The organism is Loigolactobacillus bifermentans DSM 20003 (assembly GCF_001434575.1).
Lineage (GTDB): Bacteria > Bacillota > Bacilli > Lactobacillales > Lactobacillaceae > Loigolactobacillus > Loigolactobacillus bifermentans.
Genome location: NZ_AZDA01000011.1, coordinates 1 through 43,001, shown reverse-complemented (window position 1 = coordinate 43,001; position 43,001 = coordinate 1). Strand labels below are relative to the sequence as shown.

Here is a 43,001-nt window from a genome sequence, read left to right as displayed (position 1 = left end):
ATTACGTAAAACTGATAATTTGGCCAATCAATTTGATGCATATGCATAATTCAGGACTAAGAAGGTTTTTAACGTTCTCAATAAATAGAATTGTGGGTCGGCGATTATCGGGTAGCTGCTTAATAAGGTTTGTAACTGTGAAGAACAGACTTGAACGATGGCCTGTGGTGAATCCTCGCAATTTTCCAGCAAGGCTGATGTCTTGGCATGGAAATCCGAAGCACCAAATATCTGCGGTTGGAAGTTCAGTAATTCTAACTGTTGTGATGTCATGGGCAGTCCATTCTCCTTTGATATCAAAAATTGCTTCGTAGCTTTTACGCGAAAATTTATCTATTTCGCAATAGCCAACACAAGTGTGCCCGGCTTGTTCCATCCCAAGCCTAAAACCACCAATGCCAGAAAATAGGTCTAAAAATTTCATGATGATACCTCAAAATTCAAAAATATTTGCGGGAAGATTTAATGGTTAGTAGCGGCCAACCGGTTTTAGCCGAGACCTGATAGAGCAATTGCAATAACTCTTCGCTTTTAATTGGATTACCGTACACGTCTAAAATCGGCGCCGGCCAATGCACAGAAAAACGCCAATCAATATAGCTGGTTGGCGTTAGATACTTATCTAGTTCATGTAATTGTAGAAAATTGGGATCTTCGATAACACCGACCAATTGTAATCGGTAGTAATAAACATTGAAAATATAGTCTTTGATTCCAGCGGGAAAGGTGGCAAGTGGCTTATTCAGTTCCTTGGTCGTTTTCAAAATAATCACCTCCAACTTCACTAATACCAAGGGTTTGTTGTTCAAGTATCGTTTGATGCTTTTGCTTTAATTCGGTGTTCTTGATTATAGCCATCGTGCTGTTATTACCGTTATAGCCGTCAATGTTCAGCAGAACTTTAAGGGTTGGAGCAACTTGCTTTTTTATCCAAGCGCGAGTGCGGCGAAGATCAAAGGGCTCGGGATCAAGGGTCAGTCGTAGTGGCTGCCTACCTTTGCCACAAAAAACTGTCCAGGTTGGATTAAGCGGCCATTTAGCCCGATCTTTATTTTTGCCTCGATTAACAAAACGAATATAGCGAGTAATAATGCCAAAAGCAGTTCGCTCAACATCACGATAGGCAAGTAAATCTTCAATAGCTATCTTGGCGCGATCATTTTTCAAACGTATTTCAAAGCGGTTTTTGATTCCGACCGTTTGATAGTCAGTACCAAACTTATGTTGTTGTTCCGCTTCTTTTTCATAGATACAGAAGTAAATATCACTTTTCATCGAACCAACGTATAAACTCGCACCATGATCTTCGGCTTGTTCATCAGTCATGGCACCAGATTTTAGGCCTTCAAATCGACGCATTACCGAAATACATTCATTTTTCTCACATTTGGTAATGAGTTCAGGAATACTGAGGAGACCAGCGTGATCATTAATAGCTAAATCAATTCGTTTAAAAACGGCTTTAAGTTCTAAACACCTTCGAAAAAAGTCAAACCAAGTTTCATCATTAGCCAATAGGACTCCTTCAAACTCACGGCACCCTTGGCCTTTAAGTTCTAATAGTGTACCAATTTTTTCGGTTGGGGTAGAAGCCATCACTTGGATATTGCTAAAAACATAGCTAGTGGAATAACCATATAATCCCCAGTCATTGAATAGCATGAAATCCATTTTTAGATTGAGCACCTTTTCAATCAAGGTCTCCACATCATGAGTGGGGAAGCGAATACGCACATAATCAAAATTGAGTGTTAATTCTGGATCTTCACCCCAGTGAGCTAATACATAGTCAATTTGCATTTGTAAAGAACTACTTGGACTCCGCGTGCCGTTTTCTAAACGTTGGACGTGTCTCACTGTAATCCCGATGCGTCGAGCTAAAGTTGTTTGCGTGATATTCAGTTGCTTACGCTTAGTCCGTATTTGTTCACGCCAAATCGGCATTGAATCAACTCCTTTCTTTTCAAAATACAAAAAGGCGACCTTACACAAGCTGGTCGTCTTTAGGTAAAGCTATTAAGTTGTAGTTACGGCAACGTTTCTACGCTATTTTCGGCCGTGACGTATCAGTTTTCTACCCCCGTGTTACATACCGGGGGTTGATGCGGCCGGCTTGCGCCGACCGCCGCCTCCGCTCGCGCTTTTCGCGCTGCACAGCACGGCGGGGCGAATCAGTCTAAGGTTATTGTTATATCAAAAAAAGTGTTACAATTTTTACTATATATTATAAAATTAGGTGAGGCGAATGTTATGGCCGAGAAAAAAACATTATTCATTATAGGAAATGGTTTTGATTTAGCACTTGGTATGCAATCAACCTTCAAAGAATTTGGTATTTATCGCCGTAAACAGTTAGAAAATGTTAAACTTTCAGATTGGACAATAATTGATCTTGCTCTGGAGACCCATACCTATGGTGGATGGGGAAAACAAGAACAAAATGACAATTGGGATTGGTGGAACTTTGAAAAATTTTTAAAAGATTCCGTCCTTGATGTAATATATAATCAAGATTTTTTGGGATTAATTTCTGGTAGAGGTATTGAATCCAAAAAGGAAGACGAAGAGAAAATCATTTCGGCAATGGATGAAGTGGGCATTGTATTATCACGTGATGAATTTCTATTAAGAAATACGGATGGTCTGGATGCTGAGCTAGTTGTTAACCTTAATAAATTGTTGGCTATTACTCCTGACAACTTAGATCATGTGAGTAATGGTTATTTTTGGCAATTACTATTGTTGTATCGAGTGAATAAATTTTATACAGAAAAGTCATCTCGATTGGACCTTTTTAATCCGTATTTTTTGCATACTGGTGATGTTAAGACCTCACAGACTATAAAAATGGATAATATCAGTGATCCTGAAAAAGATCTGCAAATTCCCGGGATATTTCCTAGTTTTTATTCTCTTCAACCCGTATTAATACGAGACATTAATATTTGGGAATCCGAGTTTTCAAAGTTCATTGCTGAACGCCAAGGAAAACTTCTAAACAGTGGACTTAACTATCAAGATGCATCAAACGCTTTGATGTATTCTGTTCTCAATGAAACCCAGCAAAATCAACAAGTTCAAATACTTAATTTTAACTATTCTCGACCTGCACTGAAGGAATCTAAGAGCCTTTACTGTGGGAATCAACTAAACATACATGGATCAATAGAAAATGAATCGTTGGTCCCAGAAGAAAATTCTGGAATCATTATTGGATTTGATTATCAAGTAATTCTCGACTATCCAGAATTTACAGACTTTATGGCACCATTCACTAAGACCTTTCGTCTATCAGAGTTGAATACTGTTTTATCAAAATGTGTTCCTGATAAGAAAAGAGTTAGGCTTGATTATAACGTTGATAAAATCGTAATCCTAGGTCACAGTTTATCAAAAGCTGACGACTCATATTTTCGAACAATTTTCGATACAGCTGATATATACAATAGTGATGTTATTATAGAGTACTGGTACACGGATTACCCTGGTCGAGATCAGTCACTTTCTATTGAAACTGAAAGCCTCAATAGAATTAATGGTTTATTAACTCGGTATATTAAGACTTCAAGGCAAGAAAATAAAAATAATCTCCTGCATAAGTTATTATTAGAAAATAGGCTCATTCTAAAGGAATATAGCATTGCAGATATTCTAGCAAAGTATGGCAAGCGAAAGAGTCAATGAAAGCCAAAATAATTTATCCGTTTTTTACTCACTATATGTTATAATTTGAGTAGAAAGCGGATTTTTTTGAATTGAGGTGGAATAATGAGCCAACAAGATGAGATCATTGAGTACTTGAACAAAAACGGTGGTCAAATTACATCTAAAACTGCTAATTCAATGGGTATCTCACCTAGAGTGCTGCGCAACATGTATGCTCATGGACAGCTTGAAAGATTAGCACCGGGTGTTTATATTGATCCACTTGAATTTGGTGACGATATTGCTGCGATACAATATAGCCTTTCAAAAGGTGTTTTCTTTAAAGATACGGCATTATTCCTTTATGGAATGATTGATCGAACGCCAAGTACCTATGAGATGAACTTTCCGTTGCCATACGCGTACAGTACAAAAACCGATGCACCAATCAAGATTTATCGACAAAAAAAGGATCTTTATGAAATTGGTATAACAACAACTAAAACTCCCGGTGGACACCTAGTTAAGGTTTACGATGTTGAGCGCACCTTGTGTGATATCCTGCGAACGCGAGATAGGTCTGATGCCGAGACGATTAAACAAGCAATGAATAGTTACGCCCATCGGAAAGAAAAGAATCTCCGCCAATTAATGGCGTACGCAAGAACATTTAAGGTAGAAGAAGAAATTAGAACGTATATGGAGGCCCTACTGTGAAACTTGAATTTACTAACCAGAAGCAATTTTTGGCTAGAATCAGAAAGTTAGCAAAAGAAAGAAAAATCACACCACAAATTATGTTGCAGGAGATTGTTTTGGATGATCTAATTGATAGAATCTCTAATTCGCCTTACCAAAAAAATCTTGTACTAAAAGGTGGCTTCTTGATTGCATCACTAATTGGTAACGACACTCGCTCAACACGGGATATTGATACCTCAATTGTTGGTTTACCAGTGACGGAAGATAAAATGAAAAGTGTGTTTCAAGAAATCTGTGACATTGAATTACCAGAAGATATAATCAAACTATCAATTGTAAGGATTGGCGAAATTAGGGAAGATGATGAGTATTCTGGTTACCGGATTCATATCCGTGCACAAATCTATACCACACGAGTTGATGTTAAGATTGATATATCAACTGGAGATGTGATTACTGAGCGCGCCATCCAGTATGGACACAAAATGATACTTGAGGATCGGACTGTCCAAGTTATGGCGTACACAGTTGAAACCATCATTGCCGAAAAGTTGGAGACGATTGTTAGCCGGGCTGATGCTAATACACGATTGAAGGATTTTTACGATTTATTTTTGCTCGATCATCAGGATAAGACTGAAATAAAGTTTGACGTATTAAAAAAGGCAATACAAGCAACTTCTGCAAAAAGAGAAACAACTAATCAATTAGGTACCTATATTTCAACATTAACAGCTCTTAAAACAAGTCCAAGTCTTCAAAGATTATGGATTGCTTATCAAAAGCCCAATGAATATGCGCACGGGATTGAGTTTGGAGCTACGTGTAATGCAGCGATTGATTTAGTCCGTAAATCAGGTATGGAGTAACATAAATAACTACCTGAATAAGCGATTACAGTGTTTTGTTATTGCTCTGGTAGGCAGCATCGATCTCACCCAGAAAATCATAGCCCTTCGGTACCAGTGGTGTGTAAAACTCACTAATAACGCTAATACCAGTATCAACGTAACCACGACCTTTGATGGGTTTTAAGAAGAAATCTTTATCGGTTTCACCAAACATCATGGTATAACCAAGGTCCGACATTCGACCAAGTGCTGCTCGGAACATAAACTGATCACGAATACCATCACCTAAATATTTTGCGTCAGGGCGCTGGCAGGCCAAGATAAGAAAGAATCCTGATTGACGGCCAAGCATGACAATTTGTTTAAGCTTACTCATGACTTGTACAGCTTCACGTCCGATCATATCCATGAAAGCCACATACTCATCAAAGACTAGAAAATGGGCGGGAAGTCCAAGCGCGGCATAGTTATTGCCTGTTTGGTAACCGGCCATTTTTTTCATCTCTTTATTACGTTCCATCATTTCTTGGTAAAACTGAGCTACGGCGGCAATCATATCGTCTTGTTCATAGTGAACATCTGGAATAACATCGGTCAAATCGGCTAGGTCGGAATTTTTTGGATCAAGAATGGTCAACTGATTACCATCGCGAATCAATGCTTGGATCAATGTGAGAATAAAATAGGTTTTTCCACCACCAGTGCCGCCAGCGATTAGCATATGGGGCAAAACATCGTATTCCCAAGCAACATTATTCATAAGGTTGACGGCGCCTTTTTGACATTTCACATGTTCAATCGAAATTCGATTACCAATCGTATCATAGAGTAGCGTGTACTCTACAAATGAATCATGGAGGATTTTATCAACGATTTCACAGTATAAGCCGGATTCAAGTTTCTTTTCCAAATGGATCAGTTGATCTTGGTAAGGACTCATTACAATTTCCACCTGCACATGGATCAGACCATTTTTCAAACGATAGTAAACTCGTGGAAACCGTGAGATTCGTTCTTTTGAACCCCCTAAATCTAAGTCTTTAAAAAAGCCATCATTTTTCCTTGTCTCACTCTCATACCAGTTATTCGTCATGAACATTCGCGCAATTTTTTGTCGATGTATCAATTTGCGGTATTGGTCGGGAAATCTGATTAATATCAGTAAGATGATTATTAATGAAACCAGAAATGTAATGATGGAACTGATAATCAATCCGCTAAACGACCAAGGGAGGCTATGAATTGTTGGCCATGAAACGGTTTTGAGGTTGATTTTAGACAGTAACGGCAGATAAAAGAAAATAGTCAATGGTAGCAAGATGAATAGAATCATACTTAGCAATGTTTGAAAAACTAGGTTCTGATCACGTGGATGGATTTGAGTGCCGCGATAGTGAAAAATTGCTTTCAAATTATCACCTCATTTCAATTATTTTAGAATCAACTAGGCGGCATCAGCTACGCCAATATAAATCATTGTTAGACCCTCTTCGGTCTGCATACTCTTGAAGGTAAATTCTTTAGCAACACCATCTTTAGTCACTTCCGATAGAGCTGTTAAACTAAAACCAGAATCAGGCGATTCAATCGCAATTTCATGAGCTTCCTGAAGTTTTCTCTCAGCTTCGTTAACAGAGCTTTCTTTGATATTGGCTACAAAATCGTCCATAAAGCCGATTTCATTAATACAGACAAGTACATTCATAAAAAATCTCCTAACTTCTTTTTTGTGATGACCAGGGAACACTTAAACCGCCATAGAGACGGTGGGGAGCGCTGGGATGAGAACTTCCGATGGTTATTTTTTGTCATTTGTATTTTTCTCCGTGGTTACTGAACCAGTTTTAGATTGGTTATTTTTGGCTGATACAATATCAGATGCTTTGAGATACCAAGAAACAGTTACACCTCGGAAATCCGCATTGGCGACAGTGTCGATCTCAGGATTAACTAGTTCTATTTCTTGATCATATTCAAAATTCTTAGTCCCAGCTTCGGCCGGAATGGAGACTTGAACCATCTGACCTTGTACTGTACTTTTTAGATCAAAGGTACGTGAGCGAACATTAGTTGTTTGGTTGCCTTCATCGTCTTCGATAAATCTTTCACGGCGTTGGGCGGAGAATAATAATTTACCGAACGTTTTTGGTGTGTCTAGCTTAATGCCTTCTGGTAATCGCATATAGGGTTCCTTCTTTCTTTAATTTTGATAAGTGGCTAAATCTTGACGAAATCATCAGCCATGCAGGTGTAATTTACAAATGCTGCTTCGGCAATCCGATAACCAACTGCGGCGATTCGTGGATTAATTAATCGAACCCGATCAAATGGTTCGAGCGTGTCATTTTTTTCACCGGCTGCCACTGGGATCGTCACTTGAATGTTGTCGGCACGTTGAACATTGGAGTAAAGGTCATAAGTGCGCGAAACAACTTTACGATTGGCACCGGAGCCTTCGCGAGTTTCGCTAAAATTACCGGCAAAGGTGAGTTGACCGAAAGTTTCACGTACTTCGGGAATTACATATTTAAGATCCATAATTGGGTCCTCGCTTTCTTTTCTTGAATTTTAGGCAAACTAAAAGTCAGATAATTTAACTATCTGACTTGGAATGTGCATAATATTCGATGACTTGGTTGAGTAAATATTGATATAGATCAGTATTGAGGGGATAGATAAGCCGCTGATTGCGAACTTGGGGGAAGTTTAAGAACAGACGATGGTGTCCTTGAATGAGTTGTACTTGGTTGATGATCAGACTATGGTTCAGAATGAGTTCACCTTCAAGCAAAACATTCGGTTTACCACTGGATGACATTTTAATGGAAGATACGTAAATCATTTGACCTCCTAAATATGAAAATTGGGTATTTATTGAAACCTAATCCAGAAGTACACCACGATAACTCAGAAAAGGGTTGTTACCATTAATAAAACCTGAGTTGAACAAAAAGGTAATATAGGCGCCTAATTTACATTCATCTTTTGAAATTTCAAACCTAATTGACGTTTCTAGATTAGCTTGCGCCTCTTGCAGTACATCTTTTAAAATTTCATCTTCTGTTGGTGAGGTAGGGAACATTGGATTGATCAATTCTCTAAAGTCATGATGAAATTCGGATAAATTAAAAACAGAATCAATTTTTTCTTTTGGCATACGATCACTCTTTCCGATGGGAGAGACTATTCATTGTTCCAGTTATCATCTTCATCTTCATCGTCATAAAAATCCGCATTAGTTTTTCTTGAATGATGAATCCACCAGACAATTAAGCTAGTGATTAATAGTAGAATCACGCCAATAACGCTTAACAATTGATTACGTTCTTCACCAGTTTGTGGTAGGTGAATTAGTGGCGTATCGACCGCTTCATCTTTCATTTGCGCCTTGACGATTTCACCATCTTTAGTGATTTCAAAATCGACAGGTGTTTCATTGATCTTGTAACCTTTTGGTGCGTCATACTCCACAAATTGGTATTTGCCAGCAGGCAGGTTGGCAAAACTGAAAATACCCTTGTCATTAGTCCGACCTGATACAACTGTTTTGCCATCTTGATCGAGAACTTTAATACCAGTGTTTGGCAAGACTTTACCATTGCTGACATCAGTCTTGGTTAATTCACCAGTACCCTTGATCAAATTATTTTTCAGTGTGAAACTAATTTCTGGTTTTTTGGTGGTTTCTTTAGTTTCAGTTGTTGCTTTTTCGTCTGCCTGTTTTTTATCCTGACTAATTAATTGACCTTTAGCATCATAGACAGTGATACCAGTTTTGGTTGAAACAATTTTAGTTAAGTCCTTAGTCAAAACAAGATTGGTCGCGGAAGGAGTCTTTTCCCGTAAATAGAAGGTGCCAACCGGTACATTCTTGAAGGCACCAATCGACTTGTCATCAATTGTAGTGGTTTGAATGACCTTCTTATCCTTATCCAGTAATTCAAACACTGCACCTTTGGCGTTGCCATCAAAAGTGAATTGATAACCTTTATCTTCAACTAGCTTGGCGGTTTCATTGATTTTCTTAAAGGTAAATTCGTTGAAGTGTAATTTATTTAGAATTGGGGTGTCTTTATCACCGTTGATCGTTAAATTCTTAGTCGTGGTGTCGTCAGTTGCCTTAAATTCAAAATCATAAGTTTGGTCATCAAGCTGATAAGCTTCACCGGCATCTAGTTCTTGCACATAATAGCTACCTTCAGGCAATTGAATGTCGGCAAAAGTTGCTTTACCATCTTTGACGGTCGCAGTTGCGACTAATGCTTTTGCCGGAACATTGATGTCACCTTTGTTGTAGCCGGCTTTACTGAACAGTCCGAAGACTTGACCATTAGCAGCTTTATTTTCAAGCGTGGGTTTGTTTTTATCCCAACTCTTGATTTGTTCAGCTTGCTTGTTAACCACCACGTTTAATTTCTGAAAATCGTTAGTCGCTTTGAGAGAAGTTGAAGTCACTTCAACATTTTGACCAGCGTATTTTAATTCAAAATCAATTGGCTTGTCATTGAGAATAAAGCCATTTGGTGCGGCAACTTCTTTAACTGAGTATTTACCGAGATAAAGTTGTGGGGTTTTGATTTGTCCGTTAGCATCAGTCGTAGCCGTGGCGACAATCTCACCCTTTTTGGCGTGGACAGTACCATCAGCGGTGGTGATATTTTTACTGGCAGTAAATTCAAACTTGGCACCGGCCAGTGGGGTGTAGTCATAGTTAAAACCGTATTGTTCGCCGTACTTGGTTGACTGTTTAGTTACCTCAACAGGCGTGGCACCAGTTTTATGCAAAGTGACAATACCTTTTTGCGACTTATCCGTAAATTTGACGGTCACAATACCATCACTATCTTTGCCAGTGATCGAAAATTTAGCTGGGTCTTTGGCAAGAACATAGCCTAATGGTGCTTGTGTTTCGACTAATTCATATTGACCATAGGGGAGTGCCTCAGTTGTGGTCAAGTAGCCCTCTTCATTAGTCATAAAAGTGTCTGTTGTCCCGTCATGATTGAGATTAGGCATGGAAACATATTTACCAGTTTGTAGTGATTTAATTTTAAAGCCAGCGTTGGCACGCGGAATTGTTTTGCCGGATTCGGCGTCAGCTTTGACTACTTTCAAACGTTCTTCCAATACATTATTGACGACTGAATAATGATGGGTCTCGTTTTGTTGATGAATCGTGACTTTGAATGGATCGGCGGTTTTATAGCCTTCTGGTGTTTTTGTTTCCGTCACGGTATAAGTGTCATAGGGTAGATCAGTAAATTTGAGATAACCTTCTTTATCGGTTGTACCCGTTGTGACGACCTTATTTGTTGTGTTGCTAGTGACTGTAAACTCAACATTAGCCAGTGGATTAGACTTGTTTTCTTTACCAGTTAAATGGCTAGAAAGTGCGGTGTGCCAATCATAGTTACCAATCTTGATTAAGTCGAAGCCACCAGTAATGACTTGTTCTTTAACGGTTGTTGATACGGTGGCTGTTTTCGCATTTTGCCCAGCGTAGGTCAGTTTGAATGCATGTTTTTCTGTATCTTTAATGTAGCCAGTTGGCGCTGCTTTTTCGAGCCAGTAGTAGTCGTCTAACTTTAGATTGGCGACACTTGCTTGATTGTTTTTAATCGTAACGGTATCAACTAGTTCATCATTTGAAGCTCGATGTAGTTCATAGACAGCACCATCAAGTGATGCAGCGCCTTGTGGCGTTTTACCAGTTTTAGTATCTTCCTTGATCAAAGTGGCAGTACCGAATTGTTCATCATCGGTCGCTTTAACCGAAGTAGCAGTGACCGCGACATTTTGACCAGCATATTTCAACTCAAAAGGTACCTTCTCGTTGTTAAGAATATAACCGGCCGGAGCTTTTTCTTCAACGGCGTAGTAGTTACCGAGTTTTAGATTTTGTAGCGCACCTTTACCAGTACTATCGGTAGTGATCGTTCCAACTTTTTTACCATCGGTTGAATAGATGCCATACATGGCGCCATTTAATGAATAGTATTTGTTAAACATATTGGTGCCAAATTGGCGGCCAATCTTCGTTAGATTTACATTACCAAGTTGTTCTTTGTTGCCAAGAACGACTTCGATTGTTTGATTAGGTGCGATCGTGGCCGTCTTGATTTCACCTTTATTAACGTAGCCATTAGGTGCGGTTACTTCTGAAACTTTGACTTGGGTACCGGCCTTGATGTCGTTTAAAGCGGCGTAACCATCAGTGCCAGTGGTAACTTCTTTGGTTTGACCATTGTACTCAAATTTGAGTTTCGCACCTGGCAGAGCCTTGTTGGTATCAGCGTCAACTTTTTTAGCTTTCAAATTACCATTCAGATTTACCTTAATGTTTAGATCAAAGTTATTTCCGTTTGGCAGTTTGAAATAGGCAATTTTTTGTTGATTACCTTTACCATAAAGGAGGGAAGTACCAATATTAGCAGCCTTAGCTTTAGCAAAGGAAATCTTACCAGATTCCTTGGAATTAGCTGTGGCAGTCAAAGTCAATTTATTGCCAGCTTTTGTGATGTTCAAATTAGCGGTATTAGCAGTTTGTTCAATATATGAAGCCAAAGTGCCATTAGTGTCGGTTAAAGTGATTGAATCACCAACGTTTAAGGTAATATTTTGATCATTGAACGATGGCTTGGTGTTGAACGCTGCAACTTTTGCCAGCACAGCCGCTTTTTTATTTTGATAATCTGGATAGTCGGTGGTCAATAGTTCATTACCTAAGGCTTCCCAGATCATAATTTGTGCTAGACCATAATTGGCGTCAGTTGGATTTTGTTGATAAGCAAAATACGCAATTTCGGCTAGCTTGTCTTTCTCAGCCGCCGAATAATCAGTTGGTGTCCAACCTGAACCAGAATTTTCAATATCGATCCCGTGTTCAACACAGAAAGTGATTTGGCCATCAACAACTTTTTTGTAAATACCGGTGTCAGTCCAATGAAGACCATTCAATAGACTGAGATGCCAAGTTGATACCCAGTCGCCAGCTTTAATGTTGGTCATGTCAGCGGCAAAAGCACTTGTGATTGGGGTCATAAAAATTGAAGTGAACAAGGTCAGCAGGGCTAACCAGACAGAAACTTTACGGGTTGCTGTTTGCAAGTAGATTACCTCCATTTTGATCAAATAGATTTAGCCAGCAGTGAAAAATATTGAACTAAAAAATGGGTACAAAAAAGGTAGACCAATATATAAATCGGACTACCCGTAACTGTGGTTTTGAAGTTTAGATTTCTCAATACTACTGGCACTAAAATGGCACATCGCATTTGATTTTTTAGTTTTTTATTGCTATTAGTTGTTTCGATAAACGCCTTAAACACGCTGATTCATCCTGATACTGTTAAGGTGAAGTATAGAATGGGAATAAGCAATTAAACTTGAAGAACTTTAGTGTGGCCTGCCATGCTAGGGTTCTTTTTTTAAAGGAAGACCATGCCCTATTCAGATAAGTTTAAGCCGACACATGTTAATGGTCGATTGTGAAAGCACAGTGGCGTCGGTGGGCCGCTATAAAATTGACAAAAGCACACATCAAAAGTCTTGAAACAGCATACTGTTCAAGGCTTTTTTTATTAAATAACAGTACGTTTTAAAAAAGATAGCATGTGTCCTTTTGGTAATCCAGGTGTGCCACCCGGTATAATAAAATAAGACACAGATCAGAATTTTAATTTTTCAAAAGCGAGGTGTGGTGTATGAAAAAGTAACCGGCACACTATCTTTTAATAGTGTGTTGCGGTTAGGTATTAATAGCGGTTCTGGTGCAAAAATAATAACATGAAAATAGTAGTATCAAAAAAGTCACTACTATTATTTTGGTAGCAATCGATTTAAAATACAAATACGAGTTTGATTAAAGCAAAATAGATGATTTTTAAGGAGGAAAAAATGATGGTACAAGAAATCAAAATTGGGAAAAGTACTGTGCAAACAACTAAATTAGGCTTAGGGACCAATAAGGTCGGTGGACATAATTTGTTTCAAAATTTGAATGATCAGGATGGTTATGATGTTGTAAGAAAAGCCCTTGATTCAGGTATTAAGTTACTAGATACAGCATATATCTATGGAGAAGGACGCTCTGAAGAAATCATTGGGGAAGTTATTCAAAATTATGACCGCTCTAAAATTGTGATTGCGACTAAGGCCGCTCAAGATCCTCAAAATAATAATCAAATTAATAATGAACCGGCCTTTTTAAAACAAGCTGTTAAAGATGCTTTAAAGCGACTACAAACAGCTTATATTGATATTTTTTATATCCATTTTCCAGACAATAAAACGCCCAAAAATGAAGCCGTTGCTGCTTTAAATGAATTAAAGCAAGCGGGGTTAATTCGTGCTGTTGGCGTTTCAAATTTTACCCCTGAACAAATTAAAGAAGCTAATATTGATGGCTTAGTTGATATTGTCGAAGACCATTATAATTTGGTTCATCGCCAAATAGAAAAGACTGAATGGCCTTATCTGAAGCAAAATAAAATTGCATTTGTTCCGTATTTTCCGCTGGCTTCTGGGCTATTAACAGGCCGCTATACGCTTAATGATTATGAAAAATTTGCAGATGATTATAGTAAAGTAGAATTTGAAACAATTATCAATGCATTAGCAATTACTCAAAAAATTGCCGATCGTCATTCTGCCACTGTAACGCAAACTATTTTAGCTTGGTATATTACCAACCCTAACATTGCTGTTGTAATTCCTGGCGCTCGTAATCAACAACAAGCAGCAGGCAACGTTGAGGCTTTAAATGTCACCTTAAGTGAAGCAGAATTTCAACAAATTGATAAGGCTTTTGCAGATTTTAAAAATAAATAAAGAAAGCAAAAAACAAGGAAAATTATCAGTTTTAAAACCATATCAGTTTCAGCATGATGAACTCTTTGTCTTTGCTGTCACCACTTCTGGCAAAAAACCATTAATTTTTGTAATTGCTGCGTGGAAAACTTTTATAGACAACTTTCAAGTTGTCTATTTTTTTGCTTCAGTAAATGATTGTGTAATTGAGCTAGTTTATATCCGGGTTCTGTTAATAAATAGCGCTTACTGCTCCCGTCTTTATGGTTAGTATTTACTATAATTAAGTGGCGTTGGCTCAAAAAATAATCGTTTTGATAATGTTCCTCGCAAAACTTGAAGTTCTTCACTAATAGTTTTAGCGGTGGCATTAGGATGTTTTTGTAAATCAGAAAGCATATGAAAATAAACTGTACGCAATCCTTTAGCTTATTTATTTTGACGAATCAGCCACTTTTTCGGCGTGATTGCTATCAGCTAACATCAATAAATTTATTTAGGATGCTCGACTGCAATTCCATAAGGCCCTCCAAAATGAGAGATTTGATTACGCATCAATAAAACGGTAACATGTAATTAGTTTCCTGAGAATCTAATTGGAAACAACATATTATTTTGAATGATGGAGGTTAAGTTAAATGGCTGAAAATTTTGTTAATAAAAAGACTCAAGTATCAATTATTGCAGTGGCAACCCTATCGTTTTTAGGCATCCTAGTCGAAACCTCTTTAAACGTAACTTTCCCATTATTAACCCATGAATTTTCTGTTTCATTGAGTACTATACAATGGGTAACATCAGGTTATCTATTAATGGTGACTATCGTTATGAGTGCAACAGGTTTTTTGAACAATAGGTTTAACGCTAAAAATTTATTTAGAGTAGCACTGCTTTTTAATTTAATCGGTACTATATTATGTGTGCTTTCCCAGCAATTTATTGTTCTTTTTTTAGGACGACTGTTACAAGCTATTTCTACAGGAATTGCAACTCCGCTAATGTATCATATAATCCTGTCAGTTGTTCCTGTTGGAAAACGCGGCACTTATATGGGACTTGCTGCAATGATTATATCACTGGCACCAGCGCTTGGTCCGACTTACGGCGGCACATTGTCAGCATTTAGTTCTTGGCGGGCTATTTTCATTATCACTATCCCGGTTATTTTGCTCGCAGCTTGGATTGGTGAACGAAATATTTCTTTAGTTCCAAATAAGACTGATCAAAAATTTGATTGGTGGGGAATTATTTTGCTAGCTATTACCTTCGGAAGTTTAAGTTTATCATTTGCGAATGCCGGTAATTATGGTTTTACAAGCTATAGATTTATAGAAATGCTAATTGTATTTTGTCTAACCACACTAGTATTTGGCTTTAAAATGCAGCACTCATCAAAGAAAATATTGGATTTCAAATTATTGTTGCAGCCTGTAGTTGGTTTAAGATGGATTAACTTTTTTGTTTTGCAATTTATTAATATTGGTATCTCGTTTGTAATTCCATTGTTTTTAGAAAACCGTTTGCACGTTAATTCATTTATTACAGGTCTCGTTTTATTACCAGGAGCTTTAGCAGGTGCGTTAATATCGCCATACGCAGGGCGACTTTTCGATCATTCTGGAGCATTTAGACCATTATTGTTTTCTAGTATTACGCTTATATCTGGAACTGGCTTATTTTTTGCCACCTCTTCAAAGATATCTGTTTGGGGGGTTACTTTACTTTATATTCTTTTACGCGTGGGCTTTAATTTAGGATTCAGTAATTCTATGTCGGATGCGAGTTTACACATAACATCAGAAAAAAATTCCAATTTTAATTCAATTTTCAATACTTTTCAACAATATGCAGGTTCACTAGGAACCAGCGTTTTGGCAGCAGTTATTTCAGTCAATCAGTTTAATAATGGGAATCTCTCTCATTCAACTGAACAAGGTAGTCGGATTGCCTACGGAATTTTATTGATTTTAGCTATTGTTAGTTTAATCACTGTCATTGCCGTAAAGTATTTATTTAATGACACCATAAAAACAGAACAGCGTTAAACCAAGCCAGTTGCTAAAACCAGCGACTTGGTATGGGTTCCCGCTTTTAAGTCAGTATTACTGACAATCATAAAAATTCAATATAACAACTTAAACAGGTGGCAAACCAAAAAGATAGAGATGCGATAATCCCTTTATGGTTATCAGATGAAATACAATCATTCATCTGATAATGATGGAGGGATTTTTGCATGGCCTCGAAAAGGGCCCCGCTCTAGTTTAGAAGATAAGCTGGCATACATCGACTTGGTAGAACAAGGCATGCGTACAATCAAGATTGAACATTAGTATGGCGCTAAATATGATTAAGTCAAGCAATGGGTAGAGCGGTAGCTGAAGGATTAGACGGCTTGAAGTGTCGGAAGGTACACCGATACTCATCAGAATTCAAGCAGAAAGTCGTTGACCTATATCTAGCTGGGAACACTTCATATCCCCAATTAACCAGCCAGTTTAATATTCTAAATTCAAGCGTCATCTATCAGTAGGTGAACCTGTTTACTAGTGGTAAACCATTTAAAATCACTGGGAGGTTCCAGCCCATGAAAATCGGTAGAAATACAACGCAGATCAAACGAATTGAAATCGCACAATGGGTCACAGCAAATGAATGGGACTATAATGGTGCGACTAAAAAATTTGCGGTCTCATATGGACAAGGTTCTGCGTGGGTCAAGAAATTTAAGCAAGGTGGTCCGGAGACTTTACAGGACCGACGCGGTAAGGATAAATTCTTGACCGATGAGGAAAAACAAGTACTCAGAATCAAGGAACTGGAGGCACGGAACACCTACTGTTTTAAGGCTTTTTTAATGAAATAACAACACATTTTAAAAAAGATAGCATGTGTCCTTTTGGTAATCCAGGTGTGCCACCCGGTATAATAAAATAAGACACAGATCAGGATTTTAATTTTTCAAAAGCGAGGTGTGGCGCATGAAAAAAGGAACCGGCACACTATCTTTTAATAGTGTGTTGCTGTTAGGCATTAATAGCATTATTGGATCGGGGATTTTCTTACTGCCGAGCACGCTATTTAAGGCGGCTGGCTGGGCCAGTTTGGTCGCAATCGGGTTAGCTGGTTTGGCGACGTTAATGATTGCCATGAATTATGCTGTGATGGCGTCCAAAATCGACACGGATGGTGGGGCTTGGGTGTATACCAGTCAGGCGTTTGGGCTACATGCTGGTTTTCAAATTGGGTGGTTAAGTTGGTTTCTAGGTGTGATCACGATCAGCACGGAAATCGTGGCTTTTTTAACCACGTTAGGCGGTTTTTGGCCGCAGGTTCATCAACGGTGGGTTTATGCCACTTTAGCGCTAGGCCTACTAGGCGGCATTCTGTTACTGAATTATTTTGGGCCTAGCACCATGAAAGTGATTGATAATTTGGCCAGTGCCACTAAAATTGGTTTAATCTTGCTATTTCTGATCGCAGGCAGTCTTTTTTTAGGTCGTCAAGGCCTGGCGGTGATCACACCGATCAGTCAGTTAGGTCAGCATGACTTTTCCCAAGCGTTTACCACTGCCTTTTACATGTTTACAGGTTTTTCATTTTTACCGGTGGCTGCTCAACAAATTCGACACGCTGAAAAAGTTTTACCGAAGGCATTACTAGTGGTGATGCTGGTGGTCACGCTGCTGTACTTGCTGACACAATGGTTAACGATCTTATTATTAGGCGCGGCAATCAGCGCTGAAAAATTGCCGGTGGCTGCTGCATTGATGCAGGTGCTGGGTGTGGCAGGACGCGGCCTGATGTTGGCCGGCATGCTGGTCTCGACACTAGGGGTGGCCATTGCCGTCTCGTTTGATACGCCTGTGGGCTTGGCATCATTAGCCACAGAAAAAAAGCTTTTGCCACGTGAGTTTGGCCGGCAAAATCGCTTTGGCGCACCTGTCGTTGCTTTAAGTGCTACCATCGGACTGGCCGCAATCTTAGTGTTAAGTGGCAGCTACCTTTTCTTAGTCAATCTCATTATTTTAAGCGCTTTCGTTCAGTATTTGGCAACCGTTTTTGCCTTATTAAAATTGCAACATGATCCAACATTACCCGCTGGAATCCAGCTTTGGGGTGGGCGCACTTTGCCGATTTTGTCATTGGTATTGCTAGCTTATCTGGTGTGTCAATTCAATTGGGTGACTTACGTGATCGGGCTAGGTTTTGTGGGACTTGGCGAGTTGGTTTATTGGCTGGATCAGCGGCGGCGATGATGGTTGGCGATAGTGGTTATGATTAATGATAGTATGTTGTGTTTATGGTGTTAGCACCTGAAACCACCAGGGGATCGGCACACCAGGGCAATTGACGTCGGTTAGTTTGAAAAGATATCACAGAATAAGGTTCATCAGCAATTTAGGGGATTCGTGCTGAACACAGTCATAATTGTGTTCAGCACGAATTTTTTAGCGTTGAAATAATGAGAATGTTAATAATGACACTGGTAAAAAAATTATTTTCAAATAGGGTTGTTCTATTTTTTGAAATCGGTTACAATTAATCAAAACGAACATACGTTCAAAACGGAAATTTGTTAAGGGTTTTTTGTGGTTGGCAGTACTTTGCTGATTTGAAAGGATGATTTCATGCATACCGAAGACTTTATCGCCATGTTAACGTCGCTGAACACTGCAGAAGAACACCCATTAATGTTAGTCAATGCGCCAACTGGCACTGGGAAAAGTTATATCATGATACAGGCACTTTGCCAGTACGCAGCCGACCATCAAGATTTTTGTGCTTTTTTTGTGACGGACCAACGTAAAAATTTAAATCAGGATACGTTTAGGATTGCTTGGAAAGAACGTGCAGAAAAACGACGCGGTACCTTCAATCAATATGTTGCCGTGCTGCGTTCTTTAGAGGATACAGCAATGCTAGTTGTCGAGGATTGGCAACACAGAGCAATACCAGAGGAATTGGTGACGCCGGATTTTAAAACAGCGATTCAAGCCTTGAAGATTCAGTTAAAGTATTATCAGATGGCAGCACAACAAAATACGGATACGACGGCAGCTTGGCAAGGCCTAAACAAAGCGGACTTTCATTTGCGCCAGGCTTTGATCACGCAACTTGCTAATTTGGCAGATGTAACAGGCGCAATTGATGAAGCCGGTCAGGAAACAATCAAAGCTTACATCGCACATGCAGACCAGCCAGCGTGTGCGTGGGTAAATGCTATTTATCCAACCATTGAGCTTGAGCGTCGGCAAATTTTGATTATGACGACTGCGAAATTTATTCGAAGTTACACGCCATTTTTTGCACAGTATTCAGTACCTTTTCAGTATTCATCCGTATTAGGCAATGCAGTGGTGATTTTAGACGAATTTGATAGCACGAAGCAGCAACTTTTGGATAAGGCCATTGATGATGCGCTAAAGGCGCGGGTTGATCTTGTCAGTTTGTTTGACAGCTTGTATCGCGGGTTACAAAAAGTTGATGATATGCCGATACGATTACGTGAGTTGATCACAAAACAAGCAAATTTTAATCATATTCAAGCACAAGCTAAGCAGTTGCAACAAACTTATGCGCTGGATCATTTGTATAAAAATCGCGCCGTCACACAAGACTCAGGTTATGTGTTGCATACGGCGTATCGTAATTTGATCAGCCAAGGGCGCGCCTGGCATGCTCACTTGGATCGACAAAGTAATCAAGTGGTTTTGAACACTGGAGGCGTTGATACGCTGCACTTTCGTAGGATGCTAGGTGCGGTTGCCAGATTTATTCGTGGTGTTACCCGATTTATGGTCTGGCGTGCCCGACAGTATCAAAACTTACATAATGCGGCGCTTGCTGATAAAGCAAATGGCATGACGATTCGTGACGCCTGTTTCACAATTTACGATGCGCTGGGCTTGTCAGCACAACAAATCGAGGTTTTGATGTCATTAGGATTGGATTTAAAGGCTGTACGATCAAAGACTGATTATTTACCGAGCTATCACCGATTCCAAGAGCGTGGGCTCAGCTTGTTTAGCTTTACCAACGATGATACACATGACTTACGTACTGATATTAATGCGTCGTTTTTTGCAGTCACACCAGAACGATATTTATTAGATATTTTAAATAAGGCTGCTATTTTGGGGCTATCGGCGACGGCTACTTTGCCCACAGTACTTGATAATTATGATCTTGATTATTTAAAAGAAATATTAGGCAAGCGCCTGCAGGATGGTAGTGTTTATTTTAGTACGGCTACAAAAGCCGCATTAAATTTAAAACAGCGTTACCAGCAGGCTAATATCAAAATCGTGCCAGAGGTGATGACATCAAAATCGTCATTGATCGATCAACTGCAAACAAGGGTTAAAACACCGCTGGACGTTCAAAAACAAACGCAGTTAGCACAGCAATTTGAAGCACAATTAAACTTGATTGATGAACAGCAACGTAGCTATATCAAAAGCCGTTATTTAACACTATTTGATAGTTTTGTTGTCTTTTTGTTGGATTCAAATTTAACCAGTTTTTTAGGCTTACAATCTCAATTACCGGCGTATGATAAGCCCACAATGGATCGGAAATTTATTGAAACTGTTTTTAACCAGTTAGCCGATTTGTTACCACAGGTTGATCATCCAACACCACAATTGAGATTCATTACCACCCGTGGTCAAACGAATGTCGCCACACAATTAGCCGGTGCATTGGCCCTACCAGCAACTCAGAACACACGAGTGTATTTGTTAAGTGCCTATCAAACCATTGGTGTTGGTCAAAATTTACAACATCAGCTTGGTGCGTTTGAGCGAAAACGGGTGGTAATTGTCGCACCAGCAGATGCGGCTACAAATGATCCTCGTCATGATAGGCTTGACTTAGCAGGAGTTTACTTGGGGGATGTGACGCATATCCTCAGTAGTCAGCGTCGATTTACGATGGATGCTGCAGGGATTCGTTTGATTACCGAACTGCTTTATTTGGTAGATGCAAATGAGATTAGTATTGCCACGCTGGCCGACCATTTTGGAAAATTACAAAAACAGGTATTACGCAAACAACCGGAAGCCGCTAAAAGTATTGTGGTTAGCTATTCACGCATGATTATTCAAGCATTAGGCAGAATGAACCGTGCGTTTAATAAGTTGAAGACAGTTAGGATTTTAGCCACAACTGATGTTTTGGCTAAAATTAGTCGGATTGGCGTGGATATGACCACTGTATCACCAGAATATCAGGCACTGATCAGTTATGCTCATAAATTACCACGCCAATTTGAAGCGACGATTGCTGAAACCCGTAAGCATAATTGGACACAACTGACATATCACGAATTACAAACAATGGCGGCACAGTTACAAATAGATGCGGTGTACGCTGCACGTTATCAACAATGGCGTGAGTTTATTCTGGCACATCCAACTGTGTCAAATGAACAACTACAGGCACATCCAGGACTACAAGTAACGGACACGCTTTCTCAATACTTGATCAATGACTGGGGACAACCGCATTATGAAGTGCGTGCTCCCGTTAAGGATACCGGTGACTTTGATTTTTCAAAGCGTGGCATGACAGTGTCGGCCGCTGCAGCGAAGCTACCAACTTTGTGTAAAATACCAGGCTTTAAGGCCTATATGGCAAAGCGTGGCTATCCGGTGACTTGGCAGATGGCCGATAGAATTATCAATCCGGTTCAGTTTATTAATTTGTATTTAGGGCTGTTAGGTGAAGTCGCAGGGCAATTTCTTTTTGAGCGCCAGTGGCCGTCCTTTAAATTGCAATCGTTTAATGAGTTGGCAAACCATGAATTGTTTGATTTTAAAGCTACAGACGGTGTTGCAGTGGATTTTAAAATGTGGCGCGGTATTCGGGATGTTGAGCCTGCAGCTGAACGCCAACAAGTTGAGCGGAAATTGAAACGACTTGAACACAACACCGGCTATCCTTGGCGGGTTTTGATCATCAATGTTGTGGGTATAAATCACCATCAGCCGGTGCCTACAGTTGACCAGCGTATCCTTGAAGTACCTGGCTTAATTGATAATCAAGGTAATATGATGTTGACACCAGCGGCAAAATTACAAATTGGGGGCTTTTTAGTTGGCAGATCATAGCAAGGTTTATACCACAAAATTAGACTATTTACTGGATCTACCAGCCTTAGCAGCAGACTATTATTTTATTTTGGTTGCGCAGCTCAATCAGGATACTTATGCTGAATTTTATCGGTTGTTAGATCAGTGGGATACGGTAGCAGTAGTCAGTGTGAAGCGTAATAAGTTGGTGATGGCGGCTTCGCTACCCCAATTGCCAACTGATACAGGACTGGTATTCACTCGGTTAGGGCTTGAACCTGAAGAACGACGCACTAATGGGGTTTTTGATAACCATTTATTGAGTTTATTATTGAATCAGCAAACGGCTAGCGAAACATTGCCAGCATTACCGACTAAAACCAGCAGCCTTTTAATTGTGCGCAATAGCTGGGTTTGGTTAGGTCGTGATCAATTGCGTCGCTGTTATGCGTTACAAGTGACGATCAATTGGCAAAATGATTTACAGTTGAAAGTACAGACGTTTACGGAAACCAATACGCCCGATTTGAAAAAGCCTCGTTATGTGTTGGATCAAAAGCGGCAATGCTTATATCAATGCCGTCCACAAATGAAGACCCCTGTTTTTGTAAAGGGGAGTACCACAACGCAGCATCATCAAGTGCCTTTTTTAGCGATGGATACCTTGGTGAAATTTGAAAATAGTAAAGTGGGGATTGCCACAGCGATACTTAAACGCCTGAATGCGAATGCCATTGCTTATTTAAAGCAGCATGTTGCTTTTCACGCGAGTACGGTTGTTGCAGCAGCACATTTAAAGTTACCAGAGGGTAAAAATATCTGGCAGCAGTTAGCAACGCAGCCACTTAATATTTATACCTTGCCCGGAGATACGTACACACAGGAACTTGCAACACGTATTTACCAAGCGCTACAGAAAAGTGAGCTGATTCAAGCGGCACAACTTCAAGTTGTCCAGGGCCAAGCTGCTATTGACGGCTGGAACATTCAAATCGTACGTGATGTGCGTGGAAAACCGCAAACAGATGACTATCAACTTGGTGATGCGCGGCAGGTGATCCAACATGCGACAGTTGAGGCCTTTGGTCAATATGATCCTGAAACAAGGAACTTAAAATGGTCACCAAGTAAAAAGGACCCGGCTGGTGATGCGGGGCTAATTAAGTTGGCGCAAGAACTATTGATTAAGCGAGACGTGTACTCGGGACGACTACAGGCCGTATCACCGGAATTAGCGAAAATAACGCAAATTTATACATTTTATAGTTTTGAATTTTTACCTGAAGCGGAAATGCCTACGGTGATGCTGTTGAAAATGACAGTTGACAGTCAACTACAATTACATTTTAGTGAGCGTTTGTTTAATTTGGCACATTTGGAGGCTGAAGATGAAGACACGATACTATGCAAAGCGGTTTATGACAAAATTGGCAAAAAAACAAATGCTTATGCTTGGGAGAATGTTGCCTGTGTTGTGGCATCAGGAACGCAACAAGTCTTGATCCAGCGGATGGATCGTGTAACGATGCCAAGCGGTGCGCGTATTTATGATGATTTAAAGAAAAGTAATTTGGAACAGGAATGGACACGTGAGGCATTTTTAGCGGAGTTGAACCAAATGCAAGCCTATGTGTCAACAGTGGACGGTAGTGAGGCCGCCCTTGCACAATTACAAGCAATCATTAAAGCGCTACAACCCGCTTTTTCGCTAAAAACAGTCGATCAGGCCTTACGAAAAGTCGGTTTAGGGCCACGTCAAAAAGGCATGCAGCGCTTAAATCAACTGTTAGAACAGCATGCGCCTTTTACATTTCGGGACACACTTCAACGTCATTTGCCAGATTCACCTTTAGCAGGTCTGGTGGGGATTGGATTGATTCAAATCGAAAATAAGTGGCAGTATTTTGTTGGCGCTAACCAATCCTTAAAACGTAATATTCCACGAGCGCTTGTATTACGATGCTTGCAGCCGTTACATGATGGCCCAGATGTGATCGAACCTTGGTTTGAAAAGTTAGCACAACTGATGAGCGTTGAGTTTGTGCATAATGGGCAATACACAGTGTTGCCTTATCCAGCAAAATATTTACGAGAGCATTGGCTGTATCAGCAGCGGTGGCGTCACACTAAAAATTAGCAAAATAATCGCAAATTGTAGATACTTAGGATATACTATTGATGACATTAAAAAAGAAGGTGCATTAAATGCCAAAAATTGAAAAACAACCAATAGAAACTAAATTATCGCAATGGGGTAATTCGAAGGCGGTTAGAATTCCTGCAAAATTATTGGCCCAAATTGGTGCCCAACCCAATGATCAATTTATGATTGAGGTTAAAAATCAGACATTAGTGTTAACACCTAAAGTGAAGCGCCCAACAACGATTCATGAATTGTTTGAAGAATGGCAAGATGATCAAATTCGTGATACTGAATTGGATTGGGGCTCTGAAAAGGGCAGTGAATTTAAATGGTAAATCAAGGACAGATTTTCTATTTGGATTTCAATCCTAGTAAAGGGCATGAACAACGTCATAAGCGGCCGGCTATTGTTTTAAGTAACGATTTAATGGCACAAACTAGTAATATGTCAGTTATTGCACCGATTAGTACAACCTCCAGAAATTATCCGATGTACTATCAGTTAACCTCGACCACTAAAATTCATGGTAAGGTTTTACTAGATCAGACACGTGCTTTTGATTTACAATCACGTCATGTCACGCAAGCAAATGTTATTGAGTCTGTCACAGCCAGCGAGCTAGAAGTGATTTTGAATATTTATCGGTTACTGTTCACAACCGATTAGTCATGAATGGTATTTTAGGGTGCGTTAACATGCGATATAGCAGTTGCTATACTTTGAAAATTGAACATCAATATCGTGGTATCAGTGATTTAACAGAAATAGTGATGAACCCAAAAAGAATCCAACCGAATGTCGCAACAGACATTCAGTTGGATTCTTTTTTAATACGATAACAGCGCCTTAGCCGAAGTGGAGTCGGTGATCAGCACGTTGGCAAAGCCGCCGGTGAGGGCGGCGTGTATGGAAGGCACTTTTTTGGCGGAGCCGGAAACTAAAATCGAGTAGTCTTTGTTGCGTAATTCTGCCAGTGGGATGCCGACAGTTCGGTTGTTAATATCGGTGTCGGCGACGTTGCCGTCGGCGGTGAGAAAGCGGGACACAATGTCGCCAACGGAATTGGCTTGTAGGCGGGCGATTTCAGTTTGGTCTAAATAGCCTAAGTTAAAGAGCATGGCGTCGTCGCGAACGGTGCCGCTGGTAAAAATAGCAATATTGGTGTTCACACCAGCGGTCATAATGGTGTTGATAAAATGGTCTTTCAACACGATTTGTTTGGTAACGGCGGCGTCAAAAATGACGGGTAGCGGGATATTCACAGTATTGGTGTGAAAGGCAGCGCTAAATTTTTCGTTAATGTCATTGGCAAAGTTATTCATGTCGCTGGCCGGTACGCTACCTTTAAGTTGAACCACGGAAACGCCAGTGCGGTCGCTTTTGTGTAAATGATTCGCAACCGCATCTAGGGTCATACCCCAACTGATGCCAATGCTGTCATTATTTTTCACAATGGTGTCCAAATAATCAGCGGCTAGGGCGCCGAGTTTATCGTTGATCACGGCAGTGTCGTTGGAAATGTCGTAGCCGATCAGGACTTTTTTCAAGTGATACTTTTCGCGTAATTGTAAAGTGACCACATCAATATCGGCTAAAGGATCGGCGATTTCAATGCGCACCAAGCCTTGATCCCGGGCAAATTGTAGTAGTCGGGAAATCGTCGGGCGGGAAATGTTGAGTTGTTTGGCAATCTCGTTTTGGCTGCGACCGTCTTCGTAATACAGGTGGCACACTTTTAAAGCCAAAACGACTTTTTCTGGGTTGATCATCCGATTGGCCATTCGTGCAGGCCTCCAATCGTTGGTTTAATAAGCATTATTATAGCACATAAAAAATATGAACATAATTTCATGATAAGAGTTTACAAATGTTCAGTTTCCGGTTATGATAAACCCGTAAACAAGAAAGGGGTCCGTATGATGGCATTGAATCGTTATCTTGACCATACGTTATTAAAACCAGAAGCAACTGAAGTACAAATCGACCAAGTTACCCAAGAAGCATTAGACAATCACTTTTTCTCAGTGATGGTCAATCCTTACTGGGTCAAGCACGTGCACGCCAAGTTAGCTGGCTCTGATGTGGCCACAGCTTGTGTAATCGGGTTCCCACTGGGGGCCAACACCACCGCCATTAAAGTCGCTGAAGCCCAGCAAGCAATTGCGGACGGCGTTGATGAACTAGATATGGTGATCAACATTGGCGAAATGAAGGGTGGCAACTACGCTGCTGTTCAAAGTGATATTGAAGCGGTTGTCAAGGCAGGCCATGATGCGGGGAAATTGGTCAAAGTGATCATTGAAACCGCATTGTTAAGCGATGCTGAAATTACCAAAGCCAGTGAAATCGTGGCAGATGCCAAAGCTGATTTTGTGAAAACATCAACTGGGTTCTCAACTCGCGGCGCTGCCGTTCATGATGTTGAATTAATGAAAGCGGCGGTTGGTGATCGAATCAAAGTGAAGGCCAGCGGTGGGATTCATTCTGCTGAAGAGGCCCAAGCGATGATCGATGCCGGGGCTGAACGTTTAGGCGTTAGCGCTAGTATGGCCATTATCGGGAAAGCCTAAGTATTCGACGGTCGAGCAATCGGCCGTTATTGTTATCACAAAATGTAAGCGCTATTAATTTTAGTTTGGAGGAGATTATCATGGAAAAACCAGCTAAATCTGGCTTCCACTTATTTAAATTGGGGGCCAAAGAGCTTGATGATGGCTACTTAGATCGCACCCCAATGTTCCAATATATTTTACTGTCATTATTATTCCCAATGTGGGGCATGGCGGCCAGCTTAAACGATATTTTGATCACGCAATTTAAAACCATTTTTACTTTATCCAACGTGGCCAGCGCCTTTGTGCAAACCGCTTTTTACTTAGGTTACTTTCTGATCGCCATTCCAGCGTCGCTGATTATCAAGAAAACATCTTATAAATTAGCAATCATGATTGGCCTGACCTTGTATACCATTGGCTCATCGATTTTCTTCCCAGCGTCACGCATGGCCACTTACGGCTTTTTCCTCGTGGCACTGTTCGCGTTAGCCTGTGGCCTCAGCTTTTTGGAAACTTCGGCGAACACGTTTAGCTCGTTAATGGGTCCAAAAAAATTCTCAACGTTGCGCTTAAATATTTCGCAAACGTTCTACCCAATTGGGGCGATGTCCGGGATCTTAATGGGTAAATACTTAATTTTCGGCAGTGGGGCTAGCTTGGAAAAACAAATGGCTGGCATGAACGGGGCAGAACGGATCGCCTTTGGTGAAAATGCCTTGCAGCACACGTTGTTGCCTTATAAGTACATCATTATGGTGCTGTTGGTGGCCTTGGTGATTTTTGGCCTGACCCAATTTCCAAGTGGCAAGCCAAAAGTGGACCTAACGAAAAAGCAACCACAAGCCAAGATTTCTGAAACCGTGGCTTACTTGGCCCACAATAAAAAGTTCTTACAAGGGATTTTTACGGAATTTATGTATGTCGGCATGCAAACGGCGGTTTGGTCCTTTACCATTCGTTTGGCTATGGATCTGAATCACAACATTAATGAACGTAGCGCGTCTACCTTTATGATTTTTAGTTACGCCGCCTTTTTCATCGGTAAAATGATTGCCAACTTTATGATGAAACGGTTCACACCTTCTCGTGTCTTACAAATTTTCTCTGTCTTTGGCATTATCGCGTTACTTTACATTATGTTCGTGCATAACATGACCGCCGTTTACAGCACGATTTTGGTGAGTGGCTTGTTTGGCCCTTGCTGGGCAACAATCTACTCCCAAACTTTGGATACGGTTACGGACAAACGGCATACTGAAACGGCGGGGGCGATTATCGTCATGTCCATTATTGGTGGCGCCTTCATTCCGTTAGCCCAAGGATTTGTGGCGGATATTTCAACCATGTCCATGTCATTTGTTGTCAACGTGGTTTGCTTCGCCGTTGTTGCAATCTACGCCACGTTTAAATTACGCGAACCAAAAGCCAGCCATTAAAAAGGAGTCAGAATGATGAAAAAAATCAATTTAAATCATGCTATGTTTAGCCACGCTGAATTTGTGGTTTATGAAGATGATCATTTTAAAGCCACGACCTTCACCTATCCTTCCGGGGTTGAAGGGCTGCGGTTAGACAACAGCAAAGGCCATTTAGTGGTGTTGCCGTTTAAGGGCTTGATCATTTGGGATGCGATTTTCGAAGGCATTTCCTTGAAAATGAAAGACATGTTCTCACAACCCTTGCCAGGGCCTGGGATTGCGGACACTTACGGTTGTTTTCAATTTACCTCTGGTTTATTAGGCAACGGCACGCCAGCACCAGAAGACGATTATCAGTTGCACGGCGAATTTCCAACTAGCAAAATGGATCACGCTTACTTGACCATTGCCGATGACACGTTAACGATTCACGCTGATTTCGAATATGTGAAAGGCTTTGGCGACCATTATTTAAGCGAACCAGCTGTAATGATGCGCGCCGATTCTGGCTTGTTTGACATTCATTTAAGCGTGACCAACTTGTCCAATTACCAACCCATGCCATTGCAATACATGTGCCATATGAATTACGCCTACGCAGAAAATGGCCATATCGAGCAAAACTTGCCAGATGAAGCGTTCCAATTACGTCAAACGGTGCCCGCTCACGTTCATCCAACACCAGAATGGTCCGCTTATAACGATGCGCTGAAAGCCAGTGGCAAGCTGATCAATGATTTAGATGATCCAAATCATTATGATCCAGAAATTGTGTTCTTCTCTCAAAACTTGACCCAATTCACAGACCAAGCAGAATTCCGGTTACATTTAAACGACCAACACAACTTCCTGACGACTTTTAAAACGGCCCAGTTCCCAATTGTCACCCGCTGGATCTTATTCAACGCGGACCAACAAGTGGCGGCCTTTGCCTTACCAGGCACTAGTACGCCAGAAGGCAAAGCAGCAGCCACCAAAGCTGGCACGTTGATCATGTTAAAACCACAAGAAAAACGCAGCTTTAGCGTGACCACAGGATTAGAGAAATAAGGGGGAATTTCAGCATGGCAGATATTACCGTAATCGGTTCAAATATGTTTGAACTCACCACTTATGTTGGCCGCATGCCGGTGCAAGGTGAAACTCTGGAAGCACCAGAATTTGAAATGGGTTTTGGGGGCAAAGGCGCTAATCAGGCGATTGCCGCAGCGCGGTTAGGTTCGGATGTGAACTTCATCACCATGGTGGGGGATGACAGTTTTGGTCAACAACAGCTGGACAACTATCGGGAAAACGGCATTCGGCCAGAGGGCATTGGCGTGGGGAAAGGCAGTAGCGGTGTGGCGCCAATTTTCGTGGATCCAACAGGGGACAACCGGATTTTGATCATCAAAGGGGCCAACGAACAACTAACACCTGCCGTTTTAGATGAGAAAATTGATTTGATCAAGGATTCCAAATTGATCGTGCTCCAACAAGAAATTGCGTTGGCAACCAATTACCATGCCATTGACCTTGGTTTGAAATATAATGTGCCAGTGCTCTTAAATCCGGCACCAGCCAATGATCATTTGAACATTGACTATGTTTCAAAAGTAGCCTTCTTTACGCCAAATGAAACGGAACTGGCCACTTTAACCGGCATGCCAACTGGCAACTTAGATGAAATTCAAGCCGCCGCTAATCATTTGATCGATTTAGGCGTCGGCAATTTGATCATTACCTTAGGCAGCAAAGGTGCGCTGTGGGTCACTAAAGGCCACGCCGAGATCGTACCGGGTAAAAAAGTCAAGGCAATCGATACCACTGGGGCCGGCGATTCCTTTATTGGCAGCTTTGCCCATTACTACACCCAAGGCGAAGACGTGCCAACCGCCTTGCAACATGCCAATGCGTATGCGGCGGTTACAGTGACGCGCCGCGGCACCCAAAAGGCCTACCCAACGGCCGCTGAGCTAGCGGAATTACAACAAGTCACGGAATAACGTTCAAAATGGGCGTTGCGTTAATGATTAATTTTGAAAGCAGCTAGTGCCTCAATGGCTTAGCTGCTTTTTATGTGCGGCGAATTAAAAAACACCAAATAACCGCCTTGACGATTGGTTATCTGTCAAGGCGGTTCAGTGAAGTGCTTCCCGTTAGCTTGTAGTGAACACGTTGCAGTCTGTATTTTTTGCCATCATTTGCGTGAAAAAATGGCTTAAACGTAGCTAGCCTTGATAATCGGCCGCATCGGTTGAATCAGCAAGCGCTTTTTGGGCATCAAGCGCCTTTAAACGGTCTGATAAGGCGATGTGGATCTTCTTATAGGCATCGCTGCCCAAGGCCATGCGTAAGGCACCGCCACCGGCTTCGACCCGGTTGATAATTTGATGGGCCATTTTCTGGGGGTCGCCGGCAATCATTTTAAGATAAGTATTGCTGTCCGCTTCTGGGAGGTCACCTTTGATGTAATGGGTGATTTGGTCAACCGGCGTATTATGATAGGCAGGCAGATCAGCCCCAAAGGCACCGTTGCCGGATACAAAACGCGTGCGGATCCCACCAGGCTCGACGAGTGTTATCTGTACATTAAACGGTGCTACTTCAGCGGCCATTGCTTCAAACGCGGCTTCTACTGCCCATTTTGAAGCACTGTACAGGCCCATGGCTTGCGTGGCATAGGCACCCGCCATGCTAGAAATTTGAACGATCTGGCCATGTTTTTGTTGCCGAAAATAAGGCATAAAAGCCCGGGCCGTACTTAACGAACCGAACAAATTAACTGCAAAAATATCTGCAACCTGTTTGGCGCTAATACTTTCTACGGCACCGTATAAGCCATACGCCGCGTTATTCATTAAGACGTCAATGGTGCCAAGGTCGGCGAAAGCCTGCGCAACGACCTGTTGAACCGCCTGGTCATCTTTAAGATTCATTGTCGCTTCCCAAAGCTGATCACCATATTGTGCTTTTAAGTCAGACAACGCCCCTTCACGATGGGTGGTTGCTGCCACCCGATCGCCACGTTGCAGCAGTTCACGCACAACAGAAGTAGCTAAACCACCGGTAGCGCCTGTAATAAACCATGTTTTCATATTGGAAAGCCTCCATTTTAACTTGAGCTATTTACCGATTATCGCTTACAGTAATATTTTTAGCGATAACACTATCGCTTATGCCGTACAGTATAGCGATAGACTTATCTCTTGTCAACAGGTATAATCAGGTTATGAAAACAAAAAATGAAGCCGTTCGCCTACAAATTATTGAAGCCGCTACTGAACTGATCATCGAAGTGGGGATTGCTGGTACTTCGACAACGAAGGTGGCGCAGCGGATGGGTGGCGCCCAATCCAACATTTATTCCTATTTTAAAAGTAAAGAAGCCTTGATCCTAGGCGTATTTGCCTATCATCAAAAGCGTTTGACCAATGTGCTACTGCCAGTGTTGAACCTCGATTTGGCACCGCGTCAACAGCTTCGGGCAATGATTAAAGCCGTGCTATTGTTCGCTGATGATCAACCCACGTCGCTTCAAATCATTGCCGCGTTTCGGGCCCAACCCAATCTGCGGCACAGCCTGCCGTCAATTGCCGAAAGTGCCGTCTTTACGCGTTTATTTAAGTTATTCGCGCAGTATCAAACTGCTGGTATTTTGAAAGTAATACCGGCCGAGTTTTTAGCCGAGGCAGCTTTTTCACTGATCGTCGATTATGGCACTGCCAAACTTTCTGGTGAAGCTTATCTGGACCAGCTCGACGAAAATGCAATCGTGACGTTGGTCGAAGCGCTGGTGTTGGCACCAGATCAGCTGGCATAACAAATACCCGTTGCAATCAAATTTGGATATTTGATTTGATTCATTAAGTGAAAAAGTGGATCGGCACATTACAGCAAGTTCACGGATAATCGTAGAACAAGGTGTGCGATAAACGTTGTTTAAATGCCAAACTAAAAACACCTTTCTGAGCATAAAAAAACAGCACGCCGGCAGAAAAACTGTCGACATGCTGATCAATTATACGCACTTTTTATAAATGATTTTGTTTAGCATACCACAAAAATGCCTAAAATTTCAAAGGCTAATTTAGCGTGTTGCCTGAAAACTTTGATCGATCAAATCAGCAATTGCGTTTACTGTTTTAAACTGGGCTAATTGCACACTAAGCCAGTGTTCTTTGGACATGTGATAGGCTGGCAAGAAACCAGGCTGGGTTTGCAGCAGTGAATTTAGTTCTGGCGCAATTTTAAGATTGAGCAGTTCAATGTTGGCCGTTTCCGGGAGCCCCAGTTTGGCGGCTGGGACTTGAAACACCAGACCGAACCATTTGCGATTGTTGGCGTGGCGAATAGCCGTGGCGTCTGGTAGGCGTTTAAACGGGTGGTCGCTGATGGCGTTGTATTCGTTACGACAATAAGTTAGTAGTTCATTGCGGGTCATTTGGGTCACCTCTGATTGGTTTGATAAGCGTATTAATTAAGGCCAAAACCCGCTGTTTCCCGTGTTTGTAAGCGATTGCACAAAACTGAAACTTAGGCTATGATGATGATAATCACTCACAAAGGAGGCGGTGTTTTGACGCCTATTTTCGAATTGAAGCAGGTCGGATACAAAGTTGACGACCAACAAATTTTACAACAGATCGATTTAACGATTCAACCTGGGGAGTTTGTGACGCTGGCAGGGCCCTCGGGTTCCGGGAAAAGTACCTTGCTACGGGTATTGGCCACGTTACTGACGCCAACTAGCGGTGAGTTGTGGTACAACGGGCAAGCACAAGCCAGCTACGACAAAATTACGTATCGCCGGGAAGTGTCCTATTGTTTCCAGCAGCCCAGTTTATTTGGAGAAACGGTGCGGGATAATTTAGCGTTTCCGTTTGACATTCGCAAGCAGGCGTTTGATGACACTAAGGCTACCGAGGCCCTAGAATCAGTTGACTTGACAGCTAGCATGTTGACCAAGGCGATTACTAGTTTGTCAGGTGGGGAGAAACAACGGGTGGCGTTAATTCGTAATTTGCTGTTTCCACCGAAAGTCTTGCTGCTAGATGAAATTACCACTGGTTTAGACGGGACAACTAAGGCAATCGTTCACCGGTTGATCAACACCATGAACCAACGCGGTATCACAGTGATTTCTGTGACCCACGATGAAGGGGAGATTGCGGCTGCTAGCCGATTGTTACAGGTGGTGGCCGGCCGATTGGAGGTCAGCGCTGATGCAAAATAATTTAATTGTCAGTCCCACCGCGTTAACGTTTGCGATTATTTTAGTCGCGGTAGCGTTAGCCATTAATTTTAAAGAGCACATTGGTTTGGAAAAAGATGTGCTTGTTGGCGTGATCCGAGCCGTGATTCAGCTCACAGTTGTGGGCTACGTGTTAACCTACATTATTAAAGTGGATCGGGTTTGGCTGACGCTACTCATGGTCGCAATCATTATGTTAAATGCGGCTTGGAATGCTCGCGGTCGGGCCAACGGGATTCCCCATGCATTTGTTATTAGTTTAGCCGCGATTGCCACGGCGACGATTTTAACCTTGTTGTTATTGGTTGGCGCTCACGCCATTGCCTTTGTGCCTAGCCAGGTAGTGCCGATCACCGGGATGATCGCCTCGAATGTCATGGTGGCTACAGGCTTGTGTTATCGCAGCTTGAATACCAGTTTTCACGACCAGCGCCAAGCCGTATTAGAACGCTTGGCCTTAGGTGCTGATTTGAAACAGGCTTCAATTGTGATCGTGCGTACGGCCATTCGTACCGGCATGGCGCCAACGGTGGATTCCGCGAAAACTGTGGGGCTGGTCAGTTTGCCAGGGATGATGTCCGGCTTGATTTTCGCCGGGGTCGACCCTACTAAGGCCATTATGTACCAGATCATGGTCACCTTTATGCTGCTTGGCGCTACCAGCTTAGGCAGTGTGATTGCCTGTTATGCAGCCTATCCGCAGTTTTATAACCACGATTTACAATTACGTTAAATTATATTTTTTATTCTATAAAACAGAAGTGACTTTCTTTCTAAAAAGGAGGTCACTTTTTTTATGTATAATAAACTAAAGACTTTGCAACTGAAATACAACTGTTTTTAATTTGGAAAAAAGGGAGACCTTGGTACACAAGGAATTGGGCGAATTTGTTTTTGTTTGAGAAAAAGAGGAGAGCATAATGACAGAAGAAGAACTTTTAAATTTAATTCAATCTCATGATGAATCAGAGATTCTTGATTTTAAAGAAAATGCGTTACATGAAGCCGATAAGATAGGTGAATATGTTTCAGCATTAGGCAATTCTGCGTTGTTAACCAATAACCCAGCGGCTTATTTGATTTGGGGAGTGAAGGATATTACGAAAGAAATCGTTGGAACTAAGTTTGATCCGTACTTATCAAAAACTTCTGCTAAAACAAACATGCCATTAATCAATAAAGTTGAATCATTTGTCGATCCTAAATTAAATTTGTCTTGGGATAAATTTAGAATACAAGAAAAGAAAATAGTGGTATTAGTAATTGATGTCACACATGTAACGCGTCCAATAAAATATAGTGGAAAAGAATTTATCAGAATAGGAACGTCAAATAAACCGTTAGTAAGTTTCCCGGAAAAAGAGAGAAGATTATGGCAGTCGTTTGAAGCTTCAAAATTTGAGTTAGAATTTGCCTGTGTTGATCTTTCATTTGAAGAAGTACAACAATTACTTGATATTGGCTTTTATATACAAAAAAGACAGTTGCGGGATACAAATATTGAAGAAGTGATTGATGTACTTGTTAATGATAAAGTATTAGTTCAGACAGGAAACAAATATAATATTACAAATTTAGGTGCATATACTTTGGCGCGTAACATGAAAGACTTTCCGCAGCTGCAATCAAGGACAATCAGAGTAACAAAGTATGCTGGTAATCAGCCCTTAAGCAATGCAGTTTCTGATAGAAAAGGAACAATGGGTATTGCAGTTAGTTTTGATAACCTTATTAAAAGCATTATGGCTCAATTACCGTTTACTGAGGATTATTCTAAAGGAAGTCGCATAGATGTTCCAATATTCCCTCAAATTGCAATTCGTGAATTAGTTGCAAATGCACTCGTACATCAAGATTTCACAATCACAGGCAGTCGTCCTTTTGTAGAAATATTTGATTCTAGAATCGAAATCTCTAATCCTGGTACACCATTAATTGATCCACGTCGGTTTTTAGACTTTAAGCCTAAATCAAGAAATGATGAATTAGCAAACTTACTTGGAAGTTTTCACATTGTTGAATCTAGGGGCTCAGGTATTGATAAGGTTGTCAATGCATTGGAAATAGCAGATTTACCTGCAATGAATATTAAGGCACAGTCTGCAGAATCTACTGTTGTAACACTGCATGGCCCCAAAAAATTTAGCGAAATGAGCGTCACTGAGAAAAATCAATCAATTTATTGGCACGCGTGCTTAAAATATGTTGCAGATGAACAAATTAACAATACTTCACTGAGAGAATGATTTCGACTGACAACGCGCGATAGTGCAGCAATTTCCAAAGCAATTTCTAACGCAATAAATGCTAAAATGATAAAACCATATGATCCAAATGCAGGTCGTAAATTTATCAAGTATATTCCATTTTGGGGGATAGATGCTCTAGAGAGCTAATGAGTTGAAGCCATTATGTACCAGATCATGGTCACCTTTATGTTGTTAGGTGCCACCAGCTTAGGCAGCGTAATTGCCTGTTACGCCGCTTACCCACAATTTTATAATCAGGACTTGCAGTTGCGGTAGTCGAAAGGAGCAAGTGTGTGCTTGCTCCTTTTTGTTTGCTCATTTGCCAGATCAGTTGGCTTCCGGTATGATAAAAGCTTATGAAAGGGGTGGAAAAGATGTCTGTTTACGTACAGTTTATTGCTTGTGTTACCGTAAGTGGTCAAGGGCGTTCTTCCGTAAATTAAATCAAAGGAGCGAATTACGTGAAAAACGTCCAAAATAAAGTACCATCTGTTTTGTTATTAATTGTATTAGTTGGGTTCCCGCAAATTAGTGAATCGATTTTCACCCCGGTGTTACCAGCACTGAGTCAAGCATTTCGGGTGTCAGCGGCGACCAGTCAGTTGGCCATGAGCTTTTATTTTATTGGCTTTGCTGGTGGCGTGCTATTGTGGGGTTGGTTGTCAGATCGTCGTGGTCGGCGGGTGGCCATGTGTTGGGGCATTGTTGTTTACGCACTGGGCAATTTGGGCTTGCTACTGGCACCAAATGTTACTTGGTTTTTAGTGGCACGGTTGGTGCAAGCTTTTGGGGCTGCCACTGGTTCTGTGGTGACCCAAACCATTATGCGTGAGTCTTTTCAAGGGGTGCGTGGGGCGCAAGTTTTTGCCCAAGTCAGTGCTGCCATGGCGCTGTCGCCAGCGTTAGGCCCGATAATTGGCGGCGCTTTGCAAACTTATTCTGGTCATTATCAAAGTGTCTTTGTAGCGTTGGTGTGTATGGCCAGCGTGCTACTGGTGCTGACCTGGCGGCGGTTGCCTGAAACCCGTGGCTTGGCGGCCTCAGCCAGTACGGTACCTTGGTATCATGTGTTGTGGCGGCTGGTTTGCAGTCCTCAAGTTTGGCTAGCAGGTAGCTTGATCAGTGGCATTAACGGGATTTTATTCAGTTATTATGCTGAAGCACCGTTTATTTTTCAAACGCATTTTGGTTTTTCAGCCGTTCAGTATGGCAGTCTGGGCTTGGTACTGGCTGGTGCCAGTGTGTTAGGAGCATGGTTGACCAATCAGTTAAGCGTCAAAGTTGCCCCAGCACAGCTGATTCGTTGGGGGTTGTGGTTAGCCGGCGGTGGCGCCCTAGAAATGGTGGCTTTCGCCCACGTTTGGCCAGCTTTAGTTGGTGGCATTTTTGTAACCTTTTGTGGCTTGAATCTCGCCTTACCAGTGGTATTGCAGCGGGCTTTATTGGGCTTTGAGGCGGTTATTGGCACTGCTAGTGGTTTGTTTAGCGGTGGGTATTATGTGGCCATTAGCGGGTTAACCTTATTGATGAGTCTGTGGCATGATGGCACGGTAACTGCCTTGCCCCGCTATACATTGCTGGTGATCGGTGCCATGTTGCTAAGTGATTATTTAGGAGCAAAAGCTAAAAATGCGGCATAATCTGTTAAAATAACGGTAACAAAGGTAAGGGGATGACACATTGGCAGCCATTACAGTTTATTTTGTGCGGCATGGTCAAACTTATTTCAACACGTATCGCCATGTGCAAGGGTGGTCGGATTCGCCGTTAACGCAACAAGGGATTTTAGACGCCCAACAAACTGGGCAGCGTTTGGCCCAGATCCATTTTGATCAGGCCTATTGTAGTGACACCATGCGGGCCCGGCATACAGCGCAAATGATTTTGCAAGCTAATCAAGCGTCTGCGCTGAAACAGCCGCAAGAGCTGACTTATTTTCGGGAAGTCTTTTTTGGCTCTTATGAGGGCATGCCGGCGCAAGAAGTTTGGCCAATGGTTAGTGGTGAGGCCAAATTGGCCACTTATCCAGAGTTGATTCAAAAGTATACGATCACTCAATTAAAAGATCGCATTAAAGCCACTGATCCCACGCATCAAGCAGAAAATAATGCGGAATACTGGCAGCGCACCGATGCTGGGTTTGATTATTTGCGGCAGCATCAGCGGCCAGGGTCCCAGGTGTTGCTGGTGAGCCACGGGGCAGCGATGAGCAGTATTGTGGCAAAGTATGGTCAAGGGCATTATGATGTGGCCCAAATTCCCCGTAATGGCGCAGTGACCAAATTGTTGGTGACGCCAGAAACCGTGGAAGTGGCTTATTACAATCGGGTGGATGAAGGCCCTTTAAGTTAAAAAGTGCTGAAGCAGCTTGTTGTTCCCTGACAAGCTGTTTTTTTGTGACATTTGTCATAGCCAAACATGACATTCGGAACTAGAGGGGGGATGGATGAAGTTGGTAAGCTAAGGACATGGAGGGATGTTCATGACCACACTGATTCAAGCGACTGAGCTACAGTTTGCTTATCCAAAGCACCCTGTTTTAAAAGGCATCGATTTCACCGTGCAAACTGGCGAACTCATTGGCCTGATTGGGGCCAACGGTGCCGGGAAAACGACGTTGTTAAACCTGTTGTTGGGGTTGTTACCGGCCCAAGGGCAGTTAACCATTTTTGGGGCGGCACCTGGCAGTCGGCAAGCCAAAGCCCAGCTAGGCATTATGCGCCAAGGCGATTTGGTGTTGCCTGGGGTGACGGTTTTAGATTTATTAACGGATTTAGCGGCTTATTATCCGCAGGCGTTGGCGCCGGCGACGTTATTAGCTGAAGCAGGGTTAACGGACTTGGCCCACCGGCGGTTGACCCAATTGTCAGGCGGCCAGTTACGGCGGGTGTCATTGCTAACAGCGCTTGTAGGCCGGCCGCGCTTATTGTTACTGGATGAGCCGACGGTGGGCATGGATGTTATGGTGCAAGCGGCTTTTTGGCAACAAATGCGCGCATTACAAGCCCGTGGCATCACGATTATTATCACCAGTCATGATTTAACCGCGTTACAGGCTGTGGCGCAACGGTTTTTGATCATGCAAGCCGGGCGGTTTGTTTTTGATGGGTCGCTGGCACAGTTACAAGCGGCTCAGCCGCGAACAGAGATCACCTTTCAAACCGATTTACCAGCGGGGCAATTTGCCCAGTTGGCCGGGGTGCAAACTGTTCAGGCTACTACTAATGGGCTCCAACTGATCAGTTCGGATGAAACAGCCACGTTGCAGGCGTTAGCACCACACCTTAACGCGCTACGCCAAGTCACAATCACCCATGACTCGTTAGCCACAATGTTGACTCAACTCACGCAAACGGAGGCGTCAAAATGAAAATTGTCACACAACAGCTCTTATTTGATGGGCAACGGCAATTGAAACGCAATTTGCCTTTTTTATTTTTTTCCATTTTAATGCCAGCGGGGTTTTACATTTTATTTACCCGGGTAATGTCCGATACACCTAGCACGCCACAATTTGCCAAGCGTTATTTAACCAGTATGATCGTGTATAGTGGATTGATCAGCGCTAATTTTGGTCTGGCAATAATGCTGTTACGTGATCGCAAAACTGGCTATCAAGCGCGTTTACGGTTAACGCCTAGTGGCTTAGGACCTTATCGGATCACCATGACCACGCTGTTTTTACTGATTACTGGGTTAACGGTGGGGGTGCTAGGCGGTTTAGCAGTGGTGCTCAATCAGGTGACGTTAACGGCTGTGCAGTGGGCCGCATTGGTTCTGGTTGCAGGGTTAGGCGAAGTGCCCTTACTGTTGATCGGGTACGGGTTAAGCAGGCTGAACCGAGAAGAAACCTTAAACCTGGCCAGTAATTTACTCACTTTTCCCGGGGCGATTTTAACGGGGCTGTGGTGGCCCTTTGCCATGTTGCCACATTGGGCGCAGGGGGTTGGTCGATTGTTGCCGCCGTATTTTACAAAAAGACTGCTGGATGCTATCGTATTAGCACAGCCGTTTGCGTGGCAACATTGGATCGGGCTGTTAAGCTGGCTTTTAGGCTTAGGGGCCGTCGGGTACGGCCAACGTTATTTAAAAAAGATGAGGTTAACATGGCACAGATCAAACAGCAATGGGTTAAACGAGTGAAAGGCTTAGCTTGGACTAGTTATATTTGGTTGATTTATTGGCCGTATACCATGCTGGCCTATTTGCCGGCGCGACAATGGCAGGATTGGGGCTGGTTATTATTAGGCGTGTTTTTTTTAGGCCTTTACATTTTGGTCACCAGCAAACCACGGTGGCGGCGGTTCGCTTTGCCAGCGGAGCTTGGTGTGACAGCGTTATTTGCTTGGTTTGCAGGCAATGCATGGTTGCTGATTTTTGTAGCCTGGCAAGTGCCCTTTTTGTTGGCCCGTAGTCCGCAGTCGCAAAAACGATTTTGGGCCTTTTTAGGCGGGTACGGGTTGATTTTAGGCCTAAGCTTACTGACGCGACCAGTCACCTTAACGGCCACCACCACGGTTGGCTGGGTGTTTCCCATTCTATCGCCTTTTTTATCCTATTATTTTGCACGGCAAGTTTTTCAAATCCGGGCCATGCGGCAAACCAATCGCCGGTTAGAAGCCATTATTCAACGGGATGAACGGGAACGAATCGCCCGCGACCTACATGATACGTTAGGCCAAAGCTTTTCATTGATTGCAATCAAAACGGAACTGGCAAAGAAATTGCTAGTCAAAGCGCCGGAACAAGTGACGGCGGAATTAGATGATATTGCGCGCACCAGCCGGCAAGATCTGCAACTGGTACGGGAAATCGTGAAAGGGTTACACGAGCCTTCTTTAAGCGAACTATTGCTAGCGCAAAGTAAGGCGTTGGCCGCTGCGAATGTGCTTTTAGAAACGGTTGGTGAAACAGCTGCTGCTCAGTGGCCAACTGCGGTACAAGGGATTTTAGCGGCTGTTTTGCGCGAAGCCTTAACCAATGTTATGCGGCATGCGCACGCCAGTCAGGTAACGCTGCGGTTTATGGAAACACCAGCTGATTATCAGGTTTTCGTGCAGGATGACGGCAATGGCCAGCGCTATCAGCGTTTCGGTAGCAACGGCTTACAAAATATGCAAAGTCGTTTAGCTGCTGTAAACGGCACGTTTAACATTGGCACAAATCATATTGGCACCTTATTAACGCTAACGTTGCCGAAAGGGGAGCAAAAATGATCACACTTTATTTAGCAGAAGATCAAAGCCTATTAAATACGGCTTTGGCACAGTTATTAGGGTTGGAAGACGATTTGCAGGTGGTAGGGACGGCGACTGACGGTCAAACCGCACTCACTGAGATTTTGGCCTTACAGCCCGCAGTGGTGATTTTGGATATTGAAATGCCGCAGTTAACCGGTTTAGATGTAGCCGACGCTTTGAAACAGCAGCACTATGCCGGCAAGGTGATGATTTTAACCACGTTTGCTCAAAAAACGTATTTTGAACGGGCGGTACAGGCGGATGTAGCCGGCTATTTGCTAAAAGATAGCCCAAGTGATCAATTGATCACGGCGATTCGACGCGTGGTTGCTGGCCAAACACTGTATGCGCCTGAGCTGGTGGTCAATATGTTATCCAGTGAACAGAACCCCTTGTCAAAAAGAGAAACCGAAGTGCTGCAAGTCGCGGCGCAAGGGGGCACCACCAAAGCCATTGCCGCCCAGTTATTTTTATCAGATGGGACGGTGCGCAATTATTTGTCAGCTGTGTTTAGCAAGCTTGGCGTACACAGTCGGTTAGCAGCTGTGCAAGTGGCTAAAGCCCATCAATGGTTGTAAGCGCGACAAGGCTTGAAGCCGGTTGTCATCAATGATAGGATGGAAATGTTGTTCAGCTGAGTAAGGCTGGCGGGCAACTGGCAGGGATGATCCAAGCGCAGCGTTGGAAAACGGTGTGGCGCAAAGGGCACGTTTTTGAAGGCAAAAACGGTGCTCTTTTTTATATTTCAGAAATGTAAGTCAGTTTCAATAAAAATAATGCTACTTTTATATCTTAAAAAGAGTATGTGGGGCTCATGATTTTTTTGCCACTTGAGTAATACAGTTATGTGGTTTCGGGTACAACACCGCCGCCACTTTATATTGAATTTGTATGAAAAGTAATTTATTATTTTAATAACCTTAGCCGGTACTTCACATAAGACCAGTAAATTGAAATGGAACGGCCACTCAGTCAAGGTGATGCCGCGACTTCAACTTGCAATCTGTTTCACGAGTGGAAATTGACGCTGCCGAACAGCGCTTTTTAAATGAAAACAGTGCTTGCTCAGTTTTCATAACACACAATCCTCATAATGGATATTGTTTATCCAATTATGAGGGATTTTTAATGAAAGCGTTTCAAAATGTGCTATGCTAGGGATGTGCTTCAAATTCAGATACACGGTTGACTGGCGTTACATGAGACACCAGCGCTAAAAAATAGTCTAGGAGTTGATTTAAATGAGTCATCGTTTAGATGGAAAAGTTGCAATTGTTACAGGTGGGACGTTTGGAATCGGCTTTGCCATTGCGCAAAAATTCGTCGCAGAAGGTGCCAAAGTGGTCATTACAGGCCGGCACGCTGATGTCGGGGAAGCAGCCGCTCAGAAAATTGGTGGCCCAGATGTCATTCGTTACATTAAACATGACGCTTCAGATGAAGCTGGCTGGACAGCCTTATTCGATGAAGCTGAAAAGTCTTACGGGCCAGTGAGCACCTTGGTCAACAATGCCGGTGTGGGTTGGACGGCTTCCATTGAAGACACCACCACTGAAATGTGGCATGATCTATTAGCCATTAACTTGGATGGGGTTTTCTACGGCACGCGCTTAGCCATTCAACGCATGAAAAATAAGCATTTAGGCGCATCCATTATTAATATGTCTTCAATTGAAGGCTTCATTGGCGATCCTAATTTAGGTGCGTACAATGCCTCAAAAGGGGCTGTGCGCTTAATGTCGAAATCAGCAGCAGTGGACTGTGCTTTGAAAGATTACGGCGTGCGGGTCAATACCGTTCACCCTGGCTACATTAAAACACCGTTAGTAGACAAGATCCCCGGTGCGGAGGCCCAAATGTCTGATCGCACGAAAACCCCAATGGGCCATTTAGGCGAACCAGATGACATTGCCTGGATCTGCGTTTACTTGGCCTCTAACGAATCGAAATTCGCCACAGGCTCTGAGTTTGTGGTAGATGGCGGGTATACGGCACAATAAAATTAAATGACAAGCGCCCGACAGGTTGAAGTGCCCTACAATTGTTAGACAAGAAGTCTAATGATTGTGGGGCTTTTCTTA

Annotated in this window: 38 protein-coding genes and 1 pseudogene; 27 read left to right on the top strand and 12 right to left on the bottom strand. The window is 42.2% G+C overall.

Translation table 11 applies throughout. The features are described 5' to 3' along the window. Position 1: 1 nt before the first annotated feature. The 3 genes from FC07_RS02330 to FC07_RS02320 are packed head-to-tail and all read right to left on the bottom strand — an operon-like array spanning position 2 to position 1,944. On the bottom strand, positions 2 to 424 hold the full coding sequence (locus FC07_RS02330; RefSeq protein ID WP_083483168.1) for a DNA cytosine methyltransferase: 423 nt from the start codon (positions 422 to 424) through the stop codon (positions 2 to 4). A gap of 16 nt (positions 425 to 440) precedes the next feature. After that, positions 441 to 773 carry a hypothetical protein gene (locus tag FC07_RS02325; protein ID WP_375711519.1) on the bottom strand — a complete coding sequence of 111 codons (333 nt, stop codon included), beginning with the start codon at positions 771 to 773 and terminating at the stop codon, positions 441 to 443. Next, positions 739 to 1,944 carry a replication initiation factor domain-containing protein gene (locus FC07_RS02320; protein ID WP_057736520.1) on the bottom strand — a complete coding sequence of 402 codons (1,206 nt, stop codon included), beginning with the start codon at positions 1,942 to 1,944 and terminating at the stop codon, positions 739 to 741. The genes FC07_RS02325 and FC07_RS02320 overlap by 35 nt, the downstream gene beginning before the upstream one ends. 306 nt (positions 1,945 to 2,250) lie before the next feature. On the opposite strand from FC07_RS02320, the gene FC07_RS02315 reads away from it, so the two are divergent. The 3 genes from FC07_RS02315 to FC07_RS02305 all read left to right on the top strand — a co-directional run bounded on the left by FC07_RS02315 (position 2,251) and on the right by FC07_RS02305 (position 5,216). Further along, complete coding sequence (locus tag FC07_RS02315) at positions 2,251 to 3,684, top strand: AbiH family protein (RefSeq protein WP_057903509.1); 1,434 nt, start codon at positions 2,251 to 2,253, stop codon at positions 3,682 to 3,684. Positions 3,685 to 3,768: 84 nt separating this feature from the next. Further along, on the top strand, positions 3,769 to 4,362 hold the full coding sequence (locus tag FC07_RS02310; RefSeq protein WP_057903508.1) for a type IV toxin-antitoxin system AbiEi family antitoxin domain-containing protein: 594 nt from the start codon (positions 3,769 to 3,771) through the stop codon (positions 4,360 to 4,362). Continuing rightward, on the top strand, positions 4,359 to 5,216 hold the full coding sequence (locus FC07_RS02305) for a nucleotidyl transferase AbiEii/AbiGii toxin family protein (RefSeq protein WP_010581076.1): 858 nt from the start codon (positions 4,359 to 4,361) through the stop codon (positions 5,214 to 5,216). The genes FC07_RS02310 and FC07_RS02305 overlap by 4 nt, the downstream gene beginning before the upstream one ends. A gap of 25 nt (positions 5,217 to 5,241) precedes the next feature. On the opposite strand, the gene FC07_RS02300 is transcribed toward FC07_RS02305, so the two are convergent. From FC07_RS02300 to FC07_RS02270, 6 genes are all read right to left on the bottom strand, one after another. Beyond that, positions 5,242 to 6,609, bottom strand: a complete 1,368-nt coding sequence (locus tag FC07_RS02300; RefSeq protein WP_010581077.1) for an FtsK/SpoIIIE domain-containing protein — start codon at positions 6,607 to 6,609, stop codon at positions 5,242 to 5,244. 33 nt (positions 6,610 to 6,642) lie between these two features. After that, a complete protein-coding gene (locus FC07_RS02295) occupies positions 6,643 to 6,903 on the bottom strand; it encodes a hypothetical protein (RefSeq protein ID WP_010581078.1) in 261 nt (86 codons plus the stop codon). A 93-nt stretch (positions 6,904 to 6,996) separates the two neighbouring features. Next, on the bottom strand, positions 6,997 to 7,380 hold the full coding sequence (locus tag FC07_RS02290; RefSeq protein ID WP_057903507.1) for a YdcP family protein: 384 nt from the start codon (positions 7,378 to 7,380) through the stop codon (positions 6,997 to 6,999). A 35-nt stretch (positions 7,381 to 7,415) separates the two neighbouring features. Next, a complete protein-coding gene (locus tag FC07_RS02285) occupies positions 7,416 to 7,736 on the bottom strand; it encodes a DUF961 family protein (protein WP_010581080.1) in 321 nt (106 codons plus the stop codon). A 343-nt stretch (positions 7,737 to 8,079) separates the two neighbouring features. Next, positions 8,080 to 8,355: a hypothetical protein gene (locus FC07_RS02275; protein ID WP_010581082.1), complete on the bottom strand. Its 276-nt coding sequence runs from the start codon at positions 8,353 to 8,355 to the stop codon at positions 8,080 to 8,082. 26 nt (positions 8,356 to 8,381) lie between these two features. Beyond that, positions 8,382 to 12,305 (bottom strand): SpaA isopeptide-forming pilin-related protein, encoded by a 3,924-nt coding sequence (locus tag FC07_RS02270; RefSeq protein ID WP_083483167.1) that lies wholly within the window; start codon positions 12,303 to 12,305, stop codon positions 8,382 to 8,384. Between the two features lie 792 nt (positions 12,306 to 13,097). Here FC07_RS02270 and FC07_RS02265 point away from each other — a divergent pair. From FC07_RS02265 to FC07_RS02220, 8 genes are all read left to right on the top strand, one after another. After that, positions 13,098 to 14,027, top strand: a complete 930-nt coding sequence (locus tag FC07_RS02265; RefSeq protein ID WP_155797884.1) for an aldo/keto reductase — start codon at positions 13,098 to 13,100, stop codon at positions 14,025 to 14,027. 617 nt (positions 14,028 to 14,644) lie between these two features. Beyond that, positions 14,645 to 16,051 carry an MFS transporter gene (locus FC07_RS02255; protein WP_057903504.1) on the top strand — a complete coding sequence of 469 codons (1,407 nt, stop codon included), beginning with the start codon at positions 14,645 to 14,647 and terminating at the stop codon, positions 16,049 to 16,051. Positions 16,052 to 16,593: 542 nt separating this feature from the next. Continuing rightward, complete coding sequence (locus FC07_RS15530) at positions 16,594 to 16,872, top strand: helix-turn-helix domain-containing protein (protein WP_083483166.1); 279 nt, start codon at positions 16,594 to 16,596, stop codon at positions 16,870 to 16,872. A gap of 115 nt (positions 16,873 to 16,987) precedes the next feature. Beyond that, positions 16,988 to 18,265, top strand: a complete 1,278-nt coding sequence (locus tag FC07_RS02245) for an APC family permease (protein WP_057903503.1) — start codon at positions 16,988 to 16,990, stop codon at positions 18,263 to 18,265. 372 nt (positions 18,266 to 18,637) lie between these two features. After that, positions 18,638 to 22,120: a hypothetical protein gene (locus FC07_RS16075; RefSeq protein WP_191981079.1), complete on the top strand. Its 3,483-nt coding sequence runs from the start codon at positions 18,638 to 18,640 to the stop codon at positions 22,118 to 22,120. After that, positions 22,107 to 24,218: a hypothetical protein gene (locus FC07_RS15525; protein WP_083483165.1), complete on the top strand. Its 2,112-nt coding sequence runs from the start codon at positions 22,107 to 22,109 to the stop codon at positions 24,216 to 24,218. Before FC07_RS16075 ends, FC07_RS15525 begins: the two co-directional genes overlap by 14 nt. A gap of 68 nt (positions 24,219 to 24,286) precedes the next feature. Then, a complete protein-coding gene (locus tag FC07_RS02225; protein ID WP_057903501.1) occupies positions 24,287 to 24,559 on the top strand; it encodes an AbrB/MazE/SpoVT family DNA-binding domain-containing protein in 273 nt (90 codons plus the stop codon). Beyond that, a complete protein-coding gene (locus FC07_RS02220) occupies positions 24,553 to 24,891 on the top strand; it encodes a type II toxin-antitoxin system PemK/MazF family toxin (RefSeq protein ID WP_057903500.1) in 339 nt (112 codons plus the stop codon). Before FC07_RS02225 ends, FC07_RS02220 begins: the two co-directional genes overlap by 7 nt. 161 nt (positions 24,892 to 25,052) lie before the next feature. On the opposite strand, the gene FC07_RS02215 is transcribed toward FC07_RS02220, so the two are convergent. Beyond that, positions 25,053 to 26,006: a sugar-binding transcriptional regulator gene (locus tag FC07_RS02215; RefSeq protein ID WP_155797827.1), complete on the bottom strand. Its 954-nt coding sequence runs from the start codon at positions 26,004 to 26,006 to the stop codon at positions 25,053 to 25,055. Positions 26,007 to 26,144: 138 nt separating this feature from the next. Here FC07_RS02215 and deoC point away from each other — a divergent pair, with 138 nt between their 5' ends. The 4 genes from deoC to rbsK all read left to right on the top strand — a co-directional run bounded on the left by deoC (position 26,145) and on the right by rbsK (position 30,183). After that, positions 26,145 to 26,795, top strand: a complete 651-nt coding sequence (deoC, locus tag FC07_RS02210; RefSeq protein ID WP_057903512.1) for a deoxyribose-phosphate aldolase — start codon at positions 26,145 to 26,147, stop codon at positions 26,793 to 26,795. An 80-nt stretch (positions 26,796 to 26,875) separates the two neighbouring features. After that, positions 26,876 to 28,216: an L-fucose:H+ symporter permease gene (gene fucP, locus FC07_RS02205; protein ID WP_057903499.1), complete on the top strand. Its 1,341-nt coding sequence runs from the start codon at positions 26,876 to 26,878 to the stop codon at positions 28,214 to 28,216. Positions 28,217 to 28,231: 15 nt separating this feature from the next. Next, positions 28,232 to 29,248, top strand: a complete 1,017-nt coding sequence (locus tag FC07_RS02200; protein ID WP_057903511.1) for an aldose 1-epimerase family protein — start codon at positions 28,232 to 28,234, stop codon at positions 29,246 to 29,248. Positions 29,249 to 29,262: 14 nt separating this feature from the next. Further along, the gene (gene rbsK, locus FC07_RS02195) at positions 29,263 to 30,183 is read left to right on the top strand and encodes a ribokinase (protein ID WP_057903498.1); all 921 of its coding nucleotides are present in this window, start codon (positions 29,263 to 29,265) and stop codon (positions 30,181 to 30,183) included. Between the two features lie 225 nt (positions 30,184 to 30,408). On the opposite strand, the gene FC07_RS02190 is transcribed toward rbsK, so the two are convergent. Next, a complete protein-coding gene (locus FC07_RS02190; RefSeq protein WP_057903497.1) occupies positions 30,409 to 31,275 on the bottom strand; it encodes an SDR family oxidoreductase in 867 nt (288 codons plus the stop codon). A gap of 134 nt (positions 31,276 to 31,409) precedes the next feature. Here FC07_RS02190 and FC07_RS02185 point away from each other — a divergent pair, with 134 nt between their 5' ends. Beyond that, positions 31,410 to 32,000 carry a TetR/AcrR family transcriptional regulator gene (locus tag FC07_RS02185; protein WP_057903496.1) on the top strand — a complete coding sequence of 197 codons (591 nt, stop codon included), beginning with the start codon at positions 31,410 to 31,412 and terminating at the stop codon, positions 31,998 to 32,000. Between the two features lie 267 nt (positions 32,001 to 32,267). Here the strand turns inward: FC07_RS02185 and FC07_RS02180 are convergent, their stop codons facing one another. Beyond that, positions 32,268 to 32,621, bottom strand: a complete 354-nt coding sequence (locus FC07_RS02180) for an MmcQ/YjbR family DNA-binding protein (protein ID WP_057903495.1) — start codon at positions 32,619 to 32,621, stop codon at positions 32,268 to 32,270. A gap of 135 nt (positions 32,622 to 32,756) precedes the next feature. On the opposite strand from FC07_RS02180, the gene FC07_RS02175 reads away from it, so the two are divergent. From FC07_RS02175 to FC07_RS02130, 11 genes and pseudogenes are all read left to right on the top strand, one after another. Beyond that, positions 32,757 to 33,413: an ABC transporter ATP-binding protein gene (locus FC07_RS02175; protein WP_420814195.1), complete on the top strand. Its 657-nt coding sequence runs from the start codon at positions 32,757 to 32,759 to the stop codon at positions 33,411 to 33,413. Beyond that, positions 33,403 to 34,164, top strand: coding sequence for an ABC transporter permease (locus FC07_RS02170; RefSeq protein ID WP_057903494.1), 762 nt, complete (start codon positions 33,403 to 33,405; stop codon positions 34,162 to 34,164). The genes FC07_RS02175 and FC07_RS02170 overlap by 11 nt, the downstream gene beginning before the upstream one ends. Positions 34,165 to 34,351: 187 nt before the next feature. Then, positions 34,352 to 35,677: an ATP-binding protein gene (locus FC07_RS16140; RefSeq protein WP_057903493.1), complete on the top strand. Its 1,326-nt coding sequence runs from the start codon at positions 34,352 to 34,354 to the stop codon at positions 35,675 to 35,677. Positions 35,678 to 35,833: 156 nt separating this feature from the next. Further along, positions 35,834 to 35,956: pseudogene (locus tag FC07_RS15780) on the top strand (ABC transporter permease); the annotation flags it as partial. A 185-nt stretch (positions 35,957 to 36,141) separates the two neighbouring features. Next, positions 36,142 to 37,320 (top strand): multidrug effflux MFS transporter, encoded by a 1,179-nt coding sequence (locus tag FC07_RS02160; RefSeq protein WP_057903492.1) that lies wholly within the window; start codon positions 36,142 to 36,144, stop codon positions 37,318 to 37,320. Between the two features lie 40 nt (positions 37,321 to 37,360). Beyond that, a complete protein-coding gene (locus tag FC07_RS02155) occupies positions 37,361 to 38,032 on the top strand; it encodes a histidine phosphatase family protein (RefSeq protein ID WP_057903491.1) in 672 nt (223 codons plus the stop codon). A gap of 130 nt (positions 38,033 to 38,162) precedes the next feature. After that, positions 38,163 to 39,050: an ABC transporter ATP-binding protein gene (locus tag FC07_RS02150; protein ID WP_057903490.1), complete on the top strand. Its 888-nt coding sequence runs from the start codon at positions 38,163 to 38,165 to the stop codon at positions 39,048 to 39,050. Beyond that, positions 39,047 to 39,823 carry an ABC transporter permease gene (locus FC07_RS02145; protein ID WP_057903489.1) on the top strand — a complete coding sequence of 259 codons (777 nt, stop codon included), beginning with the start codon at positions 39,047 to 39,049 and terminating at the stop codon, positions 39,821 to 39,823. The genes FC07_RS02150 and FC07_RS02145 overlap by 4 nt, the downstream gene beginning before the upstream one ends. Continuing rightward, entirely contained in the window at positions 39,787 to 40,896 is a 1,110-nt protein-coding gene (locus tag FC07_RS02140; RefSeq protein ID WP_057903488.1) for a sensor histidine kinase, read from the top strand. Before FC07_RS02145 ends, FC07_RS02140 begins: the two co-directional genes overlap by 37 nt. Beyond that, positions 40,893 to 41,498, top strand: coding sequence for a response regulator transcription factor (locus FC07_RS02135; RefSeq protein ID WP_057903487.1), 606 nt, complete (start codon positions 40,893 to 40,895; stop codon positions 41,496 to 41,498). The genes FC07_RS02140 and FC07_RS02135 overlap by 4 nt, the downstream gene beginning before the upstream one ends. Positions 41,499 to 42,161: 663 nt before the next feature. After that, positions 42,162 to 42,920: an NADP-dependent (R)-specific alcohol dehydrogenase gene (locus FC07_RS02130; protein ID WP_057903486.1), complete on the top strand. Its 759-nt coding sequence runs from the start codon at positions 42,162 to 42,164 to the stop codon at positions 42,918 to 42,920. Positions 42,921 to 43,001: the final 81 nt, after the last annotated feature.

Coding starts and splice junctions, on each gene's coding strand:
- FC07_RS02330 (WP_083483168.1), bottom strand. CDS start 424: ATGAAATTTTTAGACCTATTTTCTGGCATTGGTGGTTTTAGGCTTGGG.
- FC07_RS02320 (WP_057736520.1), bottom strand. CDS start 1,944: ATGCCGATTTGGCGTGAACAAATACGGACTAAGCGTAAGCAACTGAAT.
- FC07_RS02315 (WP_057903509.1), top strand. CDS start 2,251: ATGGCCGAGAAAAAAACATTATTCATTATAGGAAATGGTTTTGATTTA.
- FC07_RS02310 (WP_057903508.1), top strand. CDS start 3,769: ATGAGCCAACAAGATGAGATCATTGAGTACTTGAACAAAAACGGTGGT.
- FC07_RS02295 (WP_010581078.1), bottom strand. CDS start 6,903: ATGAATGTACTTGTCTGTATTAATGAAATCGGCTTTATGGACGATTTT.
- FC07_RS02290 (WP_057903507.1), bottom strand. CDS start 7,380: ATGCGATTACCAGAAGGCATTAAGCTAGACACACCAAAAACGTTCGGT.
- FC07_RS02285 (WP_010581080.1), bottom strand. CDS start 7,736: ATGGATCTTAAATATGTAATTCCCGAAGTACGTGAAACTTTCGGTCAA.
- FC07_RS02275 (WP_010581082.1), bottom strand. CDS start 8,355: ATGCCAAAAGAAAAAATTGATTCTGTTTTTAATTTATCCGAATTTCAT.
- FC07_RS02265 (WP_155797884.1), top strand. CDS start 13,098: ATGGTACAAGAAATCAAAATTGGGAAAAGTACTGTGCAAACAACTAAA.
- FC07_RS02255 (WP_057903504.1), top strand. CDS start 14,645: ATGGCTGAAAATTTTGTTAATAAAAAGACTCAAGTATCAATTATTGCA.
- FC07_RS15530 (WP_083483166.1), top strand. CDS start 16,594: ATGAAAATCGGTAGAAATACAACGCAGATCAAACGAATTGAAATCGCA.
- FC07_RS02245 (WP_057903503.1), top strand. CDS start 16,988: ATGAAAAAAGGAACCGGCACACTATCTTTTAATAGTGTGTTGCTGTTA.
- FC07_RS16075 (WP_191981079.1), top strand. CDS start 18,638: ATGCATACCGAAGACTTTATCGCCATGTTAACGTCGCTGAACACTGCA.
- FC07_RS02225 (WP_057903501.1), top strand. CDS start 24,287: ATGCCAAAAATTGAAAAACAACCAATAGAAACTAAATTATCGCAATGG.
- FC07_RS02220 (WP_057903500.1), top strand. CDS start 24,553: ATGGTAAATCAAGGACAGATTTTCTATTTGGATTTCAATCCTAGTAAA.
- FC07_RS02215 (WP_155797827.1), bottom strand. CDS start 26,006: ATGGCCAATCGGATGATCAACCCAGAAAAAGTCGTTTTGGCTTTAAAA.
- deoC (WP_057903512.1), top strand. CDS start 26,145: ATGGCATTGAATCGTTATCTTGACCATACGTTATTAAAACCAGAAGCA.
- fucP (WP_057903499.1), top strand. CDS start 26,876: ATGGAAAAACCAGCTAAATCTGGCTTCCACTTATTTAAATTGGGGGCC.
- FC07_RS02200 (WP_057903511.1), top strand. CDS start 28,232: ATGAAAAAAATCAATTTAAATCATGCTATGTTTAGCCACGCTGAATTT.
- rbsK (WP_057903498.1), top strand. CDS start 29,263: ATGGCAGATATTACCGTAATCGGTTCAAATATGTTTGAACTCACCACT.
- FC07_RS02190 (WP_057903497.1), bottom strand. CDS start 31,275: ATGAAAACATGGTTTATTACAGGCGCTACCGGTGGTTTAGCTACTTCT.
- FC07_RS02185 (WP_057903496.1), top strand. CDS start 31,410: ATGAAAACAAAAAATGAAGCCGTTCGCCTACAAATTATTGAAGCCGCT.
- FC07_RS02180 (WP_057903495.1), bottom strand. CDS start 32,621: ATGACCCGCAATGAACTACTAACTTATTGTCGTAACGAATACAACGCC.
- FC07_RS02170 (WP_057903494.1), top strand. CDS start 33,403: ATGCAAAATAATTTAATTGTCAGTCCCACCGCGTTAACGTTTGCGATT.
- FC07_RS16140 (WP_057903493.1), top strand. CDS start 34,352: ATGACAGAAGAAGAACTTTTAAATTTAATTCAATCTCATGATGAATCA.
- FC07_RS02150 (WP_057903490.1), top strand. CDS start 38,163: ATGACCACACTGATTCAAGCGACTGAGCTACAGTTTGCTTATCCAAAG.
- FC07_RS02145 (WP_057903489.1), top strand. CDS start 39,047: ATGAAAATTGTCACACAACAGCTCTTATTTGATGGGCAACGGCAATTG.
- FC07_RS02140 (WP_057903488.1), top strand. CDS start 39,787: ATGGCACAGATCAAACAGCAATGGGTTAAACGAGTGAAAGGCTTAGCT.
- FC07_RS02135 (WP_057903487.1), top strand. CDS start 40,893: ATGATCACACTTTATTTAGCAGAAGATCAAAGCCTATTAAATACGGCT.
- FC07_RS02130 (WP_057903486.1), top strand. CDS start 42,162: ATGAGTCATCGTTTAGATGGAAAAGTTGCAATTGTTACAGGTGGGACG.